A 55631-nucleotide genomic window follows, 5' to 3' on the forward strand; every position below is an offset into this window, starting at 1 on the left:
ATACTTATGAGGCAACGTATGCCCCTTCGCGGAGGTTTTTTACGAGTCAACTCGGCCCCTTGTAGAGCACCCGGCGCGGGCCTAGCGTTAACATGCACAGGAAGGGGTGGTCCACGTGGAGATCTTCATGTGGTGGCTGGACATAGACCTCAAGAGCAAGGAATGGTTGCGCGAAAACCTGCGTGCCGCGGAGCTTCCGCTGGAAGTCCTGCAGCGCATTGCCGATGTCGGCGGCCCGCGCCTTGAGGAGCTGGCTGGCGGGCTGAGCGACGCCGACTGGGACTTCATCGAGACGCAGTCCGAGTTCGTGGACTGAGGCGGTTTCCTAGACCGGTTCACAAAACCGTTGCGGCTCCCGGGCGGGGATGGTTGCATGGGGTGCATGGCTACCGCAGAGAGTTATGTCTTGGCGATCGGGACCAAAAAAGGGCTGTGGCTGGCGCGCAGCACAGACCGCAAGGAATGGTCCCTTTCCGGTCCGCACTTCCTCATGAGCGAGATCCCCAGCATCGGGATTGATACGCGCGGGGACAAACCCCGGATCATGGTGGGCGTGCGCTCCGAACACTGGGGCCCCACCGTGGCCCACTCCGATGACCTGGGCGCCACGTGGACAGAGCCCGAGCAAGGCGCCATCAAATTCCCGGAGGGCACCGATGCCGCTCTGGAAAGGATCTGGCAGATCTACCCCGATTCCGCCTCGCGCCCCGGCGTCGTCTGGGCCGGTTGTGAGCCGATCTCCGTCTGGAAGTCCACCGACGGCGGCGAGCACTTCGAGTTGAACCGCGGCCTGTGGGATCACCCGCATCGCAGCGAGTGGGGAGCGGGGTACGGCGGGGCTGCAGCCCATTCGATTGTCGTCAACCCTTCCGGGGAGAACGTCCACGTCGCCATGAGTACGGGGGGCGTCTACCGGTCGCTCGACGGCGGAGCTTCCTGGGAGGCCCGCAACAAGGGGATCTCGGCTCGCTTCATGCCCGATCCGAATCCCGAGTTCGGCCAGTGCGTGCACAAGATCGCTGCGGATGCCGCCGTCGAAGGCCGGTTGTATGCGCAAAACCACCACGGTGTGTACCGCACGGATGACAACGGTGAGAACTGGATCTCCATCGCCGACGGCCTCCCGGCGGATTTCGGCTTCGTCATGCTCACCCACCCGCGTCGCGAAGGCACCGCCTGGGTGATCCCGATCAAGGCCGATAGCGAGCGGATTCCGCCGGACGGCCGGCTTGCAGTGCATCGCACCGACGACGCCGGCGAGTCGTGGAAGCGCTTGGACGTGGGCCTCCCGGACCACGAATACAACGCCGTGCTCCGTGACGCAGCCGCGGTGGATTCTGCTGAACCCACCGGGGTGTACTTCGGAACGCGCGGCGGTTCGGTCTATGCCAGCGCCGACGAAGGCGAGTCCTTCATCGAAGTCGCCTCGCATCTGCCTGATGTCTTGTGCGTGCGGGCCGCGGTTGTCTCCGGCGTTGTTTCCCCGGATGTTGCGGCTAAATTCGCCGCTGCCGCCGCAGCTTCCGGCGTTCCCGCCTAGGACTGACCTTGCCCGATATCACTGTGCTGTTGCCCAGCGTTCTCCAGCCCCTCGCCGGCGGGCAGTCCTACCTGACTACGCCCGCCGACGGAGCTGTGACCGTGGAAAGCTTGCTTGATGCCGTGACCGGGAATTACCCGGTGCTGGCCCGGAGGCTCCGGGATGAAACCGGTTCGCTCCGCCGCTACGTGAATATTTACGTTAACGGCGAGGAGGTCCGGCGTCTGAAGGGTCTGGAAACTGAGGTTGCGGCCGGCCAGGAGGTCTTGATCATCCAGTCCGTGGCTGGCGGCTGAGCGGTTCGGGGCCAGGTCAGGCCACTCGCCAGACTGTGCACTCGTCGGTATTAATGGCCTTGCGCAGACCCGTCAGCTGATCCATGATCCAGACGACGCCGATGCCCGGGGCCGTTTCCTGGACGCGACCCCTGCGGATGACAACGTCATCGTAGGAGGGTCCGACGGAGAGGCGGGCTTCGATATGGTCGCCGCGGTGCAGCTGGTCAAGCGCGCGGATTCTTGTGGGGTGGGTTGATACTTCCTTCAACATGGTTGGCCTCCCTGGCTGGAGCTGCCAGCACTTGCCGGCTATTCCAGTGTGGCGGCCCAATGTTGCCGGGTGATTTCGGCCGGGTTAGCCGTGGGTAATACTTCCGTTAGCAAAAAAATCCATTGCCCACCCCCGGCCTAAACCGTTGGGTGGGCAATGGATCCACGGGGAATCGGGGGAGGGCTACTTCAGTCCGAGTTCCGCCGTCGGGGTCTTGAAGGATTCGCGCGCTGTCATCGCGGAGACCGCCGCGATCACGCAGATGACGCCGGTGAAGATGCTGATCTGGACCCAGCCGCCGGCCTTGGTGCCGCCCATCGCGGTGACGATGGTCGGGGCGAAGCCCGCCATGAGGAAGCCGATCTGCGTTCCGATGGCCAGGCCGGAGAAGCGGACCTTGGTGCTGAACATTTCGCCGTAAAAGGAGGGCCAGACTGCGTTTGCAGCGGCGTATCCGAGGGAGAAGTACACCACCGAGACCAGGAACATCAGGGGCACGTTTCCGGATTCGAGCGTCAAGAGGAACACGGGCGTCATGATGGCGCTGGCTACGGCGCCGTAGATGAAGACGGGCTTGCGGCCGATCCGGTCGGCCATCCTGCCGAATACCGGCTGGGTGCCGAGCGCGACGACGTTTGCCGCCACAACGAGCCACAGGGTGATGGTGCTGTTCACGTGGGCCACGTCCTTGGCGTAGGCGATGGCCAAGGTGCCGAAGACGGTGCTCACTGCGGAGATGAAGGCGCAGCAGACAACGCGCAGGACGTCGGCCCAGTGCAGCCGGAGGAGGTCGGCTACGGGAAGCTTGGCGATCTGGTTGTTCTTCTTGGCCTCGGCGAATGCCGGCGGCTCATGCAGGGTGCGGCGAATGAAGAACGCTACCAGGACCACCACGGCGCTGAGCCAGAACGGGATACGCCAGCCGATGCCGTACTTGATCTCGTCGGGGAGGGCGACGACGGGGATGAACACCAATGCTGCGAGGATCTGGCCACCCTGGGTTCCGGTGAGGGTCCAGGAAGTAAAGAAGGAACGGCGGTTGTCCGGAGCGTGTTCCAGCGTCATGGATGAGGCGCCTGCTTGTTCACCGGCGGCCGAGAGGCCCTGGCAGAGGCGTGCGAAGACCAGCAGCGCCGGCGCCCACCATCCAATGGCCTTGAAATCAGGAAGGCAGCCGATGATGAACGTGGCACCGCCCATGAGTACCAGGGTGAACATCAGCACGCGCTGGCGGCCGATGCGGTCGCCGAAGTGCCCCAGGATGATGGCTCCAACCGGCCTTGCCACGTACGCGAAGCCGAATGTCGCGAAGGACATGATGGCAGCGTTGGCGTCGGCGCTCGGGAAGAAGACATGCGGGAAAATCAATGCCGCGGCCGAACCGAAGATAAAGAAGTCGTAGTACTCGACGGCGCTACCGAGGAAGCTGGCGAGAGCGGCCTTCTTCGGCGTTCCCGCCGTGGCGGTGCCCGGCGTCGTAGACGGGATCGTGTGACTCATGGTGTTCCTTTGTGTGACGGCGATGTCGCATCTGGCTGAAATGTGCGTACCTGGAACGTCGGTGTAGGTCCGGCAGCGGCCTCACACTGTAGCCACATTGTGAGAGCTACTTGTGCGATACAGCAATGATGACTGTGAGCGCAGTCACTTGTCAAGATATTTACTCACCATCTAGATATAGCTCTCACGATGTGGCAATCTTTAGTTATGGATGTGAAGGAAGACACAAAGACCGACATGATCGGCAAGGCCCTGGGCCTCCTCGTATTGCTGGGCAATGAGCCGAAGGGGGCCAGCGCCTCCGAGCTCGCGCGCCAGGCGGAGCTGCCGTTCAGCACTACGTACCGGCTGCTCGGATCCCTGACCCGCGATGGATTCGTCGACTATGAGGCCGACGGCCGCCGCTACCACCTGGGACTTCGGGTCTTCCAGCTCGGTCAACGGGTATCAAACCATCACGGCTTCGCCGGCACCGCGCGTCCCATCCTGCAGCGCGTGACGGAAGGGACCGGCGAAGCGACCATCCTTTCCGTACGGGATGGCCACCACCACCTCACGGTCAACAAGGTGGACGGACCGCAGATGTTCCGGGTCACCAGCGATCCGGGGCATCTCGGAATGCTTCACACCACGGCCGTGGGCAAGGCGCTTGTTGCCTTCGCGGACGACGACGAGCGGCAGCAATTGGTGGAAGGGCTCGAGTTGGAGCCGCTGACGGAGTCCTCCATTACCGACCGCGACGCTTTCCGCTTGGAAATCGAGAAGGTCCGGCGCCAGGGCTACGCGGTCATGGACGAGGAAAACGAGGTGGGCATGCGCGCCGTCGCGGTCCCCGTCCTCAATTCCCAGGGCGTTGCCTTCGCTTCGCTTGCCACTGCAGTACCGGTTTTCCGGATGAGCGTGGAACAGCTCGTGGCAGTCGTTCCGCTCTTGAAGAGCGCGGCGTCCGAGCTCGCCGACCGCCTGCCGCAGCGATAATAGCCATCACTTTTGTTCGCGATAAGAACACTAGTGCAATATGTGAACAATTTGTGTAGTCTGATTCATACCGCCCGGCGGAGCAGCACGGCCTGGACGTCCCGAGGGACGCCAGGGAGCGCCATTCCACGGGTGCAGTTGTCAAAGGAGCAATGAGCATGAGCAACCGAGCTGAATCCTTCCTGGTGGGCCTGATCGGGGAAGGCGTATCGCCTTCGCTGACGCCGCCCATGCATGAGAGGGAGGCCGACGTCCAGGGGCTGCGCTACCTGTACCGGCCCATCGACCTGCTGGAGCTCTCCCTGCCCGGCTCCGCCGTCGGCGATCTGCTGACCGCAGCCTCCCGGCTTGGCTACAACGGACTCAACATCACGCATCCGTGCAAGCAACTGGTGCTGCCGTTCCTGGACGAAGTTTCCGAGGACGCCTGCCGGCTTGGCGCCGTGAATACCGTGCTGATCGAGGACGGCCGTTTCGTCGGCCACAACACGGACTTCTCCGGCTTCGGCTCTGCTTTGGCCAGCGGCCTTCCCGACGCCGGCCTGGAGCGAGTCGTCCAGCTCGGCGCCGGTGGTGCCGGCTCCGCCGTCGCCTATGCCCTCCTTTCCGCGGGGGTCAAAACGCTCGACCTTGTGGACGTTGACCCCGCACGCTGTGCCGAACGGGCGGCGGAACTCGCAGCCCTGTTCCCGGGCAGCACCATCACCGCGCGTACGACGGCGGAGCTCCCGCAACTCATGCCGCTGGCCGACGGCTTGGTGCACTGCACCCCGGTGGGCATGGCCGCTCATCCGGGCCTCCCACTGGACATGTCCCTCGTCGAATCCAGGCACTGGGTAGCCGACATCGTCTACAGGCCGATCGAGACCCGGCTGGTGCTCGAGGCCCGGGCCAAGGGTTGCCGCGTGCTCGACGGCGGACGCATGGCCGTGGGGCAGGCCGCCGACGCTTTCCGCATCTTCACCGGCCGCGACGCCGATCCGGAACGGATGCGGGCACATTTCCTGGAGCTGGTGGGCGCCGAGGAAGCCAAGGCTGAAGGGTCCAAGGCCGACAAGGCACTCGCCGGGGCGGGTCACTGATGCGCACGGGAATCGCGACCGTCTGCCTCTCCGGGACGCTCAAGGAAAAGATGCAGGCCTGTGCCATCGCGGGCTTCGACGGCATCGAGATCTTCGAACAGGACCTCGTCACCTCGCCGCTCAGCCCGGAGGACGTGCGGAAGATGGCAGCGGACCTCGGACTCGGCCTGGATCTCTACCAGCCGTTCCGCGACTTCGACAGCGTCTCCGAGGACATCCTGCAGGAAAACCTGCGCCGGGCGGACGCCAAATTCAGGCTCATGTCCCGCCTCGGCATGGACACCATCCTGGTGTGCACCAATGTGGGAACCGCCACGATCGACGACGACGACCTGCGGGCGGAGCAGCTCTCCCGCCTCGCGCAATTGGCCGGCGAACACGGCGTCAAAGTAGCGTACGAGGCCCTCGCCTGGGGCAAATACGTCAACGACTACGAACATGCGCACCGCTTGGTGGACACCGTGGACCACCCCAACCTGGGCACCTGCCTGGACTCCTTCCACATTCTTTCCCGCGACTGGGACACCGCTCCCATCGAGGCGATCAAGCCAGAAAAGATCTTCTTCGTCCAAGTGGCCGACGCGCCGAAACTCTCCATGGATGTCCTGTCATGGAGCCGCCACTACCGCGTGTTCCCGGGCGAAGGACAGTTCGAGCTGGCCAAGTTCATGGGCCACGTGGCCCGCGCGGGCTATTCCGGCCCGGTCTCGCTGGAGGTCTTCAACGACGTCTTCCGCCAATCCGATGTAGAGCGCACCGCCGTCGACGCGATGCGCTCGCTCATCTGGCTTGAGGAACAGAGCGCCAAATGGCTGGATGCGGCATCCCTCGTGCCCGCAGGCGCCGGCGGTGATTCGACCGCCAACGCTGCCGGCCGTCGTCGTTATCCCATGGAGCTGGCCACCCTTCCCAAGGTGGCCGAACCGGCCGGATTCAACTTCGCCGAGGTCAAGACCGATGAACCCGCACAGCTCGAGACGCTTCTGGGCCAGCTCGGCTTCGAATTCGATGGCCGGCACCGGACCAAGGACGTGCAGTTGTGGTCCATGGGGCAGGCACGCGTCATCATCAACGAACAAGCGCCGTCGCACAGCGAACCTGCCATCGCGGCGTTGGGGTTCGACGTCGACTCGCCCGTGATTGCCTCGGCCCGCGCCCAGCAACTCAAGGCCCCCGTGGTGCCGCGCAAGGTCCAGGCGGACGAGGAAGTTTTCCAAGGCATCGCCGCCCCGGATTCCACCGAGATCTTCCTCTGCCAGGGCAGCCCGGATGGCACCGCAGCATGGACCCGCGAATTCGGCGAAGGGCTCGAGCACCCTTCTGCGGGAGCGCAAGCGGTGATCGACCACGTAAACCTCGCCCAGCCCTGGCAGCACTTCGACGAAGCCGTCCTCTTCTACACGAGTGCCCTTGCCTTGGAACCTCAGCCGTTCGCCGAGGTGCCGAGCCCCAGTGGCCTGGTGCGCTCGCAGGTCATGCAGACTTCCGACCGTGCCGTGCGCCTGGTGCTGAACCTGGCTCCAGTCATCCAGCAGGAAGCTGGCCAGCAGGGCAGCGGCGCCCGCAAGAGCTACCAGGAACACATCGCCTTCGCGGTGGACGACCTCGTGGCCACGGCCCGGGCGGCGAAGGCACGGGGGCTCGACTTCCTCCGGATACCGGCCAACTACTACGAGGACCTGGATGCGCGCTTCGCCCTGGATCCTGCCTTCCTCGCCACCCTCAAGGAACTGAACCTTCTCTACGACAGGGACGCCAACGGTGAATTCCTCCACTTCTACACCGCCACGGTGGGCAGCGTGTTCTTCGAAATGGTGGAACGCCGCGGCGGCTACGACGGCTACGGCGCCCCCAACGCCCCCGTGCGGCACGCCGTCCAGTACGACTCGCTTCACGCCCACCACGTGCAGCGCTAAGCAGAAACACCAGCAGGAACCAGGAAAGCAACCCCCCGAAAGGAGCCGGCCGTGCTGCTAGACGCAAATGCCGGGCACTACCAAGACGACGAGCTCGTACCGGCGGCCGAACCGCATGCCGGGCACGCCCCGTTGGACGCCGCAGCCGAAACCCAGGCGGATCTCAGCGCCGAGATCAAAGCCATCGGCGAAGCGTACGCCCAGGCGCTCAAAGGCGGTGCCGCTCCGGAGACCCAGCCCCGGCTGGACTTCGCACCGTACCGCAGCAGCATCCTGCGCCACCCCACCAAGAGCCTGCACCACGCGGACCCGGAGACCATCGAGCTGTACTCGCCGGCGTTCGGGCACCAGGACGTGCACGCCTTGGAATCCGACCTCACCATCCAGCACAACGGCGAGCCCCAGGGAGAGCGGATCATCGTCCAGGGCAAAGTGCTCGACGGCGACGGCCGCCCGGTTGCCGGCCAGCTCGTGGAGATCTGGCAGGCCAACGCTGCCGGCCGCTACATCCACAAGCGCGACCAGCACCCCGCCCCGCTCGACCCGAACTTCACCGGCGTCGGGCGCTGCATCACCGGACCGGACGGTTCCTATCGCTTCACCACCATCAAGCCCGGCGCCTACCCGTGGAAGAACCACCTCAACGCCTGGCGACCGGCGCACATCCACTTCTCGCTGTTCGGCACGGACTTCACGCAGCGCATCGTCACCCAGATGTACTTCCCGGGTGACCAGCTGTTCCCGCTGGACCCTATTTACCAATCGATCGTGGACCAGGACGCCCGCGACCGCCTCGTGGCCAAGTACGACCACGAGTTGACGAGCCCCGAATGGGCCCTCGGCTACAACTGGGACATTGTCCTGAGCGGGTCGAGGCGGACCTGGACCGAAAACGAAGCCTTTGGCGACGCCGGGGATGAGGAGTAGGACATGAGCAAGCTGACACCCACACCCGGCCAGACCGTCGGCCCGTTCTACGGCTACGCCCTTCCCTTCACCAAGGACAACGAGCTTCTCGCCCCGGGCAGTCCCGGAAGCATCCGCCTGCAAGGCACCGTGTACGACGGCGCCGGCGAAGCCATCCCGGACGCCATCCTGGAGATCTGGCAGGCCGACTCCGAAGGCAACGTGGTCCAGCGCACGGGCTCCCTGGTCCGTGACGGCTACACCTTCACCGGCTGGGGCCGTGCCGCAGTCGGCAACTCCGGCGTCTTCACCTTCACCACGGTCAACCCCGGCCCCACTGAACCGGGGGCGGCGCCGTTCATTTCCGTCGCCGTCTTTGCCCGCGGCCTCATGAACCGCCTGTTCACGCGCATCTACTTGCCGGAGAACGAGGAAGCGCTCGCTGCCGATCCGCTGCTCAGCTCCCTCGATCCCGAGCGCCGCAGCACCCTGATCGCGCGCCGCGACGCAGACGGCGGACTCACCTGGGACCTGCGCCTGCAGGGCGGGAATGAGACCGTCTTTCTCGACTTCGAGCGCTTCGAAGGCGCCTCCCAATGAGCGGGGACGGCGATTTCGGGCTGCTCAGCCCGGTGTCGGCGTCGCCCGCCGTGGTGGCGCTGACGGGTGACCGTGCGGTGATCGCGGCCATCCTCGACGTCGAGGCCGCCTGGGCATCCGTGCTCGAAGAGGCCGGATTCGCGCCCGCCGGTTCTGCCGCCGTCGTCACCGAAGCCGCGGAATCCTGGGCCTACGATGCCGCTTCCATCGCCGAACGCGCTCAAGGCGGCGCCAACCCGGTCATTCCGCTGCTTGCCGACCTCCGCGGCAGGGTCAGAGGACTGGACGCTAGCGCGCTCGCCGCCGTGCACACGTCCCTGACCAGCCAAGACGTCCTGGATTCGGCCCTGATGCTGCTCGCGCACCGCGTGGTTTCAGCGCTTCTCGCCGAAGCAAAAGGTACGACGACGGCGCTCGCCGCCCTTGCGGAGCAGCATGCGGACACGCTGTGCGTGGGCAGGAGCCTGACGCAGCACGCGCTTCCGTCCACCTTCGGGCTCAAGGCGGCGCAATGGTTCCACGGAGTGGCCGCCGCGGCGGGCCGCCTTGAATCCCTGGAGTTGCCGGTTCAGTTCGGCGGCGCCGCCGGCACCCTGGCTGCCGGTACCGTACTCACGGAAGGCTCGTCGTCGAGCCCCTTTGACTTGGCCGATGCCTTGGCCGGGAAGCTGGGCTTGGCTCCCGCTCCTGCGCCGTGGCACACCAACCGCCTTGCCGTCACCGCGCTTGGCGACTCCTTGGCTTCGCTGACGGATTCCTTCGGCAAGATCGCCTCGGACCTGCTATTCCTCAGCCGCCCCGAGGTTGCAGAACTGGGTGAACCCCAGGCCGCGGGCCGCGGCGTTTCTTCGGCCATGCCGCAAAAGCAGAACCCGGTGCTCTCAGTGCTGATCCGCAGCGCGGCGCTCCAGGCTCCTGGCTTGGCGGCCCAGCTTCACGTGGCAGCCGCGAACTTCAACGACGAGCGCCCGGACGGCGCCTGGCATAGCGAATGGCAGGCCTTGAGGAGCTTGCTGCGGCTCGCCCTCGGTGCCGCCGCCCAGCTGCGCGAGCTCGCCGAAGGACTCCGGGTCTTCCCCGAGGCGATGCGCCGCAACCTGGAAATTTCCGGGCCATTGCTGCTGAGCGAAGCCGTTGCATCGTCTGTTGCCCCGCTCCTCGGCGCGGACAGGAGTGAAGCGAAGGCCAAGCTGCAAGCCGTCGTTGACGAGACGCTCCGGGCACCTGCAGCGGAGCAGCCCCGGATCTATACCAAGCTCCTCCGCGAAGTAGTCCCGGCCAGCAAGCTGTCCGACGAGGAACTGGAGGACCTTCTTGACCCGGCGAACTACATCGGTGAGGCTGCCGAGATCAGCCGCCGCATCCTTGCCGCGTACCCCGAATTCGCGCACACCAACCCGAAGGGAGCCGATCGTGGCTAAGCCCAACGTCAAGGCGGTGCTGCTGTCCCCGCAGCGCACCCTCGGGGAGAAGCCGCTCCTGGTGGTGGGGCCCTCGCTCGGAACGTCCACCGTCCTGTGGACCGAGACGGCAGCCCTGCTCGGTGACGAGTTCGACGTTGTCGGCTGGGACCTTCCCGGCCACGGCGTCTCGCCAGCGGCCTCCGAAACGTTCAGCGTCGCCGAGCTGGCAGACGCGGTGGTTGACCTGGTGGATTCGATCGTGCCGGGCGCCGTGTTCCACTACGCCGGGGACTCCCTGGGCGGTGCCACCGGACTGCAATTGGCCATCAAACACGGTGAACGGCTCAAGTCCTTGTCCGTGCAGTGCACCGGAGCGAAGCTCGGTACACCGGAGGGGTGGCTGGAACGCGCCGAAACCGTCCGTGCGCAAGGTACCGCGGTGATGATCCAGGGTTCCGCGCAGCGCTGGTTCGCTCCCGGTTTCATGGATCGCCAGCCCGTGGTCAGCAGCCGCCTGCTGCATGCCCTGCGGGACGCCGACCGCTTCAGCTACGCCTTCTGCTGCGAGGCCCTCGCCGGATTCGATGTCCGCTCCCAACTCGGCGGCATCACCGTCCCCACGCAGGCCCTGGCGGGCGTCGAGGACACTGTTGCGCCGCCGTCGTGCGCTGAAGAAATTGTCGCGGGCATCAACTCCAGATTCAACACAGGCGGCGGCAGCGCAGTTGCTGTGGCGCTCGACGGCGTCGGGCACCTCGCGCCCGCGGAGGCGCCCGCCGTCGTCGCGGACCTCATGCGGACTTTCATGAAGGAGGCCGGACAATGAGCACTGATTCTTCGCAAGGCGCGGTTCAGCGTGACGCCACCTCGCAGGAAATCCACGACGCCGGCATGGTGGTCCGCCGCGAAGTACTAGGCGATGCGCACGTGGACCGAGCGAACGCTGCCAAAGACGAATTCACTGGTGACTTCCAGGACATGATCACCCGCATCGCCTGGGGTGGCATCTGGACCCGGCCCGGCCTGACGCGGCAAATGCGCTCCGCCGTCACCATCACCGCGATGGTGGCGCACGGGCACTGGGAAGAACTGGCCATGCACATCCGCGCGGCCATCACGAACGGGCTGAGCAGGGACGAGATCAAGGAAATCCTGCTGCAGACCGCCATCTATTGCGGAGTTCCCTCCGCCAACACAGCATTCAAGACCGCGCAGGGTGTTTTCGCGGACCTCGACGCGACCCCCGAAGCCCCCGCCCCACCCAACTGACTCGCATTAGATGTCGTTTTGAGCCCTCATAACGACATTAACTGCGAGCTAGTTGGGACTACAGAAAATTAGAGGAGACCCCATGAACCAGGCGTATGTGTACGACGCCGTGCGCACACCTTTTGGAAAATTCGGCTCGGGCCTTGCCGGGGTCCGTCCGGATGACCTCGCGGCCCACGTGGTGCGCGAAGCCGTCAAGCGCGCCCCCGCTTTGGATGTTGAGCGGATCGACGAAGTGGTGTTCGGCAACGCCAACGGCGCCGGCGAGGAGAACCGGAACGTCGCCCGCATGGCCACGCTGCTCGCAGGGCTCCCGACGTCGATCCCCGGCACCACGGTCAACCGGCTGTGCGGTTCGTCCCTCGACGCGGCGATCATCGCTTCCCGTCAGATCAACGCCGGCGACGCCGAATTGGTCCTGGTGGGCGGTGCCGAGTCCATGTCCCGCGCACCCTGGGTGCTGCCCAAGACCTCCAAGCCGTACCCGGCCGGTGACATGACCCTGGCTTCCACCACCCTGGGATGGCGTCTGGTGAACCCGGCCATGCCCAAGGACTGGACCATTTCCCTGGGCGAGGCCACGGAACGCCTGCGTGAGAAGTACGGGATCACCCGGGAGCGGCAGGACGAGTTTGCCGCGGCCTCGCACAACCTCGCCGCCGCGGCGTGGGACGAAGGCTTCTACGACCAGCTGGTGACCCAGGTTCCGGGCACCGAGCTGGTCCGTGACGAAGGCATCCGCGCGGGCTCGACGGCGGAGAAGCTCGCCGGCCTCAAGACCGTGTTCCGTCCCGAATCCCCGGACGCCGCCGCAGGTAAGACAACAGGCGGAACGGTCACCGCGGGGAACGCTTCGCCGCTGTCCGACGGCGCCTCCGCGGCCTGGATCGGCAGCGACAACGCCACCGGGCTGCTCGGGCTGGAGCCGCTCGCCCGGATCGCCGGCCGCGGCGCGCACGGAAACGATCCCCAGTTCTTCGGCTACGCCCCGGTTGAGGCTGCCAACAAGGCACTCGCGAAGGCGGCCATCGGCTGGGAGCAGGTGGGCGCCGTCGAACTCAACGAAGCCTTCGCCGCGCAGTCCCTGGCCTGCATCGATGCGTGGGGCATCGATCCGTCCATCGTGAACCGGCATGGTGGCGCGATCGCGATGGGGCACCCGTTGGGCGCCTCCGGCACGCGCATCCTGGGCACCCTGGCTCGCAGTCTGGAGGCCTCCGGTGAGCGCTGGGGCGTCGCGGCGATCTGCATCGGCGTCGGACAAGGACTGGCCGTGGTGCTGGAGAACGTCACCGCCGGAGTGAAGGGCTAGAGGACATGCTGACATTCATTGACACCGTCGGCGAAGCAATCGCGGGCATCAAGGACGGCTCCACCGTCATGATCGGGGGCTTCGGGAACGCGGGCCAGCCGTTCGAACTCATCGACGCGCTGCTCGAATCCGGCGCTACGGACCTCACTGTGGTGAACAACAACGCCGGCCAGGCCGACCAGGGCCTGGCGCTGCTCATCAAGGAAGGACGGGTCCGGAAGATGATTTGCTCCTTCCCGCGGCAGTCCGATTCCTGGCACTTCGACGCCAAGTACAAGGCCGGGGAAATTGAACTGGAACTCGTCCCGCAGGGAAACCTGGCCGAGCGCATCCGTGCCGCCGGGGCCGGCATCGGCGGGTTCTTCACTCCCACCGGCTACGGCACCATGCTCGCCGAAGGCAAGGAAACCCGCTTGCTGGACGGAAAATGGCAGGTATTCGAGACGCCCATCCACGCCGACGTCGCGCTCATCAAGGCGCTCAAGGCCGACGGCAAGGGCAACCTTGTCTACCGCAAGACCGCCCGTAACTTCGGCCCCATCATGGCCGCCGCGGCCAAGCAGACCATCGTCCAGGTGTCCGAGATCGTCCCGACCGGCGCCCTGGACCCGGAGAACGTCGTGACTCCCGGGATCTACGTCAACAGCATCGTGAAGGTGGCCTGACATGAGCATCCAAAACTCAACAACACCCCTCGGCCGCGACGATCTCGCGCGGCTCGTGGCGCGGGACATCGTGCCGGGTTCGTTCGTGAACCTCGGCATCGGGCAGCCCACGCTGGTCTCCAACTACCTCTCGGAAGAGCAGAACATCACGCTCCACACGGAGAACGGGATGCTCGGGATGGGCCCGGAGGCCAAGGACGAGGAGATCGACGGCGACCTCATCAACGCCGGCAAGATCCCCGTCACGGAACTCCCCGGCGCCTCGTATTTCCACCACGCCGATTCCTTCGCTATCATGCGCGGCGGCCATCTGGATATCTGCGTGCTCGGCGCTTTCCAAGTCTCCGCCACGGGTGACCTCGCCAACTGGCACACCGGAGCACCGGACGCTATCCCGGCCGTCGGCGGGGCGATGGACCTGGCCACCGGCGCGAAGGACGTGTTTGTGATGATGACACTCCTGACCCGCGAGGGTGTGTCCAAACTCGTCGGCACCTGCAGCTACCCGCTGACGGGCGTGGGCTGCGTGACCCGCGTGTACACGGACAAAGCCGTCTTCTTGATAGGGCCCGACGGCGTGACCGTGCGTGAGACGTTCGGCTGCACCTTCGAGGAACTCCAGGCCCTGGTGCCGGTCCGGCTGGTGCCGTTCGACGAGAAGGCGGCGGGCGCCGTCGTCGGCGTCTAAACGCGCCAATAAGATTGGTAACCATGACCGACGCAGCAGTAGCCGGAGTGCCGCACGCAGGTGCTCCCCAAGCGAGTGACCAGTACGTGCAGTCGCTGGCACGCGGCTTGTCCGTGATCCGTGCGTTCGACGCGGCCAACCCCGTCATGACGCTCAGCGAGGTGGCGGCGCGCACAAACCTGACGCGTGCCACGGCCCGACGGTTCCTGCATACGCTGGTGGAGCTGGGCTATGTGCGCACCGACGGCAAGACTTTCGCGCTCACGGCGATGGTGCTGCAGCTTGGCTATTCGTACTTGTCGGCGTTGTCACTGCCCCAGCTCGCGCAGCCGCACCTTGAGGAGTTGTCGCTGAAGCTGGGGGAGTCGACGTCGGCCGCGGTGCTGGATGGAGCGGACATCTTCTACGTGGCCCGCGTGACCACGCGCCGGATCATGACGGTGGGGATCTCGGTGGGCACCCGCTTCCCGGCCTACGCCACATCCATGGGCAGGGTGCTTCTGGCCGGGCTGCCGCAGCAGAAACTGGACCAATATTTGGCCGACGTGGAGTTCAAGGCCTTGACGCCGCGGACCATCACGTCCCGCGAAGAGTTGGTTGCCGAGCTGGACCGGGTGCGAAATCAGGGCTGGTGCCTCCTGGACCAGGAGCTGGAACTCGGGCTCATGTCCATCGCTGCGCCGGTGTGGAACCACAATGCCGGACATGTGGCTGCGGCGGTCAACGTCTCGCTCCAAGCCCAAAACGTTGCTGCGCAGCCAGACCCCCAGGCGTACCTCGAATCGGTCCGGGAGCAGATCGTCGGAACTGCCCAGGCGATATCGCAGGATGTCTCGGCGAAGCATTAGCGTTTAGGGTCGTTGCCACGGCGCGTTGCGGCGCGTAGGCCCACGGCCCATGACCGACGTGGATGAGCAAGACTGTGGCTCCGACGTCGATGACCCTCGGCGGGCTGATCAAGCACTTGGCCTATGTCGAGGAGGACACAACGGCCACCCCGACCTGCTCCGGGATTCTGCGGATGGGCTGAGGGGGGAGTAGGCGGGGACGCGATAGTCGTCAGGCGAGCCCGGAACCAGCACGTTAGAGTGGTTTGGAGCGCTATACCGTCCTGAGGAGTCCCATGTCTGACCTGGCGTTGGAGAGCCGCCGGGTTCGGCGGCGATTCCCTCCCCGGCTGGATCCCTTGTTCTCTGGACTGTTCGGTTTTCTACTGTCCTTCGCCGGAAGCTGGATCCCATCGATTTGGAGGGACGAGGCTGCCACCGCCTATGTGGCCAACCATTCGAGTCAGGAACTGTTTGCCATCGTAGGGCGCATCGACGGCGTCTTCGGGCTGTACTACTGGCTCATGCATGGCTGGTTGAGCCTTGTGGGGACTAACCCGTTGACCTTGCGGTTTCCGAGCGCCGTTGCTGTCGGCGTCGGCGTGGCCGCCGTGGTCGCGATCGGGTCCCGGCTGCACAGCCGCTGGCTGGGCCTTGCCGCCGGCTTGGCATTCGCCGTGCTGCCGAGGATGACCGCGATGGGAATCGAGGCCCGTTCCTATGCGATGTGCGCGGCGATGGTTGCCGTTCTTGGCTGGCTGATGTTGCTCCTGACGGAACGCGCCCGGATCCTCAGCGCTGTGCCCTACGTTGTGGTGGGCGTCATTGCCGTGTATCTGCACATGTATGCCGTGCTCGCGGTCGGATCGCTGTGGCTGTCCGGCATGCTTTTGTCCCGAACGCGGCGGTCAAGGATCGTCCTGAGCGTGGCAACTGCCGGGATATTCGCCGTGACCGTCCCCCTGTTCCTGCTTGCCCGCACCCAAGCGGCAGCTCAGATCAGCTGGATCAACACCACTCCGGCCCAAATGTTTGCCCAAGTCTTCGTGGAGCAATTCTTCCCTTACAAGACCGTGGTGCGCTTCACGACGCCGGACCAGGAATGGGTGCGATCGCTCGCCGTCGTGCTGGCCGGAATCGCCTGGATACTCGTTGCCGCCTTGCTGGTCACGGGATGGAAGCGGTATCGCCGGGCATTGCTCTTCGCGGTGCCGGGCGTCGTCCTGCCGACAGTCGCGGTGTTCGTCTACTCCTTCCTGGTCTCACCGGCATACACGCCGAAGTACTTGATTTCCACGGTTCCCGCCTTTGCGATCCTGCTCGCATGTGCCCTCGGGAACCTGCCGCGGGTCTGGCCTAAAGTCACGGCGGTGGTGCTTCTGGCAGGGATTGCCGCCCCGATCTACGTTTCGCAACGGCAGCCCAACGGGAAGTTCGTCGTCGACGATTTCTCCTTCATCGCCGGGACCATCGACGGCCACAGCACAACGGGAGATGGGATTCTCTTCGACGACAGCCCGGGAGACCCGATCGAATCCGGACGCAACGCGCTCTCCGGCTACCCGGCGTCGTTCCGCAACGTCCGGGACATCGCAGCAGTGACCGGACCCGAACGATTGACCTCCCCGTGGTCACTCCAGCTCCCGTTCGATGCGGTGCAGGATCAGGTCGCCAGAACGTCCAGGGTGTGGCTGGTCACCACGCCCCAAAAGAAGGCCGACGCCGGCGCTGACGCCGCCAAGCTGACGCGCCTCGGCTTCCACCAAGCCAGCCAGTTCGCCGGTCCCACCCACGAGGTCATTCTCTGGACGCGCTGAGGCTGTAACGCTACCGCGTCAGCTTGGCGTGGTCCGGATGGTGGTCGCCGATGTGCCCCGGGGCGTTGGCAGCCAAGACGCGCTCAACAAACGCACAGTATTCCTCCACATAGTGGCGCAGGATGGATGCCGTGCCTTCGTCCCTGACCGATCCGTCCTCGTTGTAGGCCGTGCGATCGAATTTGATGTAGGCCTCCGGGGCGTTCAGCTGGGGTGCGTCGAGGAAGCTCAGGACGCTGCGCATGGACGCCTGCATCACGGCCGTGCCGATGCTGCCGGGAGACGTTCCGATGATGCCCGTTGGCTTGCGCGCGAAGGAATTGGTTCCCCAGGGCCGGGATCCCCAGTCGATGGCGTTCTTCAGGGCGCCGGGGACGGAGCGGTTGTACTCCGGCGAGATGAACAGGATGCCGTCCGACGCCGCGATCGCGTCCTTGAGGGCCCGGCCGGCAGGCGGGTAGTCGGCGTCGTAGTCCGGGCTGTACAGGGGCAGGTCCTTGATAGGAATCTCGGTGAATTCGAGCTCTTCCGGCGCCACGCTGATGAGCGCCTTGGACAGGACCCTGTTGATGGAGCGGCTTGAAAGGCTGCCGACGAAGTATCCGATCTTGTACGTGGCCATGGCAATGTTCCTTCCCGACGGCGCGGCCGGAACCGGCTCATCGACGGTGCGGTAACTGGAGGCTCCCAGCCCACAGCGAGCTTATTAGAGCAGCCCGGAGATGGGAATGGCCGGCCGCTGAGGCCTCCCCACTCCCGCCCGGGCCTTCCGCGTCCTAGACTCAAGCCAACAACGGCTCAGGGCAATGATGTTCAGAAGGACAACGGGGTTTCGGAAAAGGGAGCGCGGGTGAAACTTGGCATAGCTCGGGAACGCCTGGACGGTGAGCGGCGTGTGGCTGCGACGCCGGAGACTGTCACGCAGTTGGCCGGACTCGGCCTGGAAGTCGTCGTCGAAAGCGGAGCGGGAACGGCCGCGGGGCACAGCGACGAGCACTACCGGAAGGCAGGCGCCCTCATCGTCCCCGCCCTGGATCTGGCCAAACTGGATGTCTTCGCGCACGTCCGCCCCCTCGAACCCACGACGGCGGCTGCGCTGCGGCGGGGCGCCGTCACTGTAGGCCTGGCCTCGCCGTCGTCGGAACTTCCTACCGTCCGCGCGCTCGCCGATGCGGGTGTGACTTCCTTCGCCCTTGAGTTGGTGCCGCGCATTTCCCGGGCACAATCCATGGACGCGCTCACGTCCCAGGCGCTCGTGGCCGGGTACCGCTGCGTGCTCGAGGCGGCAATGCGCCTCCCGCGCTTCTTCCCGCTCTATATGACGGCCGCGGGAACCATTCCCCCGGCCCGCGTGCTGGTGCTCGGTGCGGGCGTGGCAGGACTGCAGGCCATCGGCACCGCGAAGCGGCTGGGCGCACGGGTCTCCGCCAACGACATCCGGCCGGCCTCGGCGGACGAGGTCGCGTCCATGGGCGGCACCTTCATCAAGCTCGACGTCGAGACGGCCGAATCGTCCGGCGGCTACGCGCGCGAGCTCAGCGCCGACCGCGGTGCCCTGCAGCGTGAGCTGCTCGCCCCGCACGTGGCCCAAGCGGACGTGCTCATCACGACGGCGGCGGTCCCCGGGCGGCGGGCCCCCCTCCTGGTGAGCCGCGAGATGGTCCAGCACATGCGCCCGGGCTCGGTGGTGGTGGACCTCGCCGCGGAATCCGGCGGCAACGTGGAAGGCTCGGTGCCGGGCCTGGATCTTCAAATCCCGACGGCGGACGGCCAGGGCGCAGTCACTCTCGTGGGGATGAAGGATGCCGCCTCCGCCATGCCCGCGGACGCATCGCGCCTCTACGCGAAGAACGTCGCGAACCTGCTGGCACTGATGACGTGTGACGGCGCCGTCGTCCCCGACTTCGGTGATGAGGTGGTGGCGGGTGCGTGCCTGACGCACGACGGCGAGGTGCGGCACGGTCCGACGGCGGAGGCCCTTGCGGCGCTCTCCGCCGAGACGGCGGAACCTGTCAGCACCGCCAACGAGGGGGTTTCCTGATGGACGGCATCGCCCTGCTCACTATCACCGTCCTGGCCGTCTTCGTTGGCTTCGAAGTGGTCTCCAAGGTTTCCAGCACGCTGCACACCCCCTTGATGTCAGGGGCCAACGCCATCCACGGAATCATCCTGGTGGGGGCGATCATCGTCGCCGGTCAGGCCTCGGATCCGTGGGTCCTCGCGGTGGCGTTGCTCGCCGTCGTCCTCGCCACCGCCAACCTGGTGGGCGGCTTTGTGGTGACGGACCGCATGCTGGAGATGTTCCGCGGCCGTCAACGCGTGGCACCGCCCGGAGGTAAGGCCGGGCCCGTAGAGGCTGAGTCGAAGGAGCGCACGCGATGACCCTCATCGACCCGGTGTGGACCTCGCTTCTCTACCTCGCGGCTGCCGTGTGCTTCATCCTCGCCCTCAAGGGACTCAACTCCCCGCGAACCGCCCGGCGGGGCAACCTCGTGGGCGCATTCGGTGCGGCGCTCGCCGTCGCCACGGTGTTCATGTCCGTCAAAATGGACAATGTTCCCTGGATCGTGGGCGCAATGGTGGTTGGTTCGGGCGTGGCCGCGCCGGTCGCGCGGCAGGTCAAGATGACCCAGATGCCGCAGCTCGTGGCGCTGTTCAACGGCGTGGGCGGCGGCGCCGCGGCGCTTGTTGCGCTTCTGGAACTCGCGCACACTGGCGACCGCTGGGTGCGCGTGGCCATTGTCTTCACGCTGCTGGTGGGGGCGGTGTCGTTCGCAGGTTCCGCCATCACTTTTTCCAAACTGCAGGAGCTCATGACCACCCGTCCGGTGGTGTTCGCCGGCCTGCCGACCCTCATGGGGGCGGTGCTGCTCGCGGCGGTGGGTGCCGCCGTCGCCGTCGTTTTCAGCGGCTCCCTCGCGCTCGCGCTGCTGCTCTTGGTGCTGGGGTTGGCGGCAGGCGTCCTGCTGGTATTGCCGGTGGGCGGCGCGGACGTGCCGATCGTCATCTCGCTGCTGAATGCCTTCACGGGCCTGGCCGTGGCTGCCTCGGGCCTGGTGCTTGGCAATGTGCTCTTGGTGGTGGCCGGCACCTTGGTGGGCGCCTCGGGCACCATCCTCACGAGGGCCATGGCGGCGGCCATGGGCCGCAGTGTTGCGGGTATCCTCTTTGGCGCGTTCAAGGGAGGCTCGACGGCGGGCTCGACGGCGGTGAGCGATCGGCCCGTCCGCTCCTCCAGCCCGGAAGACGTGGCCGTGCTCCTTGGCTATGCACAACGGGTCATCATCGTTCCCGGTTACGGCCTTGCCGTGGCCCAGGGGCAGCACACGGCGGCGGAACTGGCCCTTGCCTTGGAGGCGAGGGGGATCGACGTGGATTTCGCGATCCACCCGGTGGCCGGCCGCATGCCCGGGCACATGAACGTCCTGCTTGCCGAAGCCAATGTGCCCTATGAGTCCCTCAAGGAAATGGGCGAAATCAACTCGGAATTCCGGACAGCCGACGTCGCGCTGGTGGTCGGCGCGAACGACGTCGTCAATCCCGCCGCGAAAACCACCGCAGGTTCGCCGATCTACGGCATGCCCATCCTCGAAGTGGCCGACGCGCGCCAAGTAGTCTTCCTGAAGCGCTCCATGCGGCCGGGATTCGCGGGAATCGAGAACGAACTCATGTACGAACCCCAGACCACACTGCTGTTTGGCGACGCCAAGGAATCCCTCATCAAGGTGTTGAGTGCGGTCAAGGCGCTCAAGCTTAGTTAACCAACTCGGGGGTGCCCGCGCGCCTCTCTGCCGCCGAATCAGGTGAGCACACTCAGGGTCGCGGCCCGCAGCTGCTGCCGGCCGGGTGAGCCCACTCAAGACGCGGCCGGATTCATCGCCCTATCATCGCCGAAGACCCAGGGTGGGAATGCTTCCATCCTTGACGGTTGCCCCGGCTTCGAATGGACGGTGAGTGGAGTGGCTGGATCCTCGACGCATGAGCAGACGGTTAAGCGGCGCTTCCGGGTCCGTTGGGCCGCCGTCGGAGCGTGCGCAGCGATGGTCCTGGCACTGCTCAGCGGCTTTGCTCTGCCCGCGCATGCCGCAGCCAACACTGTCATTTCCCTGACCTTTGATGACAGCAACGCGGACCAGTTGACCGCCGCTGCCACCATGAAGAACTTGGGGCTTCATGGCACCTTTTACACGGTCTCCGGATGGATCGATCAGCCGAGCTATTTCACGTCGGCGAACCTGCAGCAACTCGCTGCGGACGGCAATGAGATTGCCGGGCACACGGTCACCCACCCTGACCTGGTCACGTTGACGTCGGATGAAGTGACCCGGCAGGTGTGCAACGGCCGGGTCGCCTTGGCAAACATGGGCTTCAAAGTCACGAGCTTCGCCTACCCCTTCGCTTCCTTGGATCCTGCCGTGCAGACCATCGTGAAGAATTGCGGTTTCAACAGCGCACGCGGGCTCGGAGACCTTTACAGCAAGGACGATCCCGGGCTTCCGGCTGCTGAGACCATCCCGCCCGCCAACCCTTATGACACCGCGGCGCCGGAGGAAGTGGACAGCACATGGACGCTGTCCAACCTTGAAAACTCCGTCACCAGGGCCCAGGCGGCCGGCGGTGGCTGGGTTCAGCTGACGTTCCACCACATCGCGGTGGGGACCGATCCGACGCTGACCATCAGCCCCAGCCTGTTCAACCAATTCGCCTCCTGGCTGGCGCAACAACAGACGGCAGGCAGCGTTGCCGTGAAAACGGTTGACCAGGTCATCGGTGGCCCGGTCCAGCCGCTCGTCTCGGGTCCGCCGGTGCCGCCTCCGCCACCACAGGGAACCAACATGATCCAGAACCCGAGCCTCGAGACGCTGACCAGCGGGATTCCGCTGTGCTGGGCTGCGGGGGGATACGGCACCAACACCCCCAGCTTTTCAGTGGTCTCGCCTGGCCACACAGGCAACAACGCGGAACTGCTGACCATGAGCGGCTACGTCAGCGGTGACGCGAAGCTCCTGCCGGCCCTGGACCTTGGCGGCTGCTCACCCACGGGCACTCCGGGCCATATCTATCAGCTCAGCGCCTGGTATAAGTCCAATGTCATCACCCAATTCGAGGTCTACTACCGCACTGGAACGGGGTATTGGACCTACTGGACGGCGAGCCCGTTGTTCAACGCGAGCAGCAACTGGACACAGATCACCTGGACCACGCCTGCCCTTCCGGCAGGCGCCTCCGGTATCAGCTACGGCCTGAACATCCAGTCCAACGGCTCGATCACCACCGATGACTACTCGATGATCGACGTCAGTCCTGCTGCCTCGACGGCGCCGGCGGCTCCCACCGGCGTGACCGCCACGGCGGGTAATGCTTCCGCGGTGGTGTCGTGGACGGCGCCTGCCAACGGCGGCTCCCCGATCACTTCCTATACGGTGACGCCTTCGTCCGGCGGCACGGCACTGGCTCCCGTGACGGTCTCCGGTAATCCGCCCTCGACGACGGCGACCGTCACCGGCCTGAGCAACGGCACGGCCTACTCGTTCACGGTGACGGCCACCAACGCCGTCGGGACGTCACCCCAGTCCGCGGCGTCGGCGCCCGTCACTCCCACGGCTCCAACAGTTCCGGCCGCTCCGACCGGGGTGACCGCGACGGCGGGTAATGCTTCCGCGGTGGTGTCGTGGACGGCGCCTGCCAACGGCGGCTCCCCGATCACTTCCTATACGGTGACGCCTTCGTCCGGTGGCACGGCATTGGCTCCGGTGACGGTCTCCGGTAATCCGCCCTCGACGACGGCGACCGTCACCGGCCTGAGCAACGGCACGGCCTATACGTTCACGGTGACGGCGAGCAACGCCGTCGGGACATCGGTGCCGTCGGCCGCCTCACCGCCAGTGACTCCCACGGCGCCCGTTCCCGGTGTCGTCAACGGCGGTTTCGAATCCGGACTTAGCTCCTGGACCACCGGAGGGGTCAAAGCGCCGGTTGCCTCGACCACCGCCCACACCGGCACGGGTTCTGCGTTGTTGGGCCTGGCATCGGGGGCCGAGCCGCTGGGCGACAGCAACCTGTCCCAGACCATCACCATGCCCGCTTCCGGGACATCCACACTGTCCTTCTGGTACCAGCCGCACACGGCTGACGAGACCTGCACAGGCACCGCGTGCAGGTACGACTGGATGGAAGCGCAGGTCCGCTCCACGAGCGGCACGGTCCTGGGCAGCCTCTTCAAGCTCTGCAACAATAACGGCATCTGGACCCAGCTCAGCGCCAACCTGTCCGCCTACAACGGCCAGACCATCGTGCTCTGGTTCAACGTCCACCTCGACGGCTCCAGCCCGGCGGATGACACTTGGATGTACCTCGACGACGTCACCCTCACCAACACCCAAACGACGCCGACGGCGCCCGCCGCACCCACCGGCGTGACGGCGACGGCAGGTAACGCCTCGGCAACCGTGTCCTGGACCGCGCCGGCCAACGGCGGCTCCGCGATCACCTCGTACGCGGTCACGCCGCACGCAGGCGCCACCGCCCTGGCGCCGGTCGCCGTGACCGGGAACCCGCCGGCGACGACGGCAAACGTCACGGGGCTGACTAACGGCACCGCCTATACGTTCACGGTGACCGCTACGAACGCCATCGGCACCTCCCCGGCGTCGGCCGCTTCTGCCGCTGTCACCCCGACGGCGGGTGCGACGGCACCCGCCGCGCCCACCGGCGTGACCGCGACGGCAGGTAATGCCTCGGCAACCGTGTCCTGGACTGCGCCGGCCAACGGCGGCTCCGCGATCACCTCGTACGCGGTCACGCCGCACGCAGGCGCCACCGCCCTGGCCCCGGTCACCGTGACCGGGAACCCGCCGGCGACGACGGCGAACGTCACGGGGCTGACTAACGGCACCGCCTATACGTTCACGGTGACCGCTACGAACGCCATCGGCACCTCCCCCGCGTCGGCCGCTTCTGCCGCTGTCACCCCGACGGGCACGACAACCTCGGCCATCACCAACGGCGGCTTCGAATCCGGGCTCACCGCATGGACCACCGGCGGCGTCAAAGCGCCCGTGGCCTCCACCGTCGCCCACACCGGCACGGGCTCGGCACTTTTGGGCCTGGCTTCGGGTGCGGAACCCTTGGGCGACAGCAGCCTGTCCCAGACCATCACCGTCCCCGCCACTGGAACCACCACCCTGTCCTTCTGGTACCAGCCCCACAGCCAGGAAGACCCCTGCACCGGCAACGCCTGCCCCTACGACTGGATGGAGGCACAAGCCCGCACCACCACCGGCACCACCCTGGGAAGCCTGTTCAAACTCTGCAACAACAACGGCACCTGGACCCAGCTCACCGCCGACCTCACCGCCTACAAAGGCCAGACCATCATCCTCTGGTTCAACGTCCACCTCGACGGCTCCAGCCCCGCCGACGACACCTGGATGTACCTCGACGACGTCACCCTCACCAACGGCTGAATCGGCGGGAAAGAGGTCCTGCTACTTGGATGCGGTTGGCGCTGTCGCCCATTCCGCGTCAACCGCCAGGTCCATGGTTGTGAGCCGCAGCCAGAGCCAGAGCCGTTTCTGCGGCTGAAGCCGGGATGACCATGGTGGTGGTCACGCACGAATTGGGCTTCGCGCGCCAAGTCAGCGATCAGGTGGTCTTCATGGACCAAGGGGTAGTTGTTGAAAGCGGCAGGCCCGAGGACGTCCTGGGCAACCCGCAACACGAACGCGCCCAGGCCTTCCTCTCGAAGGTCCTCTAAACATCAGCAATCCCGGCCGGCCAACGGCCGGTCCCCGGAAAGGAACTCATCCATGTCCCGCAAGCAGGTCACAACCGAACTCGCCCCCAGTCCTGCCGGCCCCTACTCCCAGGCCGTCGTCGCCAACGGCTTCCTCTACACGGCTGGCCAGACTCCGCATGACCCCATCAGCGGTGACGCCGTGGGAACCACCATTGAAGAGCAGGCACTCCAGGCCATGAACAACCTTGGCGCCGTCTTGGCCGCGTACGGGCTCGACTTCTCCCACGTTGTCAAAGCGACGGTGCACCTGCACCATCCGGGCCGCGACTTTGCAGGATTCAACACCGTCTACGAAACGTTCGTCGAAACCCCGTACCCGGCCCGGACAACGGTGGGCTCGTTCCTGGGTGACTTCCTCGTCGAGATCGACGTGGTCGCCGTCGTGCCCTAGCGCTTAGCGCTTAACGCGGAAGCGGCGGCCGCTAAGATTCGCAGCCGCCGCGTCGGCCATTCGCAGCCGAGGGGGGAGAGCCTGGGGCCGACGTTTCTAGCTGGCTTCGAGGATCTTCTTGAGGTTCTCCAGGTCCTTGCGCATGGCCGCGCGCATCATTGGCGCCATGACGATGCCTGCAAGGGCAGAGAACCCGGAAGGTTCGCCTGTGTTGCGGAGCGTCATGCGGGTGGCGCCATTCTCATCGGACCAGGTGTACGTGGTCCGCATAGGGAAAGGACCTTGGCTTGTGCGCATGGTGAGTTTCTCGCCGGGGACAAGCTCGGTGAATTCGTAGACATAGTCCAGATTTCGGCCCAGGAATCGTGCGGTGAAGGCAACCCGGGATCCCACCGCGAGCGGCTTCGGCGTCTGCCATTGTGCAGATCGTATGTTCACGTACCAGACCGGCGCGTTGTCCGGATTGGAAGCATAACTTGCCACGATCTCGCGGGGCTGCCGGATCAGTATTTCGGTCTGGACGTTCACCATGTCCCCAACTATCGCAGAACGCGTCTACAGGCCGGTAATCCCATATCCAAGGAGCTCAGGGCAAGTTGTCGGAAAGCGTGGGAGCGTGCCCGGCCTCTCCGCCGTGGGGTTCAATCTCCACGTAGTAGATCGTCCCCGTGCCAGGGGCGTGGAGGCGGTGCGGTGAGTGACGAATCGGCCGGTAGTCGTGTCCGAAGGGATCGCGCACAGTGACACGTTCAAAGTGATCCAGCCGCGCGAGGAGGCCATCGACGTCCCTGAGTGTCGCGGGATGGGTCTCTTCGCCCTCTACATCCACTACCCAGGGCGAACTTGTGGCGCTGCTGGCGAGCTCCAAGGTGAGAGTCTCGAATATTCCGGCCAGGAGGGCATCCAGCGTTGTGGGGTAGAGGCGGAGCAGCCGATGCGCTTGCGGTTCCCGGCGTCGGTCGGTGATCCAGGTTTGGCGGAGCCACGTGAATTCGACCCGGCCGAACGAGGAGCCTAAGTTCAGCTTCCGGCCCTCCTCCAACGTCAAATGGAAGTTGTTGCCTGCCCGGTCCAGGATGCTGGCTGCTTCCTCAACGTACTCAAGGTCCCTGAGCATGGCGGTTTTAGAAGGATAGTAGGTGAAATCACCGAGCTCATCGACCACGACGTAGTCTGCCGGATCCGCGCCGGCAAGCTCGGTATCGTGTGCGGTTTCTTTGCTGAGGTCGGTGCGTTTCATGGTGAATCAGCTCCTACGGAGGGTCAGTCCGAAGCCCGGATAGGCGTTGCGTCCTGCCTTCATCAGACCACCAAACGGACCGGCCGGCATCGGTCCTTAATGGTTTCCTTACGCCGGCGGGAGCAAATTTAGCGCCCCCGTTCACGTTTGTAACAGTCGGCCGCCAGCATGCCCAGAATTACGCAACAATGGCATGTTGTTATTAGAGTAAGGATTGCCTTGCCTATCACGCCGCCGTTCCGCCCCGACTCGTCGGGCTGGCCCGCGTGAAGGGCGGGGCTACCCCAACCATTCCGGTCCCAGCCGGAAACCTTGAAAGGCCCCCATGAAATTCGGCATCAAATCCGCTACGGTCCTTGCCGCCGCCACGGCCTCGCTGCTGGCACTTTCGGCGTGCAGCGGCGCCCCAAGCGGCAGTTCCGCGGCATCCGGCGACGGCATCGTCGTATACAACGCGCAGCATGAGAACCTCACCGGCGCATGGGTGGACGCCTTCACCAAGGAGACGGGAATCAAGGTTACGCTCCGCAATGGTGACGACCTTGAAATGAGCAACCAGCTCAGCGAGGAAGGCAAGAACTCTCCGGCCGACGTTTTCCTGACCGAAAACTCCCCGGCCATGGTCCGCATTGCGAGTGCTGGCTTGCTTGCCCCGGTGGACCAGGCAACCCTCAGCCAGGTCCCGGCGCAGTACCGGCCCTCCACGGGTGACTGGACGGGCATCGCGGCCCGCTCCACCGTGCTTGCCTACAACAAGACCAAGCTCAGCGAGGACCAGCTCCCCAAGTCCTTGATGGACCTCGCGGATCCGTCATGGAAGGGCCGTGTGGGCGCGTCCACAGGCGGAGCTGATTTCCAAGCCATCGTCAGCGCGATGCTTGCGCTCAAGGGGGAAGACGCTACCCAGAAATGGCTGGAGGCGGCCAAGTCCAACTTCAAGTCCTACAAGGACGACACCCCGGTGCTCGCGGCCGTGAACGCAGGCGAGGTCGAGGCTGGAGTTTTGTACCACTACTACTCTTTCGTGGACCAGGCGCAGACCGGAGAAAACAGCAAGAACGTTGCTCTTCACTACTTCAAGAACCAGGACCCGGGTGCGTTCGTCAGCGTATCTGGCGGCGCTGTTCTGGCGTCCAGCAAGAAGCAGGCCCAAGCGCAGGAGTTCCTGAAGTTCATCACGGGTAAAACAGGTCAGCAGGTCCTCCAGAACGGTGACTCCTTCGAGTACACCGTTGGTTCCGACGTACCGGCCAATTCCAAGCTCGTGCCCCTCAAGGAACTCCAGGCACCCGCGGTGGACCCCGCCAAGCTCAATAGCGAGAAGGTCACCGAGCTGATGACCAAGGTCGGGCTGCTCTAACGGGTCAGCCGAGCTTGAAACCCCCGTTGCTGTAAAGAATCTGGCCATTCATCCACGAGCCCTGCTCGGAAAACAGGAATCTGACGAGGTCCGCGGTGTCCTCGGCCGTGCCGAGCCGGCCGGCCGGGGTCGCCTCAATGCCCGAACGCCGCGTCGCGTCGTCCATCCATCCAGTGTCGATGGGGCCCGGGTTCACTACGTTCGCACGCACACCCCGATCTGCCAGCTCAACGGCGGCTGCGGTGACGATGCGGTCCAGGGCTCCCTTGCTCGCTCCGTATGGCAGATTGTGAACGGTGTGATCGCTCGTCAAGGCGACAATCCGGCCGCCGACGCCGCCCGGTACAACGGGTTCCCGTAGTTGTTCCGCGAACGACTTGATGAGGAGCGCCGTTGCGCGGGCGTTGACTGCGAAGTGGCGGTCCCAGCTCTCAAGGTCGGTTGTCAGGATCGAACTGTCCACGGATTCACAGTGCGACATGACCAAAGCCGTGACCGGTCCGAGCGTTCCGGCAGCCCTGATGAGCTCAGCCGGCACCGCTGGATCGCTCAAGTCGCCCGGAACGAGCTCGACGGCGACTCCCAACGCCCGGCATTCGCTGGCGATGGACTCCGGATCGTCGGCGTTGCGCTCCAGACCGACCCGATCGTCGTACGGTCGCCAATAGTTGAGGGCGACGTCCCAGCCGTCGCGCGCCAAACCGACCGCGAGACTCGCCCCGATTGAGCGCCGTCGGCCGACCCCCGTCACAAGTGCGACTTTCGAATGGCTCTGGATAGTCATGCTTCGATTCTAGGAAGGTTCCAATCAGTCAACGCGGATCCTTGCGCCCCCGAACCCCGCACCGTAGGTTTGAGGAAGCGGACGTATGCGTCCGGGGGCATCGGGTTTGAAGCCGATGGCCAGTCAGATTCAGAGAAGGAACATGGCCGTGGCAACAGGTATTGTCAAGTGGTTCAACGCCGAGAAGGGTTTCGGCTTCATTGCCCCCGACGACGGTTCGGCGGACGTTTTTGCCCACTACTCAGCAATCGCTTCGAGTGGGTACCGATCACTGGACGAGAATCAGCGGGTCCAGTTCGACGTCGTCTAGGGCCCGAAAGGCCCCCAGGCGGAGAACATCCATCCCCTGTGACAGTAGGGCACTTTTCCTAAGGCAGTTCTGCAAGCAGCCGGCCCCACGTGGGTGCCAATAAAGGCGCCCCGGCAAGCTTGAGGCAATGCCACAGCGTCACCGCTACGGAATCCAGCACCGGCACTCCGGTGGTTTCCTCCACTTCCGCGGTGATGTTGGCGCCGTAAAGGTTCGTGCACAAATAAATGAGCGCGTCCGGGTTCGAGGCGGCAAGTTCCAAGGACCCGGGCAGCATTTCCGCGTCCGTGACCCGGGCGAAGGATTCGTTGTTGCTGAGGTCCAGGTGGCGGTGGTCAACCGTCTTGATTCCTTCGCGCGCATACGACTCAATGACGGCTTCGTTCACGTCCCCGGTATACGGCGTGAACATGCCGACGCTCTCCCTACCTCACGACGCGCAACCTGTTACGCGACGCGGAGAAGCCTCGCCGACGCCGGAATTCCGAGGTCCCAGGGAATTTTCCGTGTCGCCAGGCTTTTTAGGGGCCGGCTCGGGAGGGCTTAGCGCGGGTTGAGGTCGGCCAGAGCCGTCAGCGCCCGCTCGGGATGTTCCGCGATGCGGTTGAGGACGTACAGCCACCACTCGCCACCGAAGATGACGTACTCCCGGGTCCTGTAGCCGTCCCTGTGGAGCCGATCGAGAAGGTCGGTCCCCAGGCCGAGGAGCATCTCGAATTCGATCGCGTCGGTCTTCAGCGCCTCGCCGTGCCTGGAGATGAGCGTGTTGACGAGCTCGTCGTCGTGGGTTGCGAGGGACAGGGAGTGGCCCGAGAGGATGAGCTGGCTCGCCAGATCGAGGTAGGCAGCCGTCAGTTCGGCACTGTTGCGGGGGAAGGCGACAGACTCGGGCTCGAGGAACGCGCCTTTGACCAAGCGAACGGTACCCGGGTGGCGAAGGACCCGCTCGAGGTCTCCGGGGGTGCGGTGCAGGCGGGCTTGGAGTGTGATGCCGACGCGGGGGATCTCGGCTACGAGTTCGTCGTACAGGTCGAGGACCAAATCGGTCCGATCCGAACCTTCGGCCGAGATCATTAGTCCCGTTCCATACGGTTCAGTTATCGCGGCAAGCTGGCGTACATGGTTGAGCGCCAGATCGCGGTCGACGAGTGCGCCGAGGTGGGAGAGGTCGAAGGAGATGGTGCTCGGCAGGCCAGCCTTCCCGAGGGCGGCGCCCAACTCAAGGAACACTGCGGCTTCAGAGCGTGCGAGGTCGGTGTTGCGCACACTCTCGCCGGCATATTCGATGCTGGCGGCATGCCCGCGGGCCACCGCCGCTGCCGCTACCCCGATGGCCTCCGCGGCTGTGTCCCCGGCCGAGTACCGACTTGCCACGCGTGAAGCCATTGTCGCCAAGGCTGGTGTGGACATGACGCGTTGCTTGAGGCCTTCATCCAATGCCCACGCCCGGAGGGTATTGGCAGCACGCTCAAGATCAATGTTCGTAGTCACCCGACAAACTGTACCTGTGGAGATCGCGGGCACCGGGGTGGGGTTCACGATGCGAAATGCGGGGCCCAGGGCTGCTCAGGGTCGGCTGCCCCTCCGGGTGTGCGCCAGGATTTCAGCCAGCTCGGCAAGCCGATGTGCGCGTGCCGATTCTGCCGGCGTGAACGGTTCGTCCGGGCGCGAGAACAGGAGCGGCCCGTGCCATGCGGTCGGAATCTTGAGGAGCGTCGTGGAGGGCCCGACGGCGGCGCGCGCCCCGGCGGCCGGGCCTTCGGGTTCCGGGGCGATGATTTTCGCCGACAAGAGCTCGGCGACCGCCAGCGGCAGTTCGTCCGGGTTGTCGGCGATCCGGGCAGCCAGGCTCAGGGCCTTGGTCTGGCCGTCCGCCATGGCGAGTGCAGTGGTAGGCCACACGTGCGAATCCCGGCCGCCGCCGCCGTCGAGCGCTGTCAGTAGCTCTTGCTCGCCGAGGTGGCCGGGAGCAGACAACACGAATTCGTCCATGACGGCTCCATCCATGGGGTGGACATGGATGCTGAGGATGTTGATGTTCATCCGGGCGAGCGAGTGGGTGATCCGTTGGAGGGAACCTGGCTGGTCGCGGAGCACCGTCCTCGCCCGCCAAAGCGCCTGGGCCGAATCGAGCTTCCTGCGATGGCGGAGGGCAGGCGCGTGGATCCAGCGCCGCAGGATCCTGGTCGCGGAGGGCTCGGCAACCCAAATGACCAGGACAGTTGCGGTCACGGTCAGGAGGAGCACCTTGGCCAGGTAAGGCAGTTGCGTTTCAACCACAATGGCGTGGACAAGAAGTTCGATGGGAAGCATCACCGCGATTTGGGCCACGGTTACCCGGGCCTTCGGGGCCTCGGGCATCTGGCCGCACACTTCGCAGGAGAGCTCAGCGGTAATGGAAGTCCTCTTGTTCGGCTTCATGGCACCATCGTGCCCGAACCCTGTTTCAGGCGGATTGCGCCTGCGTCACGATCTTGGGCAGCCCTGATCGGGGCCAGTTCGGCGCCGACCGGATGCGCCGAACTGGCCCTGGGGCGCGAACTTAGCGGGAGCTCTCGTCGCTTTTGTTGGCGGCGGTGAGCTCCGTCAGGAGGTCACGGATTTCAACAAGCAGGGCGGTGTCGGCCGGAAGCGGTTCGTCCTCGGGCTCTTCAATGGAGGCGCGGCGCTTGGTCAGTTCGTTGATCTTGTTCATGGGCGCGACGAAGATGAAGTACACGACGGCGGCCGTGATCAGGAAGGTGACGAACGCGGTGATGACGGCGCCGAAGTTGACGAAAGTCTTCGCGTTGTCAGGCCAAATAGAGAAGCCCAGTCCCTGCGCGTTGACTCCGCCGGCGGCGGCGATAACCGGGTTGATGATGTTGGTGGTGAACGCTGCGACCAGGGCGGTGAACGCGGTGCCGATGACGACGGCGATGGACAACTCGATAATGTTGCCGCGAAGAACGAAGTCCTTGAAACCTTTGAGCATGGAATGACCTCCGGTGAATGGGTACGGGTGAGGTGGCCGGAATGAGCCCCCGGCCCGGCTGGTGACAACCGAAACGAGACTATCAATCGACGCCGTTCAGGCGTCACACCCACGGCAATTTTTACGTCATTCAACGGAAGGCGATCGGGCTTCCCGGGGCCGTCCGGCGTAAGCTCGGACCGGATGCCAGTGCCGCCGTCGGGCAGTATTAGTTGAGCCCTACAGCGCTCAGAGAAGCAAAACAGAGGCAGGCAATCCAGTGAACGCCCTGGCAGAGATGTTCAGGATCGGTCCCGGCAACAAGGACCATCACCCAGCTGTGCGCTGCGCCGTGGGCGTCTTCCTGCCATTGATCACCCTCGTGTTGTTTGGACGGCTGGACCTTGTTGTTTTCGCCAGCTTTGCGGCGTTCACGAATATCTATGGCCGCAACGAGCCCCATAGCCACCGTTTTCGAAGCCAGCTCCGGGCCGGATCGCTCCTGCTCGGCATCATCCTGCTCGCCACCCTCACCGCCAGGATCGGACAGGGCTCGGACGCCTACGTGTGGATCCTCACGCTGGGCACCACGTTGGTTGCAGCCTTTTGCTCCGTCGTGACTGCGCTGTGGCGGCTTCGCCCAGCAGGTTCCCTCTTCCACATTTTCGCTTTTGCCGCGATCGCCTCCGTGCCTCAGCAGCCTCCGCTTTGGGAGGGGATGCTTGCCGCCGTTTTGACTGCTGTGTTGGCGTTGCTGATCGGAATGTCGGCGCGGGTAGTCCCGAGCCACCGGACACCCTGGAAGCGGCCGGCGGCGGACCGGTTGCTTCCTCAGGAAGTCCGGGCAGCTTGGCTGGAAGGCTTGGGCTACTTCGTTGCTGCCGGCCTGGCCGGAACGCTTGCTACCTTGGCCGGGCAATGGCTCGGGTTCGGACACGGCTATTGGGCCATGGTGGCGGCAGTGGTTCCCTTGGTGGGGCGCAGTACCAGCCACCGGGTGCAACGGGGAATCCAGAGGATCGTGGGAACCATGCTGGGTTTGCTGGTGTTGGCCGGAATTCTCTGGCTCGGCCCGGCGCCGTGGCAGATGGTATTGGTGATTGCCGCATGCCAGTTCGGGGCCGAGCTCTTCATCGCGCGCCAATACCTTGTGGCACAGGTATTCGTCACGCCGCTGGCGCTCATTTCCACCCTGCTGGTTGCCAATGTTCCGCCAGGGCTCTTGCTGCGGGACCGCATCGTCGAGACGGTGATCGGGGCCGCCGTCGGCGTCGCGGTGGTCTTGGCGCCAGCGGCGTGGTCGCGGTTCCGGGAACTCGTTCCCCGCTAGGCATTTCTCAATTGCCGGCGGTGTGGGACCTTATGTAAAGGGACTTATTATTTCCACATGCCCCAATCAGCATATTCATCGGGAGAACGTGCCATGCTTCCTGCAGATTCCACTTGGACCACCATCGACCGGATCCAGAACCTGATCCTGGAGAGTGCCGACTTTGAGGACTTCCTGAACGAGCTGGCACGGTTTTCTGCCCACCAGATGGCGGGCGACGGCGATGACGCGCTCTGCGGGATCACGCTTTTGCGCGAGCGGAAGGCACTCACGATTGGTTGGAGCAGTGATGAGGCCCGTGAAGTGGACGAGATCCAGTACTCCTTGGCCCAGGGGCCATGCTTGACGGCAGCCGAAGAGGAACGCGAAGTCCACGTGCCGGATCTCCTTGAGGAGAACCGATGGGGTCCTGACTATGCGAACGCCGTTGCGTCGCACGGACTGAGGTCTGTGTTGTCGTTGCCGTTCGACCTGGAGGGAGAGGCCAAAGCAGCCCTCAATCTGTACTCCGAGGCCCCGTACAAGTTCGACGAAAGGGCCGCAGATCGGGCCCGCGGGTACACCCGTGAGGTATCGCAGGCCTTGCGTCTTGCGATCAGGTTCGCCCTACATGCGGACAGTGCAAAGAATCTCAGGGCAGCAATGGAGTCCCGCACGGTCATCGATATCGCTATTGGAATTGTCATGGCACAGAGCCGCTGCAGCCAGGAGGACGCCGTCCGGATCCTGACGGAAGCCTCAAGCAACCGCAACGTGAAACTGCGGGATATCGCCAAGTCCTTGGTGGATTCCGTCGACGCGGCGGGCACCCTGACCCACTTCGAAGAACCGGCCCAGGAGCCCGGCCGCACCCGGGCAGGGTGAGTCCGGACCGCAGTTGGCCACCTCGCGGGGTGTACAACGGCGGTGCCAGAGGATAACCTTCTTGAGGTTGAGCCGTCGGCCATAGACACCCTTATTTGGAGTACCTATGGACCGTAGATTGCACGCCCTCGTTAAATTTGATGTTTCCACCGACGCCGTCGATATCGATGTTCGGGGAAGCCTGAATCAAGATTCGAGGCCCGCACTCGTACAGATCGTTCGCCGGATTCGGCGAATGGGCATCACCTCCCACATCAGAGTGGGCTTGTCCCACGCCGCGATGGTCGAATCGCAGGCTTTGGCCGGACTCCGCAATGACCTCAACGCGATCGACGGCGGCACCACGGAAGTGGGCCTCGCCACTGGATCCGGAGTTTCGTTGGAATTCACGGAGAGGCCTGCCGGTTTCCCACTCGGGGCCGCAACGGGAGTGAAATCGATCGAGATCGCCGGCGAGTTCACTGCCTCGATCGATGCGTCAGGACTCCAGCCGTTGGACAAATGCTCCGATGAAGAACTTCTTGCCGCGAGCGATTTCGCCTTCGGCCTGCTGGACCAGCCCGGCACAGCTGCCTCTCCGGTAGTGCTGGCTCACTACGACGCGATCGGCTTGGAGATCTCGCGGCGGGAAACCAAGGACGGATCAGCGGATGCGCCTGAGCCGGTCTAAGCTAGTGCTCCATTCAATGGAATACATGGAAGCGGTGAAGGCGCATTGGCAAACTCGGCATCGGGCGATTCAGTGGTGGACCGCATCGTCCGGATTATCGAGGCGTTCCCCGAAGGCTCCACGTCGCTGCGGCTTTCCGAATTAGCGGACACCGCCGGCCTGCCCCTCGCAAGCGCCCATCGATTGGTCCGGCAGCTCGCCGATCACGGACTCCTGGAGCTTGGCGCGGGCGGTAGTGTCCGCTTGGGCCTGCGGTTGTGGGAACTCGTGAACCGGAATTCGCCAACTCTGGCCCTACGGCAAGCGGCCCTGCCGTTCATGGAGGACATCCAGCAGGTCCTGAACCAGAACGTGAACCTTGCCGTGCTCGATGGCTGGGAAGCGTTGTTCGTCGAGCGGCTGTCCCGCCGGGGATCTGTGGCCAACCGCGCCCGCGTTGCTGGACGCATGCCCGTCCACATCTCTTCGGCCGGGCTGGCACTGATGGCTGGCCAGCCGAAGGAACAGCAGGCCGAGTACCTCAAGCAGTTCAGCGACCCCGCGGGAAAGGTGACGGCCGACGTCGTCCGTCGCCTTGTGGCGGAAACCGCCCAGCAGGGGTACGCCCAGCTCGCGGGCGTGGTGGATCCGGACACGTGGGGCATCGCGGTGCCGGTCACGGACAGCAAGCGGCGCACGGTAGCCGCGCTCGGCGTCGTGGTCCCGCTCGCGGAAATGCGCCTACAGGCCCTGGTGCCTGCGCTGCAGACTGCGGCACGCGGAATCGCCCGCCAACTTGGGGAGCGTCGGAACGCCTAACTTTTTCCGTTGAACGGAATTCGTATGACGCCGATCATGCGGCGGGGGTCACGCTGGTCAGCAGAACCACCGCAGCCCGTGAGGCGCGATTCCGCAATGAAGCGAGGAACACCATGGCACGCAAGATCATCACCACCCAAGTGGCCATTATGGGCGCCGGGCCGGCCGGGCTCATGCTTTCCCATCTGCTGGCCACCTCGGGGATCGAATCCACTGTCATCGAGGTCCGTAGCCATCAGCAGATCGCCGAAACAGTCCGTGCGGGCATCCTGGAACACGGCTCGGTGAACCTGCTCGTGGACAGCGGTGTTTCCGACCGGGTGCTGCGCGATGGCGACCGGCACGACGGGATCGAACTGCGTTTCAACGGCGAAAGCCACCGGATCGACTTCAAGGAACTCGTGGGCGAATCCGTGTGGCTCTACCCGCAGACGGAGGTCTTCCTCGATCTCGCCGCACGGCGCAAGAACGACGGCGGCGACGTCCGGTACAGCGTCACGGACACCACCATCCACGACCTCGAAGGCAAACCCAAGGTCTGGTTCACCGACGCCGAGGGCCAGGAATTCGAAATCCAGGCGGACTTCCTGGTGGGCGCCGACGGTTCCCGCAGCCACTGCCGCTTCCAGATCCCCGAGGCCAACCGCAAGTGGTACTTCCACGAATACCCCTTCGCGTGGTTCGGCATCCTCGCCCAGGCACCGCGGAGCTCAGACGAACTGATTTATGCCAACTCCAAGAACGGCTTCGCCCTGATCAGCCAGCGCACTGAGAACGTGCAGCGCATGTACTTCCAATGCGACCCCAAGGAAAACGTGGCCGATTGGGACGACGAGCGCATCTGGTCCGAATTCCGCAGGCGCGTCAACGGAAACGGCTTTGAGCTCAAGGAGGGGCCGGTACTCGAGAAGATGGTCCTGCCGTTCCGCAGCTTCGTCCACACCCCGATGCGCCACGGGAACCTGTTCCTGGCCGGCGACGCTGCCCACACCGTCCCGCCGACGGGCGCCAAGGGGCTCAATTTAGCCCTGCATGATGTCAAGGTTCTCTTCGAAGGCCTCGATTCCTTCTACACAAACGGCTCCAACGCGCAGCTCGAGTCCTACAGCGACCGTGCCCTGGAACGTGTCTGGAAGGCACAGCACTTCTCCTACTGGATGACGTCCATGCTGCACACCGCGCCCGGTTCGGACGACTTCGGCCGCGCACGCCAGCTCGGCGAGCTCCACTCCGTGGTCTCTTCCCGGCATGCGCAGGCATACTTGGCTGAGTCGTACACCGGATGGCCGGCAGGGAAGTAGCTGGCGACCGCGGCTGGCTAATCGCGACGGATATCCGAGAATCCACGGCGCCGCCGGCGTAGTGGTGCCTCAGTGTGAGGCGCCGCTGCCCTTGGACCGTCCCGGAACCTCGACGTAATAGACCGACCCCGCCGCAGGAAAGAAGAAGCGATGCCCCGCGTGTCGGATTGGCTGGTAGTCGTGGCCGAAGGGATCATGCACCGTGACTCGTTCGAGGTGATCAACGCGGGTGAGGAGGCTACTGACTTCGTGCAGAGTCGCGGGGTGGGTTACTTCGCCGTCCACCTCCAAGACCCACGGCGCGTCCGTGGTCCTGCCGGCATGTTCGAGGTAAAGCATTTCAAATAGTCCCTCAAGGAGGGCTTCCAGCGTTGTCGCGTGGAACCGCTGCAAGGGATGGGCCTGCATGTTTCTCTGCTGGTTGTTCGTCCACGCTTGGCGGAGCCAGTTGAATTCCACCGTGCCCAGTGAGGGACCCAGATGCAGCTGCCTGTCCGTATCCATGGCCAGGCGGTAGTCGTTGCCGGATCGGTCAAGAATGCATGATGCTTCGTTTACGTATTCCAAGTCTTTGAGCATGGCGGCCTCGGACGGATAGTAAGAGAAATCGCCGACCTCATCGATCACCACGTAATCGTTCGGACGGATGCCCGGGACTGTGGCGTCGGTCGCCATTCCGTGAGAAAAGCCGTTGGGTTTCATGGTTGCGTCAGCTCCTTCGGAGAGACCGGTCCACGGCCAGGCTGGCCATGAATTACTCCCTCGATCAGATCACCGAAAGGATCCGCCGCCTGCGGTCTTAATGGTTTCCATATGCCAGCGGGCGCAGATTTAGCACTCTCTTAACGGCTAGGCCTCAAGCATTGGCGGCAGGCATGGCAGACTTCGGCCATGAGTATCGAGCACTGGTGGTCGAAGCTGAAGCCGTCTACCCGGAAATGGCTGATCGAGAACAACGGCGACGCGGTTCCGCCGGAAGTGGTAGTCGAGATCACCCAAGCTGGCGGCCCGATTGCTTCGGATGCATGGTGGGTTGGTCGGAGTGGGCCTTCAGGGTTTTATTTCTCGGACGAGGCGGTCGACTGGATCGAAGCGGTAGCGAACGGCGAGATGCCGGAGCGGCCCTGACAGCATCCGCCCGGGGCGCCCCTACGCTGCGCTCAGCCGACGTGGACCCACGGGCGCCGGCTGACATCGGGTTCGGCTTCACGCAGGACTTCGCGGGTGACCGGAGCGATCTCTCCCTCGCCGAGGAACAGGAAGCGAAGCAGGTTGATGACGGGGTTTCCTTCGGTCCAGCGGAAGTAGATGTGCGGCATGAGGCCGGTCACGTCACGGATGTGCAGCAGCACTGACGCGATGGTGTTGGGGACCACGGGACCGTGGACTTCCAGTATCTGGTGTCCGTGCCGGACCACGCCATGGACCTCAAGTGCGGTTTCAAAGTCGGAAGAATCGTCCACGATCACTTCCAGGAAGAGCGCCTGGTAATCCACCGGAATGTGGCTGACTTCGATGGCAGAGGTGAGTTTGTCCCGATAGGCCTCCGCGGTGAGTCGGAGGGGTTCGTGGGCGATGAGCGCAATCGGGCCGCTCAAATTGGTGGACATGAATTCCAGCGCCTGGCGGTCCAGATGGACGTGGGTGGCGTGCAGTTCGAACGAGCGCCGGATCCTCGAAAGCAGCGAGATCACGATGATCCCCACGATGAAGATCGCGGCGATCCGGATACCTTCGGGACGTTCGAAGATGTTGGCAATCGTTGTGTAGATAAAGACGACGGCGATGATCCCGAATCCGACGGTGCGCTTGCGCTGCCTCAAGCGGCGCGCCGAGAGGGTCACCGCCACAGCGGCAGATGTCATCAGCACCAACACGCCGGTGGCGTACGCGCCACCCTGGGCGTCGACGTCGGCGTTGAAAAGGAACGTGATCAGGAACCCGATGAGGGTGAACACCAGGACCAACGGGCGCACCGCACGGGCCCAGCCAGGCGCCATTCCATATCGTGGCAGGTACCGCGGGACCAGGTTCAGCAGCCCGGCCATGGCGGAGGCGCCTGCGAACCACAGGATCGCGATGGTGCTCAGGTCATAGACGGTGCCGAACCCGACGCCGAGATATTGGTGCGCGAGGAATGCCAGGGCGCGTCCATCGGCCTGGCCGCCGGGCTGGAACTCCTTCTCCGGAATCAGCACAACAGTGGTGAAGCTGGTAGCGATCAGGAAGGAACTCATGATGACGGCCGCCGTGGTCAGGAGGCGGCGGGTCCCCTTGATCCGTCCGGCGGGGTTCTCCTCTGTGTCCGAGGCACGTCCACGGATCTGCGGCATCACGGCGACACCGGTCTCGAAACCGGACAGGCCCAAGGCGAGTTTTGGAAACACCAGCAGGGCGATGCCGATCACCATGAACGGGTTTCCGTGCGAAGTGGACAGTGCATGCCACCAGTCGCCCACCGCGACCGGATGGGCGAACACCTCTACAAACGTTGAGAATACGACCACGACATTGAGGCCCAGGTAGACCGCGACGAGGACGACGGCCACGCCGATGGCTTCCTTGAATCCGCGCAGGAATACGGCGGCCAACAGGGCGAGGAGGAACAAAGTAACCAGGATGTTCTGTCCCTGCAGCCAGCCTGGGGCGAGCGGGTTTTGGATCGCGTGTGCGGTGGCGTCAGCGGCCGAGAGGGTCATGGTGATCATGAAGTCCGTCGCCGCGAACCCGAGGAGAACAAGGACGAGGATCTTCCCTCCCCAGCGGGGCAAGAGACGCTCGAGCATCGCTATGGATCCCTCGCCGCGGTGGCTTTCACCGGCGACGCGGTGGTACACGGGCAGGGCGCCGAGCAGCGTGACGGCCACCAGGACGATGGTGGCCAAAGGGGAGATCACTCCCGCGGCCAAGGCCGCGATGGCGGGCTGGTAGCCGAGGGTGGAGAAATAGTCGACACCGGTGAGGCACATGACCTGCCACCATGAATGCTTCTTCAGATGGGGATCGCCCACCGCACCGGGTCCTTGGTGCGATCCTTTGGAATCCTGCAGTCCGAACAGCAGCCATGTCCGCAAGGAGGCCATGCCGCCGGGCCGTGGGGCCGAAGGATCAGCCGGGGGCCTGCTCAAGGTAGTCATGGTGTCCTTTCCGCGCGACGCGCAGGCACCGCGATCATTGCTGAAGATAGCACCGACTACAGGTGTTTTCGCTGGTTGAAGCCGATCTTGATGAATCCTTAACGTCGATGTCGCGGAAGCCGCAGGGCGGCCGAAAGAAGCCACGCCTGTTAAGAAGCCGTCAAGATTCGGCCCCGCGGTGTTAAGGAACCATCAGGAACCGCTTTTCACGTCAAGCCAAGGAGTTGACTGGCATCAGCCCCGCAAACGGGGCACGAATGAAAGGACGTTCCAATGGCCGACGTGGCTGTTGTGGGGATCTTCGTGGTGTCCATGGGGATCGTGATGTGGATTGCCCACCTGCTGGGCAAAATCGTCGACGGCGATGGGCCGGTGAACGGGCAGTGAGCGCGGACGCCGTGATGTGGTTGGTCCTGTTCATTGCAGGCCTGTGTTTGTTCGGCTACCTGCTGGCCGTCTTGATCCACCCGGAAAAGTGGTGATTCGGGATGGTTTTCAGCATTGCCTCCTTCGTCACCCAGGTAGCCGTTCTGCTTTTGCTGCTGATCTTGGTGCACAAGCCGCTGGGCGTTTACCTCGCCAGCGTGTTTGAGGGCAAGAAGTCAACGCGGGTGGAACGGCTGTTCTACCGATGGTCCGGGGTGGACCCAAATACCGAACAGCGCTGGTCGATATACCTGCGCAGTGTCCTGGTCTTCTCTGCCGTGTCCATCCTGCTGGTCTTCCTTCTCCAACGGCTCCAAGGCGTCCTCGCCGGGAACAACTCCCTCCCTGGCGTGGATCCTTGGACGGCCATGAACACGGCCATCTCCTTTGCTACGAACACGAACTGGCAGACGTACACGCCGGAGACCACCATGGGCATCTTCGCGCAGATGTGCTTGCTGGCCGTGCAGAACTTCCTCTCCGCCGCCGTCGGAATCGTGGTGGTGGTCGCCCTGATCCGCGGCATCGCGCGGACCCGGACGGACAGGCTGGGGAATTTCTGGGTGGACCTGGCTCGCACTTCGTTCCGCGTGCTGCTCCCGATGGCTGCGCTCGCGGCCATCGTGATGGTGATCGGCGGTGTGGTGCAGAATTTCTGGTCCACCGACGTCGTCAATCAAGCAACAGGCGTCACCCAGACCATCCCCGGCGGCCCGGTAGCCTCCCAAGAGGCCATCAAGATCCTCGGCACGAACGGCGGTGGCTACTTCAATGCCAATTCCTCGCACCCGTTCGAGAACCCGAACGTCTTCATCAGCATGTTCGAAGTCTTCTTGATCCTGCTCATTCCTTCCGCATTGCCGTACGCCTATGGCCGCATGGTGGGGGACCAGCGGCAGGGGTACACGGTTGTCGGCGTCATGGGCACGCTCTGGCTGACGTCCACGGTGCTGATGGGCTGGGCCGTTGCAGGCGCTGCGGGAACGGCAACCGCGGCAGCCGGCGGTTTGGGCGAGGGCTTTGAACAGCGCTTCGGCGCGGCCCAGAGCTCCATCTTTGCCACCGCCACCACCCTGACTTCAACAGGAGCAATCAACGTGGCCCACGATTCCCTGCCGCCTCTGGCCGGCGGCGTGGCCATGGTGAACATGATGCTCGGTGAAGTGGCCCCCGGCGGCACGGGGTCAGGGCTTTATGGCCTGCTCATCCTTGCGATCGTCTCCGTGTTCATCGCCGGGCTCATGGTGGGCCGCACACCGGAATTCCTTGGCAAGAAGATCGGGCCACGGGAAATGAAGCTCGCAGCCATGTACATCCTCGTGACGCCGGTGGTGGTGCTGGCCACGGCCGGAATCACAGTCCTGCTTCCGGACGCCATGGCCAACGCGCCTGCCTCCGGTCCGCACCAATTCAGTGAGGTGCTCTACGCGTTCACCTCCGGAGCCAACAACAATGGCTCCGCGTTCGCCGGCATCACCACCTCCGGCCCCTACCTGTCCACCATCATGGGAATCGCCATGCTCCTGGGCCGCTATCTGCCCATCGTGCTGGTGCTGGCCCTGGCGGGTTCCATGGCCAAACAACCCAAGATCCCGGCATCCTCCGGAACAGTGCCCACCCATGGCTGGCTCTTCGGTTCGCTCCTGCTCTCCGTCACCGTGATCATGACGGCGTTGAGCTACTTCCCTGCCCTCGCCCTGGGCCCCCTCGCAGAAGGACTCCTCAAATGACCCCGTCCACAACGGACACCGCCGCCCAGACCTACGCAGACGGAAACCCCCTGGGCACTCCGGGGGAGCACAAACACCACACCAAAGCGCCGGCGAAGCTGGACTTTGCCAGCATCCGAACCGCCCTGCCGGTCGCAGTACGGAAGCTGGGGCCGCGCCAGATGATCCATTCGCCCGTGATGTTCACCGTGCTGGTCGGGGCTGCTCTCTGCACAGCCATCTGCATCCTCAAACCAGCCGTGTTCGGCATCTCGGTGACAATCTGGCTTTGGCTGACAGTGCTCTTCGGTACCTTGTCGGAAGCCATCGCCGAGGGCCGCGGCAAGGCCCAAGCAGACAGTCTCCGGGCCAGCAGGAAAGGCGTCGTTGCCCGGCTTCGGCTGGAGGACGGCACCCTCAAGGAAGTGCCGGGAACGGAACTGCGGAAGAACGACGTCGTGATGTGCGAAGCCGGGGACGTCATCCCTTCCGATGGCGAGATCATCGAAGGCCTGGCGAGCGTGGACGAATCCACCATCACCGGTGAATCGGCGCCAGTGATCCGTGAATCCGGCGGCGACCGCTCCTCGGTAACCGGCGGCACCAAGGTCCTTTCGGACCGCATCGCCGTTCGCATTACAGCTGAAGCGGGCGAAACGTTCATCGACCGGATGATCAAGCTTGTGGAAGGCGCCGTCCGGCAAAAGACGCCCAACGAAATCGCACTCCACGTCCTCCTTGTCTCGCTGACCATCGTCTTCCTTGCAGTCACCATGAGCTTGGCACCGTTCGCTTCGCTGCCGGGGGCAACGCCGTCGCCGATCGTGCTGGTGGCGCTGCTCGTCTGCCTGATCCCGACGACGATCGGGGCGCTCGTGCCGGCCATCGGCATCGCCGGCATGGACCGCTTGGTGCAGCACAATGTCCTGGCCACGTCCGGCCGCGCCGTGGAGACCGCGGGAGACATCACCACCCTGCTGCTCGACAAGACCGGCACCATCACCTACGGCAACCGCCGGGCGGTCAACTTCTTCCCGGCCCATGACGTCGAGCGGTCCGAACTCATCGAAGCGGCACGCCTGTCGAGCCTGGCTGATGAGACGCCGGAGGGACGCTCGATCGTGGATCTCGCGGCGGAAAAGGGCGTCGGCGGCCCGGACCTCGCCGCACTCCTGAAGGGCTCGGAAGAGTTTGCGGTTGTCGAGTTCAGTGCGAGCACGCGCATGAGCGGCCTGGATCTCGACGGACGGAAGATCCGCAAGGGCGCGGCAACCGCCGTCGCGAAGTTCGTGGCGGATGCCGGCGGCCAGACGCCTGCCGAGGTGGACCGGAAGGTGCGGGAAATCTCCGCCCAGGGCGGCACGCCGCTGTTGGTGGCCGGCGTCGGGCACGACGGCGGAGCCCGGGTCCTCGGCACGATCCACCTTGCCGATGTGGTCAAGCCGGGGATGCACGCCCGCTTCGCCGAACTGCGCCGGATGGGCATCCGGACGGTGATGATCACGGGCGACAACCCCATCACGGCCAAAGCAATTGCTGCGGAGTCCGGCGTCGACGATTTCGTTGCCGAGGCCACCCCCGAAGACAAGCTTGCTGTCATCAAGGACGAGCAGGCGCACGGCCGGCTGGTAGCCATGACCGGTGACGGCACCAACGACGCCCCCGCGCTGGCCGCGGCGGATGTCGGCGTCGCCATGAACTCGGGCACGCCGGCCGCCAAGGAAGCTGCAAACATGGTGGACCTGGACTCGGATCCCACCAAGCTCATCAACATTGTGGGCATCGGCAAACAGCTGCTCATCACCCGCGGCGCCCTGACCACGTTCTCGGTGGCGAACGACGTCGCAAAGTACTTCGCGATCGTTCCGGCGCTGTTCACCTCTGTATTTCCAGGGCTTGCCCGATTGAACATCATGGGCCTGGCGTCGCCTTCCTCGGCCATCCTGTCCGCGGTGATCTTCAACGCCTTGATCATCATCGCCCTGGTTCCGCTCGCCCTGCGCGGCGTCAAATACCGTGCCGTTTCGGCGAACCAGGCGCTCGCCAGGAACCTGGCCATCTACGGCCTCGGCGGCCTTGTGGCTCCCTTCATCGGGATCAAGCTCATCGACCTGCTCATTTCCCTCATCCCCGGCATCGGCTAGGAGAGAATCATGAACACCCTTCCCGGCTATCTTCGGCAAGCAGGAACGGCCCTCCGCTTCCTGCTCCTGGCCACTGTGGTCCTTGGATTGATCTACCCCCTGGCGATTTTCGGTATCGGCCAGGCCGTTGCGCCCTTCCAAGCCAACGGCTCCATCGTGCGGGACGCATCCGGAAAGCCCGCAGCTTCCGCACTGATTGCGCAAGTCTCCGCCAACGACGCCGGCATCCAGAATCCGTTGTGGTTCCACGCCCGCCCCTCGGCGGCGAAATGGGACCCGGGGGCGTCCACCGCCAGCAACCTGGGACCCAACGATCCCAAACTGCTTGACGCCATCAAAGCCAACCGCGCCGCCGTCGCCGCCGCAGAGGGGGTCAAGGAATCCGACGTCCCAGCCGACGCCGTCACGGCGAGCGGTTCCGGGCTGGACCCGCAGATCTCGGTGGCATATGCCCGCCTGCAGGTGCGCAGGGTGGCCAAGGCACACGGGCTGAGTCCTGAGACGGTCCAGGCCATGGTGGACCGCCGCACGGTCACGGGACTCGAGGCCTTCCTGGGGCAGCCGTCCGTGAACGTCACGGAGTTGAACCTGGACGTCGCCGCAGCGGCCGTCAAATAGAGGAAACCGACAAAGTGTGCGCGGCCGGTCCCGCGGGCACCCCCCGCGTTCAACAAGTGAAAGAATGACCACATGGCACGGGCAACGCTGCGCATTTTCCTCGGGGCAGCCCCGGGGGTGGGGAAGACCTACGCCATGCTTGAAGAAGCCCACCGGCTGCGCGGGCGTGGCGAAGACGTGGTGGTGGCTTTCGCCATGGACCACGGGCGCAGCGACACCCGGGCCTTGATGGACGGGCTGGAAGTCATTCCTCCGCACAGAATCGCGTATCGGGATACCAGCTTTGAAGAGATGGACGTCGACGCGGTCCTGGCACGCAAGCCGCGCACCGCCGTCGTCGATGAATACGCCCACTCGAACATCCCCGGAAGCCGCAACCCCAAGCGTTGGCAGGACGTCGAGGAATTGCTCAACGCCGGAATCAACGTCCTCTCCACCGTCAACGTGCAGCATCTGGCATCCCTCGGTGACGTCGTGAGTGCCATCACCGACGTCCGGCAGGCGGAAACAGTGCCCGACGACGTCGTGCGGCGTGCGGACCAGATCCACCTTGTCGACATCTCACCGGAGCTGCTGCGGCAGCGTTTGGGCGACGGCAAGATCTACTCGGCGGACAAGATCGACGCCGCGTTGTCCAACTACTTCCGGATGGGCAACCTGACGGCTTTGCGGGAACTGGCGCTGCTGTGGCTGGCCGACCGCGTGGATGAAGGGCTCGCGAAGTACCGTTCGGAACAGGGGATCGAGGCGAGCTGGCCCGCCCGCGAACGCATCGTCATCGGGCTCACGGGCGGCCCCGAAGGGGAAGTCCTCGTCCGCCGGGCTGCCCGGATCCTCAAGCGCGTCAACGGCGGCGACTTGCTCGCGGTGCACGTCCGCGCCGCGGATGGCGTGGCGTCGGAATCCCCGCAGGCGTTGGAAGCCCAGCGCTTGTTGGTCCGGGATTTGGGTGGCAGCTACCACACGGTGGCGGGGGAGGATCCGGCCAAGGCTTTGCTTGACTTCGCGCGCAGCGTGAACGCGACGCAGATCGTCGTCGGGATTTCGCGACGCCGGAGCCTCGTCGCCCGGCTGACGGGCCGCGGGATCGGCAACCGGGTGGTGCGGGACTCCGGCGATATTGACGTGCACATGGTTTCGCATCCTTTGGGTGGACGGGGCGTCGACCGTCCGCGGCAGCGCGACCTTGGCCGCACGCGGGTGATCGTCGGGTTCGCCATGGCGGTGGTCCTTCCGGTTCTTTTGCAGCTCCTCCTGGCCGCGAGCCCCACGCACAGCATTGCGACGGCGGTGCTCGTCCAGCTGACGGGCTCGGTTGCCGTGGCGCTGGTCGGTGGGTTGTGGCCCGCCTTGCTCGGTGCCTTGTGGAGCAGCCTGTTGGTGAACTTCTTCTCCATACCGCCCGTGGGGACCCTGACCATCAGCGACCCCGAGAACATCCTTGCCTTACTGGTCTTCGTGGGCGTTTCGGCAGCTGTGGCCGCCGTCGTGGACGTCTCGGCGAGGCGTTCCAAGGAAGCCGCCCGCGCCCGTGCCGAGGCCGCCACCCTGGGTGACCTGACGCGCGGAGCATCGAGCGCGGAGGACACCGTCGAAGGACTTTTGAAGCAGGCGCTGGACGTATTCCAGATGCGCGGCGCGGCGTTGTACCGGGCCGCGGGTTCCGCCGGCGCTGCGAACGCCGGCTGGCGCCTCGTCGCGAAGGCCGGTGAGGCTGCGCCGTTCCCCGGCGACGGCGGCGAAAACACCGAACAAATCGACGCCGGAACCCGGCTGGTCCTCTCCGGCCGCATCCTGCCGGCCAGCGACCGCCGCTTGCTTAGCGCCTTCGGCGCGCATCTTTCGGCGCAACTCGAGCGGCGACAATTGGCGGCGAGCCGGCGTGAGGTCATGCGTTTGGCCGAGAGCAACACCATGCGCACATCCATCCTGCGTGCCGTTTCCCATGATTTGCGGACTCCGCTGGCCGGGATCAAGTTGGCTGTAGGCGGCTTGCGGCAAAGCAACGTCCACTACACACCCGAGGAGGAACAGGAACTGTTGGCAACCATCGAGGAATGCTCGGACAGGCTGGACGTCCTCGTGGGGAACCTCCTGGACATGTCCCGCATTACCTCGGACTCGGTGAATGCCCTCATTCGCCCGGTGCGCTGGTACGAAGTGATCCCCACCGCCCTCCATGGCATGCCGCCGGGCCGGGTGCGGGTGGACCTGCCGGGAAATATGCCGGAGATCGACGCCGACGCCGGCATGCTGGAGCGCGTCATCGCCAACATCGTGGAGAACGCCATCAAGTACGCCCCGGATTCCGATGTTGTGCTGGTGGGAGCCGCGGGTGGCTTCAGTTCGTCCAGCCTGGACGGGAGGCCGTCCGGAGAACTGCGCATCATCGACCACGGCCAAGGAGTCCCCGCCGAAAGCGTAGTCAGGATGTTCCAGCCGTTCCAGCGGCTCAACGACGTCCCTTCCACTACCGGGGTTGGCTTGGGGCTCGCCGTGGCCAAGGGATTCACGGAAGCGATGGGAGGCACCCTCACCGCGGAAGAGACTCCGGGCGGCGGACTGACCATGGTGATCCGGCTTCCGTTGTCCACGGGGGTCGCCTTCCCGCACGAGGAGGCGCAAGCTCCCATGGAAGCGCAATCGGTTCTCTTGCAACGCCGCCATGTGCCGCCGTCGGGCAGTCCGGATAGCGCCACCAGGGAGGCCCTATGAGCAACGTCCTGGTAGTGGACGACGATCCCCATATCGTCAAGGCGTTGCGGATTACGCTCCAAGCCCACGGCTACACCGTGGCCACCGCGTCCGACGGCGAATCGGCCTTGCGCTCTGCCGCCCAGCACCCGGTGGGCGTCTTGATCCTCGACCTGGGCTTGCCAGACATCGACGGAACCACGGTCATCTCGCGCCTGCGTGAGTGGAGCAGCGTGCCCATCCTGGTCCTCTCCGCGCGTCACGGCTCCGACGACAAGGTGGAAGCCCTTGACGCCGGAGCGGACGACTACATCACCAAGCCGTTCGGGCTCGACGAACTGCTGGCGCGCCTCCGAGCCATACTGCGGCGCACCACGGATCCGGGCGAAGAAGCGCCTGTGCTCGTGACTGAAGCGTTCACGGTGGACCTGGCCATGAGACGCGTAACGCGCGACGGCGAGGACGTCCGGCTGACGCCGACGGAGTGGAGGATCGTGGATCTCTTCGTGCGCAATCCCGAGAAACTGATCACCCAACAGCAGCTCCTCAGCGAGGTCTGGGGCCCGGCCTATGCCAAGGAAGCCAATTACCTGCGCGTGTACATGGCGCAGCTCCGGCGGAAACTCGAACTGGAGCCCGGGAACCCGCGCCACCTGATCACCGAGGTGGGGATCGGGTACCGCTTCATGCCGTGAGGCGGGCTTTCAGGCCGCCTCGGACCCGGCCAACTGCACAGTTTCCCCGGCTTCGACAAGCCGCGCATACGCGCCGCCGGTATCGCGAAGCTGCCCGGGAGTTCCGAACTCCACGATCGCGCCGCCCGAGAGCACTGCGAGCTGATCGGCTTTCTCCACCGTCGAGAGCCTGTGGGCGATGGTCAGGGTAGTCCGGCCAACCGCCAACCGGTCGAGCGCCGCCTGGACATGGGCTTCCGTGGCGTTGTCCAGGGCGGACGTGGCCTCGTCGAGGACGAGCACTTTGGGATTGCGCAGGATGGTTCGGGCAATGGCCAAGCGCTGCTGCTCTCCTCCGGAGAACCGGTGGCCCCGGGCCCCGACCATCGTGTCCAGGCCGTCGGGCAAGCTTGCGATCAGATCAGCGATCTGGGCCGAGGCCAGCGCCTTCCACAGGACGGCGTCGTCCGCGCCGGGTGCAGCGAGGAGCAGGTTCTCCCGGATGGTGTCGTGAATCAGGTACGTCTCCTGGGACACCACGCCTACTATTTTCGTCAGCTCCTCCGGGGCGATGTCGCGCACATCCACGCCGTCGATGGTGATCCGCCCGGCGGTGGCGTCATGCAGGCGCGGGAGCAGCGAGCCCAGCGTCGATTTACCGGAGCCTGTGGGGCCCACGATTGCGGTACTGGTGCCGGCCGGGAGCGTGAGGTCGACGTCGAGCAGAACGTCAGTGCCGCCGTCGTACGCGAAACGGACGCCCTCGAAGCGGACCTCGCCGCGCACTGCGGCCGGGTCCAGCGGGACGGGCCGCGCAGGGGGAGTGATTTCCGGAGACAGGTCCAGGTACTCAAAGATGCGGCTGAACAGGGCCATCGCCGTGACCCATTGGACGCCGAGATCCAGCAAGCTCATGACCGGGCGGAAGATGGCACCCTGCAGGGCGGTGAACGCCACGAGCGTGCCGATGGTCATGCCTCCGCTGGTGACGGGCAGCCCGGCGGCGAGGTAGATCAGCGCCGGGATGGCCGAGAAGATGATGCCCATGGTGGACATCCGCCAGCGGCCTGCCAGTTGGGAGCGCATCTCCAGGCCGATCAGCCGTTTGGAGCTTTCCGTGTAGCGGTGTGCGTCGCGCTTGGTGGTACCGAGGGTTTTGGAGAGCCGGACGCCGGAGACCGACAGCCCTTCCTCGACCTGCGTGTTCATGGTGGCCAGTTCGCTCTGCAGCGTGGACGTGATGTTGCGCCGGAGCAGGGCCACCCGGCGGGTGAACCAAACGGCTGGCGGGATCACTATCAGGGACAGGAGCGAGAGCCCGGGCGAAATGGCCACCATGGCGATGGCGGTGGCGACGGCCGTCGTCAGGTTGGAGGCAACACCGGTCGCGGTTGAGGTGATGACTTGCTGCAGGCCGGAAATGTCGTTGTTCAACCGCGACTGTACCTCGCCGCTGCGGGTCCGGGTAAAGAATCCCAGTGATTGCTGCTGCAGGTGCGTGAACAAGCGAGTGCGCAGGGTGTGCATGATCTTCTGGCCCATGCCCGTGGTCATCCAGGTCTGCAGCACGCCAATCAGCGCGGTCGCGGCGGCCACGGCGATCAATCCGGCGGCGAGCCACGCGAGAAGCGGCAGATCCTTGCCGGGCAGCGCGACGTCGATGATGTGGCGGACCAGGAACGGCTGCGCCAGGCCGATGATGCTGGAAGCGCTGATGAGAAGTACGACGACGGCGATAGTCGCCTTGTGCGGGGTGAACAGCGCCGCGATCCGCTTGAGGCTCACGGGATGCTGTTGTAGCTGGGTGCGGTCCGCAGGATTGAGGCGGGCGGGGCCGCGGCCGGGACTTCGTGCTCCAGCGCCCGGTCGATGGGGATTTTGGGTGAGGATGTTCTCCGTCATAAGCACCACCTCCAGTGGCGAGCGGGGCGCGGGAGTCGCGCCTACTAATACAGAGGTTACCTCACTATGTGGTTACTGGTCAAATTGTTAGACTGACGGCATGCACTCACAGCCCCCTGATTCGGCCGACCTTGGCGATCTCTTCCATGCCGCTTTCCGGGGGTTGCGCCGGACCTGGGCTGAGCAGCTGTCGCCGTGGGAGCTGACGCCGCACCAATGGCGGGCGCTCATGACACTGATGCGCCCCGCGCCGGGGGATCCGATGCGGTTGAAGGACCTGGCGGAACGGTTGCGCATTGCGCCACGTTCGGCCACGGAAGTGGTGGACCAGCTCGAGGTCAAAGGCCTCGTGCGTCGCGATCCGGACCCCACAGACCGGCGGGCCACCCTTGTCGCCGCCACGGCGGACGGGCAGCAGCTCTTCGCGAAGATCAGCGCCGAACGGCGTGGCAAGTCCTCCGAGTACTTTGCCCGGCTCAGCGCAGAAGATCGCGCCGAACTGGCCCGGATTCTGGGGCAGCTCCGGGATTGAGGCCAACGCCGGCTGCCTGCCAAGTTGCCGCAGAGTAGGTAGAGTCGAAGCCATGACTCGCCGGAAGGTTCCAGTTGCCCTCGTCGCGCTCCCTTTCGCGTTGTGCCTGATGGCACTTGCGCCCGCGGAGACCGCAGGGGCCGAATCCTGCAGTTCGCAGGGCCTCTTAGGTGTGGTTGGCATGTGTTCTCCCAATAGCTCCCAGTCTCCACGGCCGTCGGTCAAACCCACACCGTCCGCCACGGCCAGCCCACCGGTACAACCGCAACCCCAACCGGATCCCGGCGTCGTAGTTCCTCCCGGTGGCGCGTCACCGCCCTCGCTCGCGGTGACCGCGCAGCCGAGCCCCACGCAGGTTGCGCCACCCGCTACAACGGTGGCAACAGTCCCGCCCCCGACCGTTTCCAACCCGGGCCCCTCGGTGCAAACTTCAACCTCGGCGGCGGTCGCGTCCCGGATTGACCCCGGCACCCCGGCCCAGGGCGACCATCCCATCGCTCCAAGCGTCTCGGTCGCTGGAATCCTGTTGGCCTTCGGCGGAACCCTGATTGCCGCGGGCGGAGTGGTTGGCCTCAGAAGATATCCACGGCTCTAACCCGGTCCCCCGAACCATCGGGAAACAGGTAATGGCCGACCCTGCCTCATTCCGAGGTGCGTTCCTAGGATGGAAAGCAAGTCGACAAGCTTTCACTGGAAGAGGGACAAACCATGGCTACTGGACAAGGACGGGTCGCCGTCATCACCGGAGCGTCGTCAGGAATCGGCGCCGCCACGGCGCGGGCCCTGGCCGCCGATGGGTACCGGGTCGCGCTGCTCGCACGGAGGGCCGATCGGATCCGGGCGTTGGCTGAAGAGCTCGGGGATGGTGCTATCGCCATTGAGGCGGATGTCACCGATCGCGGCTCACTAGTGGCCGCTGCGGAGCGGGTCAAGGCCGAGTTCGGCGGGACCGACGTCTTGGTGAACAACGCGGGGATCATGCTGCTCGGTCCGTTCTCTTCGGATCAGCAGGAGGACTACCGCCAGATGATCGAGGTGAACCTCATCGGGGCTATCACCGCGACGGAGGTCTTTTTGGACCAGCTCCGCGACGGCGGCGGGGACCTGGTGAACATCTCTTCCGTCGCGGGCAGGACGGCCCGGCCCGGCAACGGCGTCTATGCCGCGACGAAGTGGGGCATCAACGGCTGGTCGGAATCGCTGCGGCAGGAACTTCAACCGGGGATCCGCGTCACGGTCATCGAACCCGGAGCGGTTGCCACCGAGCTGCCGAGCCACATCACGCATGAGCAGACCAGGGCGGGCGCCGAGGCGATGTACAGCCAAGTGACCGTCACGGCCGAGGACATCGCCGAAGTGATCGCGTTCGCCGTCAGCCGCCCCTCGCGCCTGACCATCAACGAGATCCTGCTCCGTCCCGCCGGCCAGGCCTGAAACACATAGCCGTGTGTCGCCGTCGTCGAAACTAAGGTATGGAATGGACAACAGGACCGAGGTGCAGGACTTCCTGACATCGCGTCGCGCCCGGGTCACCCCGGAACAGGCCGGGATTCCCGTCTACGGGCGTAACCGGCGCGTCAAGGGCCTTCGTCGCGAGGAAGTTGCGATGTTGGCAGGCGTGAGCGTGGATTACTACGTGCGCATGGAGCGTGGCAATCTCTCCGGCGTCTCGGAGAGTATTCTCGACGCGGTTGCGCGCACGCTCCAGCTAAGCGAGGTTGAGCACGCCCATCTCTACGATCTCGCCAACACAGCCAACAGCAACGGGGCCCGCCGCGCGCGCCCGGCGACTCTCCACGTGCGCCCGGCTGTGCAGCGCATACTCGATTCGATCGGCGCACCGGCGTGGGTCAGGAACGGCAAAGCCGATTTCCTTGCCGGCAACCGCCTGGGACGGGCGCTCTATGCGCCGATATTCGTCGATCCCAGACGGCCGGGAAACACCGCCCGGTTCCTCTTCCTGGATCCCCGCGCCGCGGACTTCTATCCCGACTGGCCGGAAATGGCCCGCGGCATGGTCGCAACGCTTCGCACCGAGGCAGGCAAACACCCCTACGACAAAGGCCTTACCGACCTCGTCGGTGAGCTCGCGACCCACAGTGGACCCTTCCGGCAGCTCTGGGCCTCACACGAGGTCCTCGTCCACCGCAACGGCACCAAGCGCCTTCGGCATCCCGTTGTCGGTGATCTGGAGCTCACCTATGAGGCCATGCAGCTGACCACGGATGAAGGCCTGACCTTGCTCATCTATGCCGCCGATCCAGGCTCCCGGTCCGAGGAGGGGCTCCGGCTGCTCAACAGCTGGGCACCCGAGGAGGCCGCTGAAGCCGGACCTTCCGCACCCCTGAACGAATCACTAACGAGGAGAACCCCATGACCGAACAATCCCGTGCCCAGCAACTCGTCGGAGACATCTCACCAAAACTGGCCTCACTTACCGACGACGTCCTCTTCGCTGACGTCTGGGAACGGCCCGAGTTGGCCAAACGGGACCGGAGCCTGATTACCGTTGCCTGTCTCGTGGCAAGCGGCAGCACCGAGCAGCTTTTTGGACACTTGCGGCTTGCGAAGGCCAACGGACTCAGCGAAACCGAATTGAGCGAGGCTATTACGCACCTGGCGTTCTACGCGGGCTGGCCGAAGGCGATGTCCGCCATGGCGGTCGCCAAGCAAGTATTTGCCGAGTAGCCAGGTCCGCGTTTGGGGGCGATTGGCGTTGGTGGCCGGTTCGCTGCCCGGAGTCAGGCCTGCGGTGTTTGGCCTTGGAGTGAGGCGATCTGTGCACGCGCGGCTGCGGTCGCGACGAGCGCGGTGAGCTGTTCGACCAAGACGAGCTGCTTGTCGCGGTTCAAGGCGCCCGTGTTTGTGAGGACCTGCACGCGCACGTAGTTGATAGCTCAGCGGTCATTGGTTGCGCCATCCTTGCACGTCGCTGTCACCGTGTCTTTCTTTGCGCAATCATTTGCGGATCGTCCGGCTTGACGTCCTTGGAAGTGCGGTTCTTCGGCCGGTGCGGCGGGATCGGTTCGGACGCGAAGCGTCGTGGTCCGCTCCACATTGAGGGCGGGGCGTCGATCGCGTAGGCCAGCGCGTACGCGACCTTTTCGTAGTTGACGCGCCAGCCCCTGAAGTGGGGCCAGGCTTGTTCGGCGGTGACCTCTACCGGGTAGTCGACGGTCTGCAGGAGCTCCACGGCCGCTTGAAAGTCTTCGAATTTAACGTCGAGTTCGGAATCGGGATCGGGGTCTTCCTCGACCGGGATACGAATGGCCCGCGCCACTTGGTTCAGGCAGGTGAACCCCATTCGAAGGACCAGCCGTGCCCGGGTGCTCGGGGCAGATCCCGGACTGAGGGAAAGCTGCAACGCGGCCGCGTCCATGACGCTGAGGAGGGAGTTGAGCCAATTCGATTGCGGCGACGGCGAACGGAACCATACCAAGGTGAGGTACGTGCTGTGTGATTCGGCGACGTCCGCGGCCCATCGCTCCCATCTTTGGTAAAGCTCGCTGAGTTCGCTGGTGCTGGTTTGTGCGGCCATGCCGAACCGCGTGCGCACTAGAAGCTCCGGTCCCCATGACGGTGAGCCTGCCCTCGATACCAGGAGCGTTACCTCCGCTTCACGCCTGTTGAAGGCCGAATAGAGCGTCGGCAGATAACCGATCTGCAATGCGATGACGATCAATCCGGTGTAAGCGGCTATGTAGACCAACACCGTGTTGCCGACATTGGATGGGGCAGCGTAGCCGAGGGTGAACATTGCGGAGCCGGCTTCGCTTGAGGCTTGCCAGAAGTCGCCGTCGACGAAGGGAAGGAGCAGCAGACTGAACGACAGATCGAACAGGATCACCCAAACCAGCAGGCGGACGAAGAGCGCCATCGGAGACTGCCAGGCAAGGATCCGATCACGCGCTTCGTATGAAGTGACGGGTTTCGTGATGACAAAGAAGATTTTCGCGGTGACCAAATGGGTCACCCGTGAAAGGTTGCTGTGCAGCGGCCGCGGCACAATCAGCGTTCCGATCACACTCATCCAGTTCAGGAGCAACCCAAGCAGCCCGACTGAAAAACACGCCCACACGATTACTGTCAATGCGCTCTTTCGACATTGTTAGACACCAATACAGCTATTGACCACCGGTGGGGACAAAGCTGGTGAGGCTCGTATCATTCATTCCACCATCGGACCTTGTCAAGGGTGGTGGGTTCCGCGGCTACCCCCTCCGCTCAACCGCCGCAAGAATGGCCTCGCCGAGTTCAAGCGGCTTGGTGAACTGGGGCCAGTGCCCGGTGGGCAGATCCATGAATTCGACGTCGTTGATGCGCGCGAGCTCAGCGACGAAGGGGTGGCCGGATTCGATCCATTCGCCGAGCAGGCTGGAGGGGAACTCGCACGCGATGATGGTGGCCGGGACGTCGTAGCGGCGCACATCGTGCAAGCGCTGTTTATCGCTCGTCACGTTCTTTGGCTCCGGGATGGCGCGTGCGCGGAAGGCCGCCCGCAGCTCCTCGTTGAGGTCCACGAGATCCTCATTTTCGAAAAGCTCCCATGGTGGCAAGGGCACGGCATCGCCTTCGACCGGCAGTTCGTCGTTGATGACACCGCCCTCGCCCAGCGGGCCGCTATCTACGTAGACCGCCCGGACCACGCGGTCCGGGCGGGCGTCGACGGCGCCGTGGATGATGGCACCTCCGCCGGAGTGGCCGACCAGTACTACCGGATTGCCAACGGCGTCGACCGCCGCCACTACTGCTTCGATGTGATCCCTGAGGCCGATCCCTGACCTCGGGGCGTCAACAGCTTCCAGCCCAGGCAGCGTGAGCGGGTGGACCGTATGCCCTGCAGCAACGAGCGGCGGGGTGACCTCCGACCATGAAGAAGCGTCCAACCAGAATCCGGGAACCATGATGATATCCATGCCGGTACCCTACGACGGGCCACCGACA

At 64.7% G+C, this 55631-nt stretch carries 57 protein-coding genes and 1 pseudogene; 42 read left to right on the plus strand and 16 right to left on the minus strand.

The genetic code is table 11. The features are described 5' to 3' along the window. Positions 1-115 precede the first annotated feature (115 nt). The 3 genes from QRN45_RS07620 to QRN45_RS07630 are packed head-to-tail and all read left to right on the plus strand — an operon-like array spanning position 116 to position 1836. Positions 116-316 carry a hypothetical protein gene (locus QRN45_RS07620; protein ID WP_078107243.1) on the plus strand — a complete coding sequence of 67 codons (201 nt, stop codon included), beginning with the start codon at positions 116-118 and terminating at the stop codon, positions 314-316. A gap of 57 nt (positions 317-373) precedes the next feature. Then, positions 374-1540 carry a WD40/YVTN/BNR-like repeat-containing protein gene (locus tag QRN45_RS07625; protein ID WP_284762873.1) on the plus strand — a complete coding sequence of 389 codons (1167 nt, stop codon included), beginning with the start codon at positions 374-376 and terminating at the stop codon, positions 1538-1540. 8 nt (positions 1541-1548) lie between these two features. After that, on the plus strand, positions 1549-1836 hold the full coding sequence (locus QRN45_RS07630) for a MoaD/ThiS family protein (RefSeq protein WP_078107129.1): 288 nt from the start codon (positions 1549-1551) through the stop codon (positions 1834-1836). Between the two features lie 16 nt (positions 1837-1852). Here QRN45_RS07630 and QRN45_RS07635 read toward each other — a convergent pair whose 3' ends face one another. Both QRN45_RS07635 and QRN45_RS07640 read right to left on the minus strand, forming a co-directional pair. Continuing rightward, positions 1853-2089 (minus strand): hypothetical protein, encoded by a 237-nt coding sequence (locus tag QRN45_RS07635; RefSeq protein WP_078107130.1) that lies wholly within the window; start codon positions 2087-2089, stop codon positions 1853-1855. A 183-nt stretch (positions 2090-2272) separates the two neighbouring features. Continuing rightward, positions 2273-3589 carry an MFS transporter gene (locus tag QRN45_RS07640; protein WP_078107131.1) on the minus strand — a complete coding sequence of 439 codons (1317 nt, stop codon included), beginning with the start codon at positions 3587-3589 and terminating at the stop codon, positions 2273-2275. 207 nt (positions 3590-3796) lie between these two features. Between QRN45_RS07640 and QRN45_RS07645 the strand changes: the two genes are divergently transcribed. From QRN45_RS07645 to QRN45_RS07710, 14 genes are all read left to right on the plus strand, one after another. Next, a complete protein-coding gene (locus tag QRN45_RS07645; RefSeq protein ID WP_241707594.1) occupies positions 3797-4567 on the plus strand; it encodes an IclR family transcriptional regulator in 771 nt (256 codons plus the stop codon). Positions 4568-4725: 158 nt separating this feature from the next. Further along, complete coding sequence (locus QRN45_RS07650) at positions 4726-5649, plus strand: shikimate dehydrogenase (protein WP_241707593.1); 924 nt, start codon at positions 4726-4728, stop codon at positions 5647-5649. Then, on the plus strand, positions 5649-7565 hold the full coding sequence (locus tag QRN45_RS07655; RefSeq protein ID WP_241707592.1) for a bifunctional sugar phosphate isomerase/epimerase/4-hydroxyphenylpyruvate dioxygenase family protein: 1917 nt from the start codon (positions 5649-5651) through the stop codon (positions 7563-7565). The genes QRN45_RS07650 and QRN45_RS07655 overlap by 1 nt, the downstream gene beginning before the upstream one ends. 54 nt (positions 7566-7619) lie before the next feature. Beyond that, positions 7620-8492: a protocatechuate 3,4-dioxygenase subunit beta gene (pcaH, locus tag QRN45_RS07660; RefSeq protein ID WP_241707702.1), complete on the plus strand. Its 873-nt coding sequence runs from the start codon at positions 7620-7622 to the stop codon at positions 8490-8492. A 3-nt stretch (positions 8493-8495) separates the two neighbouring features. Further along, positions 8496-9071 carry a protocatechuate 3,4-dioxygenase subunit alpha gene (pcaG, locus tag QRN45_RS07665; RefSeq protein WP_241707591.1) on the plus strand — a complete coding sequence of 192 codons (576 nt, stop codon included), beginning with the start codon at positions 8496-8498 and terminating at the stop codon, positions 9069-9071. Further along, positions 9068-10492: a lyase family protein gene (locus QRN45_RS07670; protein ID WP_241707590.1), complete on the plus strand. Its 1425-nt coding sequence runs from the start codon at positions 9068-9070 to the stop codon at positions 10490-10492. Before pcaG ends, QRN45_RS07670 begins: the two co-directional genes overlap by 4 nt. Beyond that, positions 10485-11300, plus strand: coding sequence for an alpha/beta fold hydrolase (locus tag QRN45_RS07675; RefSeq protein ID WP_241707589.1), 816 nt, complete (start codon positions 10485-10487; stop codon positions 11298-11300). Before QRN45_RS07670 ends, QRN45_RS07675 begins: the two co-directional genes overlap by 8 nt. Further along, positions 11297-11743, plus strand: a complete 447-nt coding sequence (pcaC, locus tag QRN45_RS07680) for a 4-carboxymuconolactone decarboxylase (protein WP_241707588.1) — start codon at positions 11297-11299, stop codon at positions 11741-11743. Before QRN45_RS07675 ends, pcaC begins: the two co-directional genes overlap by 4 nt. Positions 11744-11825: 82 nt before the next feature. After that, positions 11826-13055 carry a thiolase family protein gene (locus QRN45_RS07685; protein WP_241707587.1) on the plus strand — a complete coding sequence of 410 codons (1230 nt, stop codon included), beginning with the start codon at positions 11826-11828 and terminating at the stop codon, positions 13053-13055. Positions 13056-13060: 5 nt separating this feature from the next. Further along, entirely contained in the window at positions 13061-13720 is a 660-nt protein-coding gene (locus tag QRN45_RS07690) for a 3-oxoacid CoA-transferase subunit A (protein WP_241707586.1), read from the plus strand. 1 nt (position 13721) lies between these two features. Next, the gene (locus QRN45_RS07695; protein ID WP_241707585.1) at positions 13722-14408 is read left to right on the plus strand and encodes a 3-oxoacid CoA-transferase subunit B; all 687 of its coding nucleotides are present in this window, start codon (positions 13722-13724) and stop codon (positions 14406-14408) included. Positions 14409-14431: 23 nt separating this feature from the next. Continuing rightward, a complete protein-coding gene (locus tag QRN45_RS07700; RefSeq protein WP_241707584.1) occupies positions 14432-15256 on the plus strand; it encodes an IclR family transcriptional regulator domain-containing protein in 825 nt (274 codons plus the stop codon). A 62-nt stretch (positions 15257-15318) separates the two neighbouring features. Beyond that, complete coding sequence (locus tag QRN45_RS07705) at positions 15319-15438, plus strand: DinB family protein (protein WP_241707583.1); 120 nt, start codon at positions 15319-15321, stop codon at positions 15436-15438. Positions 15439-15531: 93 nt separating this feature from the next. Continuing rightward, positions 15532-17052 (plus strand): glycosyltransferase family 39 protein, encoded by a 1521-nt coding sequence (locus tag QRN45_RS07710; RefSeq protein ID WP_241707582.1) that lies wholly within the window; start codon positions 15532-15534, stop codon positions 17050-17052. 10 nt (positions 17053-17062) lie between these two features. Here the strand turns inward: QRN45_RS07710 and QRN45_RS07715 are convergent, their stop codons facing one another. Then, entirely contained in the window at positions 17063-17674 is a 612-nt protein-coding gene (locus QRN45_RS07715; protein ID WP_078107144.1) for an NADPH-dependent FMN reductase, read from the minus strand. 228 nt (positions 17675-17902) lie between these two features. On the opposite strand from QRN45_RS07715, the gene QRN45_RS07720 reads away from it, so the two are divergent. The 6 genes and pseudogenes from QRN45_RS07720 (at position 17903) to QRN45_RS07745 (ending at position 25241) form a co-directional block, all read left to right on the plus strand. Then, complete coding sequence (locus tag QRN45_RS07720) at positions 17903-19093, plus strand: Re/Si-specific NAD(P)(+) transhydrogenase subunit alpha (RefSeq protein WP_241707581.1); 1191 nt, start codon at positions 17903-17905, stop codon at positions 19091-19093. Further along, entirely contained in the window at positions 19093-19434 is a 342-nt protein-coding gene (locus tag QRN45_RS07725) for an NAD(P) transhydrogenase subunit alpha part 2 (protein WP_241707580.1), read from the plus strand. The genes QRN45_RS07720 and QRN45_RS07725 overlap by 1 nt, the downstream gene beginning before the upstream one ends. Further along, positions 19431-20813: an NAD(P)(+) transhydrogenase (Re/Si-specific) subunit beta gene (locus QRN45_RS07730; RefSeq protein WP_241707579.1), complete on the plus strand. Its 1383-nt coding sequence runs from the start codon at positions 19431-19433 to the stop codon at positions 20811-20813. The genes QRN45_RS07725 and QRN45_RS07730 overlap by 4 nt, the downstream gene beginning before the upstream one ends. 198 nt (positions 20814-21011) lie before the next feature. Continuing rightward, the gene (locus tag QRN45_RS07735; RefSeq protein WP_241707578.1) at positions 21012-24518 is read left to right on the plus strand and encodes a fibronectin type III domain-containing protein; all 3507 of its coding nucleotides are present in this window, start codon (positions 21012-21014) and stop codon (positions 24516-24518) included. A gap of 107 nt (positions 24519-24625) precedes the next feature. Then, positions 24626-24808: pseudogene (locus QRN45_RS07740) on the plus strand (ectoine/hydroxyectoine ABC transporter ATP-binding protein EhuA); the annotation flags it as partial. 52 nt (positions 24809-24860) lie between these two features. Then, on the plus strand, positions 24861-25241 hold the full coding sequence (locus QRN45_RS07745) for a RidA family protein (protein ID WP_241707577.1): 381 nt from the start codon (positions 24861-24863) through the stop codon (positions 25239-25241). Positions 25242-25337: 96 nt separating this feature from the next. Here QRN45_RS07745 and QRN45_RS07750 read toward each other — a convergent pair whose 3' ends face one another. Continuing rightward, complete coding sequence (locus QRN45_RS07750) at positions 25338-25772, minus strand: SRPBCC family protein (protein WP_241707576.1); 435 nt, start codon at positions 25770-25772, stop codon at positions 25338-25340. 55 nt (positions 25773-25827) lie between these two features. After that, the gene (locus QRN45_RS07755; protein WP_241707575.1) at positions 25828-26481 is read right to left on the minus strand and encodes a hypothetical protein; all 654 of its coding nucleotides are present in this window, start codon (positions 26479-26481) and stop codon (positions 25828-25830) included. Between the two features lie 325 nt (positions 26482-26806). Between QRN45_RS07755 and QRN45_RS07760 the strand changes: the two genes are divergently transcribed. After that, a complete protein-coding gene (locus QRN45_RS07760; protein WP_264637113.1) occupies positions 26807-27841 on the plus strand; it encodes an iron ABC transporter substrate-binding protein in 1035 nt (344 codons plus the stop codon). A gap of 4 nt (positions 27842-27845) precedes the next feature. Here QRN45_RS07760 and QRN45_RS07765 read toward each other — a convergent pair whose 3' ends face one another. Further along, a complete protein-coding gene (locus QRN45_RS07765) occupies positions 27846-28625 on the minus strand; it encodes an SDR family oxidoreductase (protein ID WP_264637112.1) in 780 nt (259 codons plus the stop codon). 148 nt (positions 28626-28773) lie between these two features. Between QRN45_RS07765 and QRN45_RS07770 the strand changes: the two genes are divergently transcribed. Then, positions 28774-28935 (plus strand): cold-shock protein, encoded by a 162-nt coding sequence (locus QRN45_RS07770; RefSeq protein ID WP_284762877.1) that lies wholly within the window; start codon positions 28774-28776, stop codon positions 28933-28935. A gap of 58 nt (positions 28936-28993) precedes the next feature. Here the strand turns inward: QRN45_RS07770 and QRN45_RS07775 are convergent, their stop codons facing one another. The 4 genes from QRN45_RS07775 to mscL form a co-directional block, all read right to left on the minus strand. Then, complete coding sequence (locus QRN45_RS07775; protein WP_264637111.1) at positions 28994-29347, minus strand: aspartate racemase/maleate isomerase family protein; 354 nt, start codon at positions 29345-29347, stop codon at positions 28994-28996. 131 nt (positions 29348-29478) lie between these two features. Beyond that, positions 29479-30426 (minus strand): proline dehydrogenase family protein, encoded by a 948-nt coding sequence (locus tag QRN45_RS07780; RefSeq protein WP_264637110.1) that lies wholly within the window; start codon positions 30424-30426, stop codon positions 29479-29481. A 75-nt stretch (positions 30427-30501) separates the two neighbouring features. Then, positions 30502-31356, minus strand: coding sequence for an ACT domain-containing protein (locus QRN45_RS07785; protein ID WP_264637109.1), 855 nt, complete (start codon positions 31354-31356; stop codon positions 30502-30504). A 121-nt stretch (positions 31357-31477) separates the two neighbouring features. Continuing rightward, the gene (gene mscL / locus QRN45_RS07790; protein ID WP_241707565.1) at positions 31478-31909 is read right to left on the minus strand and encodes a large conductance mechanosensitive channel protein MscL; all 432 of its coding nucleotides are present in this window, start codon (positions 31907-31909) and stop codon (positions 31478-31480) included. Between the two features lie 259 nt (positions 31910-32168). Here mscL and QRN45_RS07795 point away from each other — a divergent pair, with 259 nt between their 5' ends. From QRN45_RS07795 to QRN45_RS07815, 5 genes are all read left to right on the plus strand, one after another. Then, positions 32169-33218 carry an FUSC family protein gene (locus QRN45_RS07795; RefSeq protein ID WP_264637108.1) on the plus strand — a complete coding sequence of 350 codons (1050 nt, stop codon included), beginning with the start codon at positions 32169-32171 and terminating at the stop codon, positions 33216-33218. A 93-nt stretch (positions 33219-33311) separates the two neighbouring features. Then, positions 33312-34082 (plus strand): GAF and ANTAR domain-containing protein, encoded by a 771-nt coding sequence (locus QRN45_RS07800; RefSeq protein WP_241707701.1) that lies wholly within the window; start codon positions 33312-33314, stop codon positions 34080-34082. A 235-nt stretch (positions 34083-34317) separates the two neighbouring features. Further along, the gene (locus QRN45_RS07805; RefSeq protein ID WP_284762878.1) at positions 34318-34752 is read left to right on the plus strand and encodes a hypothetical protein; all 435 of its coding nucleotides are present in this window, start codon (positions 34318-34320) and stop codon (positions 34750-34752) included. A gap of 45 nt (positions 34753-34797) precedes the next feature. Continuing rightward, positions 34798-35550: an IclR family transcriptional regulator gene (locus tag QRN45_RS07810; RefSeq protein WP_264637107.1), complete on the plus strand. Its 753-nt coding sequence runs from the start codon at positions 34798-34800 to the stop codon at positions 35548-35550. Between the two features lie 113 nt (positions 35551-35663). After that, positions 35664-36851 carry a 4-hydroxybenzoate 3-monooxygenase gene (locus QRN45_RS07815; protein WP_264637106.1) on the plus strand — a complete coding sequence of 396 codons (1188 nt, stop codon included), beginning with the start codon at positions 35664-35666 and terminating at the stop codon, positions 36849-36851. Positions 36852-36920: 69 nt separating this feature from the next. Here QRN45_RS07815 and QRN45_RS07820 read toward each other — a convergent pair whose 3' ends face one another. Continuing rightward, positions 36921-37553: a hypothetical protein gene (locus QRN45_RS07820; protein WP_264637105.1), complete on the minus strand. Its 633-nt coding sequence runs from the start codon at positions 37551-37553 to the stop codon at positions 36921-36923. A 189-nt stretch (positions 37554-37742) separates the two neighbouring features. Here QRN45_RS07820 and QRN45_RS07825 point away from each other — a divergent pair, with 189 nt between their 5' ends. After that, positions 37743-37979 carry a hypothetical protein gene (locus tag QRN45_RS07825; protein ID WP_264637104.1) on the plus strand — a complete coding sequence of 79 codons (237 nt, stop codon included), beginning with the start codon at positions 37743-37745 and terminating at the stop codon, positions 37977-37979. A gap of 32 nt (positions 37980-38011) precedes the next feature. Here QRN45_RS07825 and QRN45_RS07830 read toward each other — a convergent pair whose 3' ends face one another. After that, entirely contained in the window at positions 38012-39988 is a 1977-nt protein-coding gene (locus QRN45_RS07830; protein ID WP_078107171.1) for an APC family permease, read from the minus strand. Between the two features lie 401 nt (positions 39989-40389). Between QRN45_RS07830 and QRN45_RS07835 the strand changes: the two genes are divergently transcribed. The 6 genes from QRN45_RS07835 (at position 40390) to QRN45_RS07860 (ending at position 48274) form a co-directional block, all read left to right on the plus strand. Then, positions 40390-40470, plus strand: a complete 81-nt coding sequence (locus QRN45_RS07835) for a potassium-transporting ATPase subunit F (RefSeq protein WP_231497388.1) — start codon at positions 40390-40392, stop codon at positions 40468-40470. Between the two features lie 6 nt (positions 40471-40476). After that, complete coding sequence (gene kdpA / locus QRN45_RS07840) at positions 40477-42144, plus strand: potassium-transporting ATPase subunit KdpA (RefSeq protein WP_284762879.1); 1668 nt, start codon at positions 40477-40479, stop codon at positions 42142-42144. Next, positions 42141-44267 (plus strand): potassium-transporting ATPase subunit KdpB, encoded by a 2127-nt coding sequence (kdpB, locus tag QRN45_RS07845; protein WP_241709772.1) that lies wholly within the window; start codon positions 42141-42143, stop codon positions 44265-44267. Before kdpA ends, kdpB begins: the two co-directional genes overlap by 4 nt. A gap of 9 nt (positions 44268-44276) precedes the next feature. After that, complete coding sequence (kdpC, locus tag QRN45_RS07850; protein WP_264637102.1) at positions 44277-44885, plus strand: K(+)-transporting ATPase subunit C; 609 nt, start codon at positions 44277-44279, stop codon at positions 44883-44885. A gap of 72 nt (positions 44886-44957) precedes the next feature. Continuing rightward, a complete protein-coding gene (locus QRN45_RS07855) occupies positions 44958-47600 on the plus strand; it encodes a DUF4118 domain-containing protein (protein ID WP_284762880.1) in 2643 nt (880 codons plus the stop codon). Further along, entirely contained in the window at positions 47597-48274 is a 678-nt protein-coding gene (locus QRN45_RS07860) for a response regulator (RefSeq protein WP_241709769.1), read from the plus strand. Before QRN45_RS07855 ends, QRN45_RS07860 begins: the two co-directional genes overlap by 4 nt. 9 nt (positions 48275-48283) lie before the next feature. Here QRN45_RS07860 and QRN45_RS07865 read toward each other — a convergent pair whose 3' ends face one another. Then, on the minus strand, positions 48284-50155 hold the full coding sequence (locus tag QRN45_RS07865) for an ABC transporter ATP-binding protein (protein WP_241709768.1): 1872 nt from the start codon (positions 50153-50155) through the stop codon (positions 48284-48286). A gap of 100 nt (positions 50156-50255) precedes the next feature. Between QRN45_RS07865 and QRN45_RS07870 the strand changes: the two genes are divergently transcribed. The 5 genes from QRN45_RS07870 (at position 50256) to QRN45_RS07890 (ending at position 53375) form a co-directional block, all read left to right on the plus strand. Then, entirely contained in the window at positions 50256-50687 is a 432-nt protein-coding gene (locus tag QRN45_RS07870; protein ID WP_241709767.1) for a MarR family winged helix-turn-helix transcriptional regulator, read from the plus strand. 52 nt (positions 50688-50739) lie between these two features. Continuing rightward, positions 50740-51282: a hypothetical protein gene (locus QRN45_RS07875; protein WP_264637100.1), complete on the plus strand. Its 543-nt coding sequence runs from the start codon at positions 50740-50742 to the stop codon at positions 51280-51282. Between the two features lie 113 nt (positions 51283-51395). Then, the gene (locus tag QRN45_RS07880) at positions 51396-52121 is read left to right on the plus strand and encodes an SDR family oxidoreductase (protein WP_264637099.1); all 726 of its coding nucleotides are present in this window, start codon (positions 51396-51398) and stop codon (positions 52119-52121) included. Between the two features lie 43 nt (positions 52122-52164). Next, entirely contained in the window at positions 52165-53064 is a 900-nt protein-coding gene (locus tag QRN45_RS07885) for a helix-turn-helix transcriptional regulator (protein ID WP_264637098.1), read from the plus strand. Beyond that, positions 53061-53375, plus strand: coding sequence for a carboxymuconolactone decarboxylase family protein (locus QRN45_RS07890; protein ID WP_078107180.1), 315 nt, complete (start codon positions 53061-53063; stop codon positions 53373-53375). The genes QRN45_RS07885 and QRN45_RS07890 overlap by 4 nt, the downstream gene beginning before the upstream one ends. 53 nt (positions 53376-53428) lie before the next feature. Here the strand turns inward: QRN45_RS07890 and QRN45_RS07895 are convergent, their stop codons facing one another. The 3 genes from QRN45_RS07895 to QRN45_RS07905 form a co-directional block, all read right to left on the minus strand. Continuing rightward, positions 53429-53566 (minus strand): hypothetical protein, encoded by a 138-nt coding sequence (locus QRN45_RS07895; protein WP_264637097.1) that lies wholly within the window; start codon positions 53564-53566, stop codon positions 53429-53431. A 56-nt stretch (positions 53567-53622) separates the two neighbouring features. Beyond that, positions 53623-54717, minus strand: a complete 1095-nt coding sequence (locus QRN45_RS07900; protein WP_264637096.1) for a hypothetical protein — start codon at positions 54715-54717, stop codon at positions 53623-53625. 181 nt (positions 54718-54898) lie between these two features. After that, the gene (locus tag QRN45_RS07905; protein ID WP_284762883.1) at positions 54899-55603 is read right to left on the minus strand and encodes an alpha/beta fold hydrolase; all 705 of its coding nucleotides are present in this window, start codon (positions 55601-55603) and stop codon (positions 54899-54901) included. Positions 55604-55631: the final 28 nt, after the last annotated feature.

Source organism: Arthrobacter sp. efr-133-R2A-63, assembly GCF_030209795.1.
Lineage (GTDB): Bacteria > Actinomycetota > Actinomycetes > Actinomycetales > Micrococcaceae > Arthrobacter > Arthrobacter bambusae_A.

What these genes read in the sequence shown, in the direction of transcription:
- QRN45_RS07625 (WP_284762873.1), top strand. Translation starts at nt 374, where the DNA reads ATGGGGTGCATGGCTACCGCAGAGAGTTATGTCTTGGCGATCGGGACC.
- QRN45_RS07635 (WP_078107130.1), bottom strand. Translation starts at nt 2,089, where the DNA reads ATGTTGAAGGAAGTATCAACCCACCCCACAAGAATCCGCGCGCTTGAC.
- QRN45_RS07640 (WP_078107131.1), bottom strand. Translation starts at nt 3,589, where the DNA reads ATGAGTCACACGATCCCGTCTACGACGCCGGGCACCGCCACGGCGGGA.
- QRN45_RS07645 (WP_241707594.1), top strand. Translation starts at nt 3,797, where the DNA reads ATGGATGTGAAGGAAGACACAAAGACCGACATGATCGGCAAGGCCCTG.
- QRN45_RS07650 (WP_241707593.1), top strand. Translation starts at nt 4,726, where the DNA reads ATGAGCAACCGAGCTGAATCCTTCCTGGTGGGCCTGATCGGGGAAGGC.
- QRN45_RS07655 (WP_241707592.1), top strand. Translation starts at nt 5,649, where the DNA reads ATGCGCACGGGAATCGCGACCGTCTGCCTCTCCGGGACGCTCAAGGAA.
- pcaG (WP_241707591.1), top strand. Translation starts at nt 8,496, where the DNA reads ATGAGCAAGCTGACACCCACACCCGGCCAGACCGTCGGCCCGTTCTAC.
- QRN45_RS07670 (WP_241707590.1), top strand. Translation starts at nt 9,068, where the DNA reads ATGAGCGGGGACGGCGATTTCGGGCTGCTCAGCCCGGTGTCGGCGTCG.
- pcaC (WP_241707588.1), top strand. Translation starts at nt 11,297, where the DNA reads ATGAGCACTGATTCTTCGCAAGGCGCGGTTCAGCGTGACGCCACCTCG.
- QRN45_RS07685 (WP_241707587.1), top strand. Translation starts at nt 11,826, where the DNA reads ATGAACCAGGCGTATGTGTACGACGCCGTGCGCACACCTTTTGGAAAA.
- QRN45_RS07690 (WP_241707586.1), top strand. Translation starts at nt 13,061, where the DNA reads ATGCTGACATTCATTGACACCGTCGGCGAAGCAATCGCGGGCATCAAG.
- QRN45_RS07695 (WP_241707585.1), top strand. Translation starts at nt 13,722, where the DNA reads ATGAGCATCCAAAACTCAACAACACCCCTCGGCCGCGACGATCTCGCG.
- QRN45_RS07700 (WP_241707584.1), top strand. Translation starts at nt 14,432, where the DNA reads ATGACCGACGCAGCAGTAGCCGGAGTGCCGCACGCAGGTGCTCCCCAA.
- QRN45_RS07705 (WP_241707583.1), top strand. Translation starts at nt 15,319, where the DNA reads ATGAGCAAGACTGTGGCTCCGACGTCGATGACCCTCGGCGGGCTGATC.
- QRN45_RS07710 (WP_241707582.1), top strand. Translation starts at nt 15,532, where the DNA reads ATGTCTGACCTGGCGTTGGAGAGCCGCCGGGTTCGGCGGCGATTCCCT.
- QRN45_RS07715 (WP_078107144.1), bottom strand. Translation starts at nt 17,674, where the DNA reads ATGGCCACGTACAAGATCGGATACTTCGTCGGCAGCCTTTCAAGCCGC.
- QRN45_RS07725 (WP_241707580.1), top strand. Translation starts at nt 19,093, where the DNA reads ATGGACGGCATCGCCCTGCTCACTATCACCGTCCTGGCCGTCTTCGTT.
- QRN45_RS07730 (WP_241707579.1), top strand. Translation starts at nt 19,431, where the DNA reads ATGACCCTCATCGACCCGGTGTGGACCTCGCTTCTCTACCTCGCGGCT.
- QRN45_RS07745 (WP_241707577.1), top strand. Translation starts at nt 24,861, where the DNA reads ATGTCCCGCAAGCAGGTCACAACCGAACTCGCCCCCAGTCCTGCCGGC.
- QRN45_RS07750 (WP_241707576.1), bottom strand. Translation starts at nt 25,772, where the DNA reads ATGGTGAACGTCCAGACCGAAATACTGATCCGGCAGCCCCGCGAGATC.
- QRN45_RS07755 (WP_241707575.1), bottom strand. Translation starts at nt 26,481, where the DNA reads ATGAAACGCACCGACCTCAGCAAAGAAACCGCACACGATACCGAGCTT.
- QRN45_RS07760 (WP_264637113.1), top strand. Translation starts at nt 26,807, where the DNA reads ATGAAATTCGGCATCAAATCCGCTACGGTCCTTGCCGCCGCCACGGCC.
- QRN45_RS07765 (WP_264637112.1), bottom strand. Translation starts at nt 28,625, where the DNA reads ATGACTATCCAGAGCCATTCGAAAGTCGCACTTGTGACGGGGGTCGGC.
- QRN45_RS07775 (WP_264637111.1), bottom strand. Translation starts at nt 29,347, where the DNA reads ATGTTCACGCCGTATACCGGGGACGTGAACGAAGCCGTCATTGAGTCG.
- QRN45_RS07785 (WP_264637109.1), bottom strand. Translation starts at nt 31,356, where the DNA reads ATGAAGCCGAACAAGAGGACTTCCATTACCGCTGAGCTCTCCTGCGAA.
- mscL (WP_241707565.1), bottom strand. Translation starts at nt 31,909, where the DNA reads ATGCTCAAAGGTTTCAAGGACTTCGTTCTTCGCGGCAACATTATCGAG.
- QRN45_RS07800 (WP_241707701.1), top strand. Translation starts at nt 33,312, where the DNA reads ATGCTTCCTGCAGATTCCACTTGGACCACCATCGACCGGATCCAGAAC.
- QRN45_RS07805 (WP_284762878.1), top strand. Translation starts at nt 34,318, where the DNA reads ATGGGCATCACCTCCCACATCAGAGTGGGCTTGTCCCACGCCGCGATG.
- QRN45_RS07815 (WP_264637106.1), top strand. Translation starts at nt 35,664, where the DNA reads ATGGCACGCAAGATCATCACCACCCAAGTGGCCATTATGGGCGCCGGG.
- QRN45_RS07820 (WP_264637105.1), bottom strand. Translation starts at nt 37,553, where the DNA reads ATGAAACCCAACGGCTTTTCTCACGGAATGGCGACCGACGCCACAGTC.
- QRN45_RS07825 (WP_264637104.1), top strand. Translation starts at nt 37,743, where the DNA reads ATGAGTATCGAGCACTGGTGGTCGAAGCTGAAGCCGTCTACCCGGAAA.
- QRN45_RS07830 (WP_078107171.1), bottom strand. Translation starts at nt 39,988, where the DNA reads ATGACTACCTTGAGCAGGCCCCCGGCTGATCCTTCGGCCCCACGGCCC.
- QRN45_RS07835 (WP_231497388.1), top strand. Translation starts at nt 40,390, where the DNA reads ATGTGGTTGGTCCTGTTCATTGCAGGCCTGTGTTTGTTCGGCTACCTG.
- kdpA (WP_284762879.1), top strand. Translation starts at nt 40,477, where the DNA reads ATGGTTTTCAGCATTGCCTCCTTCGTCACCCAGGTAGCCGTTCTGCTT.
- kdpB (WP_241709772.1), top strand. Translation starts at nt 42,141, where the DNA reads ATGACCCCGTCCACAACGGACACCGCCGCCCAGACCTACGCAGACGGA.
- kdpC (WP_264637102.1), top strand. Translation starts at nt 44,277, where the DNA reads ATGAACACCCTTCCCGGCTATCTTCGGCAAGCAGGAACGGCCCTCCGC.
- QRN45_RS07855 (WP_284762880.1), top strand. Translation starts at nt 44,958, where the DNA reads ATGGCACGGGCAACGCTGCGCATTTTCCTCGGGGCAGCCCCGGGGGTG.
- QRN45_RS07860 (WP_241709769.1), top strand. Translation starts at nt 47,597, where the DNA reads ATGAGCAACGTCCTGGTAGTGGACGACGATCCCCATATCGTCAAGGCG.
- QRN45_RS07865 (WP_241709768.1), bottom strand. Translation starts at nt 50,155, where the DNA reads ATGACGGAGAACATCCTCACCCAAAATCCCCATCGACCGGGCGCTGGA.
- QRN45_RS07870 (WP_241709767.1), top strand. Translation starts at nt 50,256, where the DNA reads ATGCACTCACAGCCCCCTGATTCGGCCGACCTTGGCGATCTCTTCCAT.
- QRN45_RS07875 (WP_264637100.1), top strand. Translation starts at nt 50,740, where the DNA reads ATGACTCGCCGGAAGGTTCCAGTTGCCCTCGTCGCGCTCCCTTTCGCG.
- QRN45_RS07880 (WP_264637099.1), top strand. Translation starts at nt 51,396, where the DNA reads ATGGCTACTGGACAAGGACGGGTCGCCGTCATCACCGGAGCGTCGTCA.
- QRN45_RS07885 (WP_264637098.1), top strand. Translation starts at nt 52,165, where the DNA reads ATGGACAACAGGACCGAGGTGCAGGACTTCCTGACATCGCGTCGCGCC.
- QRN45_RS07890 (WP_078107180.1), top strand. Translation starts at nt 53,061, where the DNA reads ATGACCGAACAATCCCGTGCCCAGCAACTCGTCGGAGACATCTCACCA.
- QRN45_RS07900 (WP_264637096.1), bottom strand. Translation starts at nt 54,717, where the DNA reads ATGAGTGTGATCGGAACGCTGATTGTGCCGCGGCCGCTGCACAGCAAC.
- QRN45_RS07905 (WP_284762883.1), bottom strand. Translation starts at nt 55,603, where the DNA reads ATGGATATCATCATGGTTCCCGGATTCTGGTTGGACGCTTCTTCATGG.